This window comes from Clostridium rectalis (assembly GCF_900626095.1).
Lineage (GTDB): Bacteria > Bacillota > Clostridia > Clostridiales > Clostridiaceae > Clostridium_AS > Clostridium_AS rectalis.
This window is the reverse complement of sequence record NZ_UYZZ01000004.1, coordinates 288,357-346,027: the sequence shown is the minus strand read 5'-3', so window position 1 is coordinate 346,027 and position 57,671 is coordinate 288,357. Positions and strand designations below refer to the sequence as shown.

At 28.3% G+C, this 57,671-nt stretch carries 46 protein-coding genes (1 of these 46 only partly in view); 11 read left to right on the top strand and 35 right to left on the bottom strand.

Annotation, left to right across the window (positions count from 1 at the left end; genetic code table 11):
• Together EJL03_RS08745 and EJL03_RS08740 are read left to right on the top strand one after the other, a co-directional pair.
• Window positions 1-3, top strand: the 3' portion of a protein-coding gene (locus EJL03_RS08745) for an SDR family oxidoreductase (RefSeq protein ID WP_125153581.1). It extends 879 nt beyond the left edge of the window; the window shows 3 of its 882 coding nt (coding positions 880-882); the start codon falls outside the window, past its left edge; it ends in the stop codon at window positions 1-3.
• A gap of 197 nt (window positions 4-200) precedes the next feature.
• Entirely contained in the window at window positions 201-704 is a 504-nt protein-coding gene (locus tag EJL03_RS08740) for a DUF4352 domain-containing protein (RefSeq protein ID WP_243108686.1), read from the top strand.
• Window positions 705-812: 108 nt separating this feature from the next.
• Here EJL03_RS08740 and EJL03_RS08735 read toward each other — a convergent pair whose 3' ends face one another.
• From EJL03_RS08735 to EJL03_RS08715, 5 genes are all read right to left on the bottom strand, one after another.
• Window positions 813-2,432, bottom strand: coding sequence for a SulP family inorganic anion transporter (locus tag EJL03_RS08735; protein ID WP_125153580.1), 1,620 nt, complete (start codon window positions 2,430-2,432; stop codon window positions 813-815).
• Between the two features lie 10 nt (window positions 2,433-2,442).
• The gene (locus EJL03_RS08730; RefSeq protein WP_125153579.1) at window positions 2,443-3,024 is read right to left on the bottom strand and encodes a TetR/AcrR family transcriptional regulator; all 582 of its coding nucleotides are present in this window, start codon (window positions 3,022-3,024) and stop codon (window positions 2,443-2,445) included.
• 167 nt (window positions 3,025-3,191) lie between these two features.
• Window positions 3,192-4,544: a hypothetical protein gene (locus EJL03_RS08725; protein WP_125153578.1), complete on the bottom strand. Its 1,353-nt coding sequence runs from the start codon at window positions 4,542-4,544 to the stop codon at window positions 3,192-3,194.
• 317 nt (window positions 4,545-4,861) lie between these two features.
• Entirely contained in the window at window positions 4,862-6,058 is a 1,197-nt protein-coding gene (locus EJL03_RS08720; RefSeq protein ID WP_125153577.1) for a hypothetical protein, read from the bottom strand.
• A 101-nt stretch (window positions 6,059-6,159) separates the two neighbouring features.
• On the bottom strand, window positions 6,160-6,639 hold the full coding sequence (locus tag EJL03_RS08715) for a metal-dependent transcriptional regulator (RefSeq protein ID WP_243108685.1): 480 nt from the start codon (window positions 6,637-6,639) through the stop codon (window positions 6,160-6,162).
• Window positions 6,640-7,137: 498 nt separating this feature from the next.
• Here EJL03_RS08715 and EJL03_RS08710 point away from each other — a divergent pair, with 498 nt between their 5' ends.
• Window positions 7,138-7,377 (top strand): FeoA family protein, encoded by a 240-nt coding sequence (locus EJL03_RS08710; protein WP_125153576.1) that lies wholly within the window; start codon window positions 7,138-7,140, stop codon window positions 7,375-7,377.
• 11 nt (window positions 7,378-7,388) lie between these two features.
• Entirely contained in the window at window positions 7,389-9,500 is a 2,112-nt protein-coding gene (gene feoB, locus EJL03_RS08705) for a ferrous iron transport protein B (RefSeq protein WP_125153575.1), read from the top strand.
• Between the two features lie 253 nt (window positions 9,501-9,753).
• Here the strand turns inward: feoB and EJL03_RS08700 are convergent, their stop codons facing one another.
• Window positions 9,754-10,341 carry a sugar O-acetyltransferase gene (locus tag EJL03_RS08700; RefSeq protein WP_125153574.1) on the bottom strand — a complete coding sequence of 196 codons (588 nt, stop codon included), beginning with the start codon at window positions 10,339-10,341 and terminating at the stop codon, window positions 9,754-9,756.
• 119 nt (window positions 10,342-10,460) lie between these two features.
• Window positions 10,461-12,044: an N-acyl-D-amino-acid deacylase family protein gene (locus EJL03_RS08695; RefSeq protein ID WP_125153573.1), complete on the bottom strand. Its 1,584-nt coding sequence runs from the start codon at window positions 12,042-12,044 to the stop codon at window positions 10,461-10,463.
• Between the two features lie 265 nt (window positions 12,045-12,309).
• Here EJL03_RS08695 and EJL03_RS08690 point away from each other — a divergent pair, with 265 nt between their 5' ends.
• The 3 genes from EJL03_RS08690 to EJL03_RS08680 are packed head-to-tail and all read left to right on the top strand — an operon-like array spanning window position 12,310 to window position 15,301.
• Complete coding sequence (locus EJL03_RS08690) at window positions 12,310-13,155, top strand: MurR/RpiR family transcriptional regulator (protein WP_164509045.1); 846 nt, start codon at window positions 12,310-12,312, stop codon at window positions 13,153-13,155.
• Window positions 13,156-13,183: 28 nt separating this feature from the next.
• Window positions 13,184-14,491 (top strand): TRAP transporter large permease subunit, encoded by a 1,308-nt coding sequence (locus tag EJL03_RS08685; protein WP_125153571.1) that lies wholly within the window; start codon window positions 13,184-13,186, stop codon window positions 14,489-14,491.
• Between the two features lie 18 nt (window positions 14,492-14,509).
• Window positions 14,510-15,301: a serine hydrolase gene (locus EJL03_RS08680; protein WP_206427354.1), complete on the top strand. Its 792-nt coding sequence runs from the start codon at window positions 14,510-14,512 to the stop codon at window positions 15,299-15,301.
• A 199-nt stretch (window positions 15,302-15,500) separates the two neighbouring features.
• On the opposite strand, the gene EJL03_RS08675 is transcribed toward EJL03_RS08680, so the two are convergent.
• The 12 genes from EJL03_RS08675 to EJL03_RS08620 all read right to left on the bottom strand — a co-directional run bounded on the left by EJL03_RS08675 (window position 15,501) and on the right by EJL03_RS08620 (window position 30,403).
• Window positions 15,501-16,325, bottom strand: coding sequence for a hypothetical protein (locus EJL03_RS08675; RefSeq protein ID WP_125153570.1), 825 nt, complete (start codon window positions 16,323-16,325; stop codon window positions 15,501-15,503).
• 25 nt (window positions 16,326-16,350) lie between these two features.
• Window positions 16,351-17,157, bottom strand: coding sequence for a hypothetical protein (locus EJL03_RS08670; RefSeq protein WP_243108684.1), 807 nt, complete (start codon window positions 17,155-17,157; stop codon window positions 16,351-16,353).
• Window positions 17,158-17,165: 8 nt separating this feature from the next.
• Window positions 17,166-17,999, bottom strand: a complete 834-nt coding sequence (locus tag EJL03_RS08665; protein WP_125153569.1) for a hypothetical protein — start codon at window positions 17,997-17,999, stop codon at window positions 17,166-17,168.
• 8 nt (window positions 18,000-18,007) lie between these two features.
• The gene (locus EJL03_RS08660; protein WP_125153568.1) at window positions 18,008-18,856 is read right to left on the bottom strand and encodes an ATP-binding cassette domain-containing protein; all 849 of its coding nucleotides are present in this window, start codon (window positions 18,854-18,856) and stop codon (window positions 18,008-18,010) included.
• 786 nt (window positions 18,857-19,642) lie between these two features.
• Window positions 19,643-21,001, bottom strand: a complete 1,359-nt coding sequence (locus tag EJL03_RS08655; protein WP_125153567.1) for an APC family permease — start codon at window positions 20,999-21,001, stop codon at window positions 19,643-19,645.
• A gap of 827 nt (window positions 21,002-21,828) precedes the next feature.
• Complete coding sequence (locus EJL03_RS08650; protein ID WP_125153566.1) at window positions 21,829-23,199, bottom strand: GntP family permease; 1,371 nt, start codon at window positions 23,197-23,199, stop codon at window positions 21,829-21,831.
• Window positions 23,200-23,284: 85 nt separating this feature from the next.
• Entirely contained in the window at window positions 23,285-25,003 is a 1,719-nt protein-coding gene (ilvD, locus tag EJL03_RS08645) for a dihydroxy-acid dehydratase (protein ID WP_125153565.1), read from the bottom strand.
• Between the two features lie 237 nt (window positions 25,004-25,240).
• Window positions 25,241-25,921 carry a FadR/GntR family transcriptional regulator gene (locus EJL03_RS08640; RefSeq protein ID WP_125153564.1) on the bottom strand — a complete coding sequence of 227 codons (681 nt, stop codon included), beginning with the start codon at window positions 25,919-25,921 and terminating at the stop codon, window positions 25,241-25,243.
• A 253-nt stretch (window positions 25,922-26,174) separates the two neighbouring features.
• On the bottom strand, window positions 26,175-27,197 hold the full coding sequence (locus EJL03_RS08635) for a sugar kinase (protein ID WP_125153563.1): 1,023 nt from the start codon (window positions 27,195-27,197) through the stop codon (window positions 26,175-26,177).
• Between the two features lie 11 nt (window positions 27,198-27,208).
• Window positions 27,209-27,862 carry a bifunctional 2-keto-4-hydroxyglutarate aldolase/2-keto-3-deoxy-6-phosphogluconate aldolase gene (locus tag EJL03_RS08630; RefSeq protein WP_125153562.1) on the bottom strand — a complete coding sequence of 218 codons (654 nt, stop codon included), beginning with the start codon at window positions 27,860-27,862 and terminating at the stop codon, window positions 27,209-27,211.
• 171 nt (window positions 27,863-28,033) lie between these two features.
• Window positions 28,034-28,795, bottom strand: a complete 762-nt coding sequence (locus EJL03_RS08625; protein ID WP_125153561.1) for an IclR family transcriptional regulator — start codon at window positions 28,793-28,795, stop codon at window positions 28,034-28,036.
• A 309-nt stretch (window positions 28,796-29,104) separates the two neighbouring features.
• Complete coding sequence (locus EJL03_RS08620; RefSeq protein ID WP_125153560.1) at window positions 29,105-30,403, bottom strand: NCS2 family permease; 1,299 nt, start codon at window positions 30,401-30,403, stop codon at window positions 29,105-29,107.
• A gap of 176 nt (window positions 30,404-30,579) precedes the next feature.
• Here EJL03_RS08620 and rbr point away from each other — a divergent pair, with 176 nt between their 5' ends.
• From rbr to EJL03_RS08605, 3 genes are all read left to right on the top strand, one after another.
• Window positions 30,580-31,164 carry a rubrerythrin gene (rbr, locus tag EJL03_RS08615; RefSeq protein ID WP_125153559.1) on the top strand — a complete coding sequence of 195 codons (585 nt, stop codon included), beginning with the start codon at window positions 30,580-30,582 and terminating at the stop codon, window positions 31,162-31,164.
• 247 nt (window positions 31,165-31,411) lie between these two features.
• On the top strand, window positions 31,412-31,891 hold the full coding sequence (locus tag EJL03_RS08610) for a hypothetical protein (protein WP_125153558.1): 480 nt from the start codon (window positions 31,412-31,414) through the stop codon (window positions 31,889-31,891).
• Entirely contained in the window at window positions 31,891-33,084 is a 1,194-nt protein-coding gene (locus EJL03_RS08605; RefSeq protein ID WP_125153557.1) for a DUF4097 family beta strand repeat-containing protein, read from the top strand. Before EJL03_RS08610 ends, EJL03_RS08605 begins: the two co-directional genes overlap by 1 nt.
• 181 nt (window positions 33,085-33,265) lie before the next feature.
• On the opposite strand, the gene EJL03_RS08600 is transcribed toward EJL03_RS08605, so the two are convergent.
• From EJL03_RS08600 to uxaC, 9 genes are all read right to left on the bottom strand, one after another.
• The gene (locus tag EJL03_RS08600; RefSeq protein ID WP_125153556.1) at window positions 33,266-33,904 is read right to left on the bottom strand and encodes a 4Fe-4S binding protein; all 639 of its coding nucleotides are present in this window, start codon (window positions 33,902-33,904) and stop codon (window positions 33,266-33,268) included.
• Between the two features lie 261 nt (window positions 33,905-34,165).
• Window positions 34,166-35,212 carry a DNA polymerase IV gene (locus EJL03_RS08595; RefSeq protein ID WP_125153555.1) on the bottom strand — a complete coding sequence of 349 codons (1,047 nt, stop codon included), beginning with the start codon at window positions 35,210-35,212 and terminating at the stop codon, window positions 34,166-34,168.
• A 320-nt stretch (window positions 35,213-35,532) separates the two neighbouring features.
• Window positions 35,533-37,140, bottom strand: coding sequence for a mannitol dehydrogenase family protein (locus EJL03_RS08590; RefSeq protein ID WP_125153554.1), 1,608 nt, complete (start codon window positions 37,138-37,140; stop codon window positions 35,533-35,535).
• Between the two features lie 114 nt (window positions 37,141-37,254).
• Window positions 37,255-38,322, bottom strand: coding sequence for a mannonate dehydratase (gene uxuA / locus EJL03_RS08585; protein ID WP_125153553.1), 1,068 nt, complete (start codon window positions 38,320-38,322; stop codon window positions 37,255-37,257).
• Between the two features lie 22 nt (window positions 38,323-38,344).
• Complete coding sequence (locus tag EJL03_RS08580; RefSeq protein ID WP_125153552.1) at window positions 38,345-39,655, bottom strand: TRAP transporter large permease; 1,311 nt, start codon at window positions 39,653-39,655, stop codon at window positions 38,345-38,347.
• A gap of 15 nt (window positions 39,656-39,670) precedes the next feature.
• Window positions 39,671-40,156, bottom strand: a complete 486-nt coding sequence (locus EJL03_RS08575; RefSeq protein WP_125153551.1) for a TRAP transporter small permease — start codon at window positions 40,154-40,156, stop codon at window positions 39,671-39,673.
• Window position 40,157: 1 nt separating this feature from the next.
• On the bottom strand, window positions 40,158-41,177 hold the full coding sequence (locus tag EJL03_RS08570; protein ID WP_243108683.1) for a TRAP transporter substrate-binding protein: 1,020 nt from the start codon (window positions 41,175-41,177) through the stop codon (window positions 40,158-40,160).
• A 157-nt stretch (window positions 41,178-41,334) separates the two neighbouring features.
• Window positions 41,335-42,336 carry a LacI family DNA-binding transcriptional regulator gene (locus EJL03_RS08565; RefSeq protein WP_125153550.1) on the bottom strand — a complete coding sequence of 334 codons (1,002 nt, stop codon included), beginning with the start codon at window positions 42,334-42,336 and terminating at the stop codon, window positions 41,335-41,337.
• 81 nt (window positions 42,337-42,417) lie between these two features.
• On the bottom strand, window positions 42,418-43,824 hold the full coding sequence (uxaC, locus tag EJL03_RS08560; protein WP_125153549.1) for a glucuronate isomerase: 1,407 nt from the start codon (window positions 43,822-43,824) through the stop codon (window positions 42,418-42,420).
• Between the two features lie 343 nt (window positions 43,825-44,167).
• Here uxaC and EJL03_RS08555 point away from each other — a divergent pair, with 343 nt between their 5' ends.
• Window positions 44,168-45,292: an acyltransferase gene (locus tag EJL03_RS08555; protein WP_125153548.1), complete on the top strand. Its 1,125-nt coding sequence runs from the start codon at window positions 44,168-44,170 to the stop codon at window positions 45,290-45,292.
• A 189-nt stretch (window positions 45,293-45,481) separates the two neighbouring features.
• Here the strand turns inward: EJL03_RS08555 and EJL03_RS08550 are convergent, their stop codons facing one another.
• From EJL03_RS08550 to EJL03_RS08520, 7 genes are all read right to left on the bottom strand, one after another.
• Window positions 45,482-47,341, bottom strand: coding sequence for a glycoside hydrolase family 13 protein (locus EJL03_RS08550; protein WP_125153547.1), 1,860 nt, complete (start codon window positions 47,339-47,341; stop codon window positions 45,482-45,484).
• Window positions 47,342-47,355: 14 nt separating this feature from the next.
• Window positions 47,356-49,785, bottom strand: coding sequence for a glycogen/starch/alpha-glucan phosphorylase (locus EJL03_RS08545; RefSeq protein ID WP_125153546.1), 2,430 nt, complete (start codon window positions 49,783-49,785; stop codon window positions 47,356-47,358).
• A 24-nt stretch (window positions 49,786-49,809) separates the two neighbouring features.
• Complete coding sequence (glgA, locus tag EJL03_RS08540; RefSeq protein WP_125153545.1) at window positions 49,810-51,243, bottom strand: glycogen synthase GlgA; 1,434 nt, start codon at window positions 51,241-51,243, stop codon at window positions 49,810-49,812.
• A 36-nt stretch (window positions 51,244-51,279) separates the two neighbouring features.
• Window positions 51,280-52,407 carry a glucose-1-phosphate adenylyltransferase subunit GlgD gene (glgD, locus tag EJL03_RS08535; protein ID WP_125153544.1) on the bottom strand — a complete coding sequence of 376 codons (1,128 nt, stop codon included), beginning with the start codon at window positions 52,405-52,407 and terminating at the stop codon, window positions 51,280-51,282.
• Between the two features lie 12 nt (window positions 52,408-52,419).
• Complete coding sequence (locus tag EJL03_RS08530) at window positions 52,420-53,547, bottom strand: glucose-1-phosphate adenylyltransferase (RefSeq protein ID WP_125153543.1); 1,128 nt, start codon at window positions 53,545-53,547, stop codon at window positions 52,420-52,422.
• On the bottom strand, window positions 53,540-55,459 hold the full coding sequence (gene glgB, locus EJL03_RS08525; protein ID WP_125153542.1) for a 1,4-alpha-glucan branching protein GlgB: 1,920 nt from the start codon (window positions 55,457-55,459) through the stop codon (window positions 53,540-53,542). Before glgB ends, EJL03_RS08530 begins: the two co-directional genes overlap by 8 nt.
• A 332-nt stretch (window positions 55,460-55,791) precedes the next feature.
• Window positions 55,792-57,639 (bottom strand): PAS domain-containing sensor histidine kinase, encoded by a 1,848-nt coding sequence (locus tag EJL03_RS08520; protein ID WP_423243339.1) that lies wholly within the window; start codon window positions 57,637-57,639, stop codon window positions 55,792-55,794.
• Window positions 57,640-57,671 lie beyond the last annotated feature (32 nt).

Sequence of the window (57,671 nt, the reverse complement as noted above, 5' to 3'; positions counted from 1 at the left end):
TAAAATACTTAATCAATTATAAATAAGTTAATTATTATTATTTAAGTAAAAATAATTAATTATTGTTATTTTGTTTTAATTTGTTATTAATATTTATAATTTGCAAAACATTGTAAAATTTGTTATAATTACAATGATTATTTTACAGGGGGGAAACATACATGACAAACAAAAAGTTTTTTTAAAAAAAATTGTGTTTTATGCTTCTAACACTTATTATGGTTTCAAGCTTAACTGCTTGTGGTGGAAAAGATAAGGCAGAAAAAGCTGATTCTAAAGCCACAGCAACAGAAGAAAAGAAAGATGAACCTAAAGTATTTAAAGTTGGTGATGCAATAAAACTAAAGGACTTCAAAGTAACTGTTAACAAAGTTTATACAGTTAAACCATCAGATATACTTAAGCCAGAAGAAGGTAATGAATTTTTTGCAGTAGATTGTACTATTGAAAACACATCAAAAGAAAAACAATCAATTTCTTCTATGTTAATGTTTAAGGTTGTGGACAAAGACGGGAGAGACTGTAAGTATTCTTTAACAGGTCAGTCTGCCGCTGATGCTGGTCAATTAGATGGAGAACTAGCTGTGGGTAGAAAAATGACTGGTGTTTATGTAGTTGAAGTTCCTAAAGGTCAAAAAGATTTAGAATTAGTTTTTGATGCATCTTTATTAGGTGGAGAACAAACTATAGTTAAACTTAGATAGAATTTAATATATAAAGTAATATTTATAAATACTTTATAAAAAAGAACTGAGAAAGTAAAAAATTACTTCCACAGTTCTTTTATTTTTATCCCTCTTTAAAGCCTTATTTTAAGCTTCTAATTTCACTACTTTTCTAGCAGCCTTTAAAGCTTCATTTATATTTTTAAAGAATCTTTTTTCTCCTAGTCTATTTAAAATCCCCATATTTTTCATAACCTTCATAGGCTGTTCCTGTACCTCTGAAAACATAAGAGAAATATCATTTTCAATACAGTGACAGTGTATACTCTTTATAGCATTAAAAGCAGTTGCATCCATAATTGGAACCTTAGACATTTTTAAAATTAATACTTCAGTATCCTCACTTAATTTACTAATTATACTTGAGCATCCCTCTACTGCCCCAAAAACGAATGGACCATTTATTTCATACAATTTAACCTTATGGGCTATTTCTTCATGACAACTTAAAGAATTTACTTTTGTGCTCTCACACATCTTTTTCATAAATAAGAACATGGAAATTACCATACCTATTTCTATAGCTATGACTAAATCAAATACAACCGTAAATAAAAAAGTAATTAAAAGTACTAAAACTTCTCCTTTTGGAGCCTTTAATAATGATTTAAAAACCTTTAGCTGACTCATATTATAAGAAACTACCATTAGTATAGCTCCTAAAGCTGTCATAGGTACTAATTTTGCAAAAGGCATAAATATTAACATTGTAAATAATAAGACTACAGCATGTACAATACCTGCAATAGGAGTTTTCCCACCATTTTTTACATTGGCAGCTGTTCTAGCAATAGCCCCTGTAGCTGGTATTCCTCCAAATAATGCAGATCCAATATTGGCTACCCCTTGAGCCATAAGCTCTGCATTAGAATCATGTTTATCTGCCACCATTTCGTCTGACACCACTGCTGATAATAGAGACTCTATTCCTGCTAAAACTGCAATAGTTATAGCTGGATTTAGTAATTCTTTAAAAGTTTTTAAATCCACCACAGGAAATTTAGGTGCTGGTATTGTAGATGAAATTTCTCCAAAACGACTTCCTATAGTTTCTACTGGTAATTTTAAAAACTTTACCAAAAGTGTAGCCACAATCAATGCAACCAATGATCCAGGAATAGTTTTATTTATTTTAGACCAAAAAATTATTATAAGTAAAGATACTATTCCAATTATTAAAGCATAGTAATTTATACTATTAATATGCTGAAAATAACTAGTCCACTTAGGAATAAATTCTGAAGGTACCTTATCAATATTTAATCCTAGAAAATCTTTTATTTGAGTTGAAAATAGTACCACAGCTATACCTGTAGTAAATCCTGTAGTTATAGTATATGGTATGAATTTAATTAGATCTCCAAATTTTAATAATGCAAATATTACTAATATAATTCCCGCCATTATACTGGCAATAGTTAAACCTTCTATTCCATATTTTTCAACTATACCATAAACTATTACTACAAAGGCTCCTGTAGGGCCTCCAATCTGTACCCTACTTCCACCTAAAATAGATATTAAAAATCCTGCCACTATAGCTGTAATAAGTCCTTTTTCAGGAGACACTCCTGATGCAATAGCTAAAGCCACAGAAAGTGGCAGTGCAATTATAGCCACAATTATCCCGGCTATAATATCCTTTAAAATTTGATCCTTATTTAGTTCTCCATTTTTTATAATAGAGAGCATTTTGGGTTCTATCATTTTACCCCTCCTAATATTTTATTCCTCTCCAAAAATTATCCCATACCATTTCATAATGAACTGTTAAATCCTCTTCTTTATATATAATTGAACTATATAATAATCCATGAACAGTTGAAAAATAACTTAAAGTAATGGATTCTACAGGCTGATTTATAATAACTTTATCCTCTATACCCTTAATTAAAAACTTTTTTACTACCCCATAACGTTGGTTTGATAGGAAATTTACTTTCTCTACTAAGGCCTCATCAAAACCTTTACAAGGGAAAAGACTTATTCTTTTCCAAAAATATAACTTATGAAGTGAATCATAATAAGATAACATAGCTATGAAAATATTTTTTAATATAGCTTCCACATGAGATTCCTTCTTTATAAAACTTTCTATCTGCTTGTTTATCTTTAAAAAATATGTGTCTATCTCCTTTTCAATAACTTTACAAAGTAAATCCTCTTTACTTTTAAAATGAGCATATATTGAAGCCTTTTTTATACCCACTTCCTCTGCAACTTCATTTAAAGAAAAATCTGCCCCTTTTTCTCCAAATAAACGAAAAGCCGATTCCATTAGTCTTTGTTTCGTATACATAATTTTCTCCTCTCACTACCTAACGTTAGGATGGTACCCTATATAGCTTATCCATTATATTATATTTTGTCAAGAAAATAAAAAACGAGAAACCCTAGTACTTTTTCTCGTTTTTATATATATTTTCAATTTATAAGTGAGGATTTATTTATATAACCTCTATTTCTCTAATCTAATAAGTTATCTTTTTCATTTTTAATATTTATCTTTAAATACACATTTGCAGAAAAACATATTAAATCTTTAATCACTGATACGTTATCAGTCAATTCTAGATTTGCTTTAAAATCTAATTTAATATAATCTTTATATTCATAATCTATAGAAGTTTTTATTTGTATATCCTTTTCTAAAAAACTACCTATTTCTCTAACTCTTCTATTTTTATCCTTTAATGAAATACTAAATGGAATTCTTAAAGTAAATTTATATAAAAAGCTGCCTTTCTCCCCCTCTATCATTAATTTTTCCTCTGAACTCTCAACTATATATGCACTCTGAAATTTGATTTCTTCAAATTGAAATGGAGCATCTTGATTTCCTGGTATATCTACTACCACATTAGGAAACTCTATTTTTTTCTCTATATTTTCAAATTCCACCCTTTTTTCCTGAGGATAATTAGATTTATATAATAGCTCCTTATTGTTATTTTCATTGTAAAATTTATAAGGTCTACTCCAATTGTTATCAAAATTTGAACATAATATTTTATCCTCCTCTTCCCAAATTGCACAAAGTTTTCCCTGGTTAATAGCTAATTTAGCAGACTTTATATGTTTTTTACCTTCATATATTTTTAAAAAAACTATTTTGTCATTATAATCTATATAAACATCCTCAATTGACCAAATACCATTTTGTTTAGATATATTTAAAATATGAATTTTTTCTTTAAACAAAAGGGTATAAAAATTTATTTTTTCCTCTCTTAATCCATATAACTTTCTCTTTATTATCCATGAATCTTTATTATAGATGTAGTTTTTCATTTTTACTTCATATCTAGTTTTGCTTAAAAAAAATAAATATAATTTACTCTCTTTAAAAATCTCTACCCTATAATGGTTAGACACATTAGGAAGAAATGTAATTTGGTCTATAGTATTAATTAAAGCCTTTTCTCCCTGATAGGTACAGTGCATAAGCGTTCCTTTAATAGAATTTCTTATATCCTTAATAATAAAAAATAAATGCATAATATTTTTCATTTTTATAGTACTTGCCTCTATTATTTCATTTTTCCTCCCATCAAAACTATAAAGTCTTTGTTTTACCCAATTTTTACTGTTCCAAATACAATATTTTATCTCACCTTTTTTAATATAAATCAAATGTAAATTATTTAATTTATCTATAATTATATTAAAAAGTAGTACATCTGAATCAATTTTATTTTCCTTAATCAATTTATAATCTGAATATCTAGTAAAATAAACTAAACTTTTATCTTCCCTTAAAACAAACTCCCAAGAATTGTTTTCTAAGTCCTTATAAATATAAGTGTTAGTATTATTCATAAAAAGCTCCTCCAATTAGCTATTATTATAATTTTATAATTAATAAAAGCTTTATTTAATCTTCATAAAAACAAAATAAATAAAGCATCTCTTTAAAAATATATTTAATATCTTTTTTATATATAACCTTTTTTTAAATCTACCATAATTATTTAATATAACTATAATAAATAACCATAAAATATAACCATTAAAAATATAAGTTATAAAACTAAAAGGAGATATTTTTAAAAAGTAATTACAATAATTTAACCAATATAGTACATTATAAATAAAAAATCACTAACTTTTCAAAGTTAGTGATTGAGTAAATAAATTTATGCACTTATGGGTTGTAAATTCACAAATGAATTTTCTATTTCGTTAACCCAGTTAAATACCATACAAGATTTCAAACTTGGCGTAAACATATCCACTGCTTCATCCTTTAAAAACATCTTTAAATTATAAGATGCATATATAAATGCTGCCTTCTTTTTATTATTACTTTTATATTTTCTCATATTTATAAGTCCCGCAGCCACCCCTGCTAAATAAAAGGATGGATTATAAAGTACATTACGAGCATCAGATACAATAAGCTTAACATTTTCTCTAAGCTTTGACATAAGTTGTCTTAAAAGACTCATACCCTTTCCTTGGGGTATATCTACTTCCATTATACCTTCACTTAAACTACTACAAGCATTAACCCATAATTTTTTATCGCAATTTTTATTAGTTTCCATATAATCTCCCAAAGTAATTGCTTCTAAATATCTTAAATCATGGAATACATTACAATCCTCTAACAAATCACAAAAATCTATTATAATAGGTTTATTTTCAGTTATAATTATATTATCTCCTTGAAAGTCACCATGGGCATAAGAGGTTAGACATGTTACTTTTAATCCCTTCCACACATTTTCATTATTAAAAAAATAATAAGGATTAGGAAGAATTGTGTCTGTACCATCTAAAGATATCCATTTTACATCTTTGGGTACACCAATATCTTCAAATGCTTTTTCGTATTTTTCATCCATATATCTATAAGACAATTCATTTTTCATTATCTGTGTTGGACACATATATTTCTTTTCATGATCTTTACTCCAACTAAATACAAATTTTGTTATTTTTGAAACCATACTGTCCTTTAAATCATCTTCATTTATAACTTTATCTAAAAAAGTCTCACTTTTATAAATATCATCTCCTGCTAAATCATAAAGACTTGCATAAAGGGTTTTACCTTTGTCTTCTATTTTATAATTGGTTATAAGCTTTGCTATGTATTTATGCATATTATTTTTAGCTGCCAATTCATAAGCTTTCTGGAATACTTCACTTTCATTAGAATCACTTATTTTTAAAATTCCAACTCTATTATCTTCACCATATTCTACTAAATAAACTTCCGCTCCTGATCTACCACCACTGAATTTGTTTAAAATTTCAACTGGTGCAACCTTATCTTTAAGTTCATCACTTATATTATCTATTATTCTTAGAATATCTGAAATCTCCATTATTAACCCACCTTATAAATATATTCTTCTGTTATTAAATATTATATTTCCTAATAATAAATAACTAATGAAAAACTGATTAATAAATTATTAAATTTAGATTATTCTATGAAATCATCTTTGTACTCATTAAAATTTTCAAGTATACAAGGGTTATCACTAAAGAATTTATTTAAAATTTGTATGCTATTTAAAGCCTCTTTTGTTATGTTGTGTTCAATCAATTCTATATTTACTAAAAGCTCATTTTTTACATCTAAATTTTTTAAAAACTCTTGAATAATATTATGACGTTTTAATAAAAAGCCTCCCATTTTTCTTCCCCTATCAGTAAGTTTTATACTTCCATACTTTTTATAATCTAAAAAACCTAATTGTGTTAACTTCTGTACCATTTTTGTGGTAGAGGGCGGTTTTACATTTAAGGATTTAGCCAAGGTATTAATCCTTACTTCCTCTTTCTTTAAACTTTTTCTATAAATCATCTCAAGATAATCTTCCATACTTTTAGTTAAAATTTTATCCTCTTTATTTAAAATTTCATATCCTCTAACAGTATAAAAATTTTCATTATTTCCCACTATAACAGCACCTCCATATAGTATAACTAGCTTCACTACCACTTTATACCATAATTAATATGCCTATATTCAAAATAAACAACTTACATATATAAATATTTCTTTACTTTAAATTAAACCTCTAAAAAGTTATAAATGCCCCCTATTTACTAATCCATACTAAACTAAGCCTTTCTAAAACATCATTATATTAAAACATTTTATATTATTATCTATAATTTCTTTACCAAGTATTATAAATTTTAAAATATAGGTTCATTAAATAATGTAAAAAGCATTTAACAAAATAAGATGCTACTATTATTAAATATATGTGTAACCCATTTAACAAATTATTAATATATTATCTATATACCCAATTTTTTTTATTTATCTTTAAACAAATGTTTCACAGGGCTAACTTCTAAAAATTTATAGAAAACCCCTGTTATTTTAAGCTTAATATAGACTAAATTTCTCTGCAATTAATGTTTTACTAAATAGAAGGAAGTGTAAAAATTGAAAGATACCTTAGTACCTTTAAATAAAATTCCCATTGGAAGTATTGCTATAGTAAAAAAACTCACTTGTGATGGAATTTTAAGACGTAGAATGTTAGATTTAGGATTAATTATAGATACCGTAGTGGAATCACTTAGGAAAAGTCCCTCAGGTGATCCCACAGCTTATGAAATTCGAGGTGCTGTAATCGCCCTTCGCTCTGAGGAGGCTTGTAGTGTTTTAGTGCAACTAATTTAAGGAGGTTAAAGATGGGACTTACTAACCAATCAACAGGACTAGGTACACTTAAGGAAATGCTAGATATAAAGCTAACTTCTAAAGATGATATAGTAATTGCTTTAGCTGGTAATCCAAACACAGGTAAAAGCACTGTATTTAATAGTTTAACAGGACTTAATCAGCACACAGGAAATTGGACAGGAAAAACTGTAGCAACAGCTCAAGGTAATTATAAATTCAAAGATAAAAACTTTATTCTTGTAGATCTTCCAGGTACCTATTCCCTTTTATCTAGCTCCACAGAAGAAGAAATAGCAAGAGATTTTATATGCTTTGGTAATCCTCATACCACCGTTGTAGTTACTGATGCAACCTGTTTGGAAAGAAACTTAAATTTAGTACTTCAAATTTTAGAAATGACAGATAAAGTAGTTCTTTGTGTAAATTTAATAGATGAAGCAAAACGTAAAAAAATTACAATTGATACTGAAAAATTATCCTTAAAATTAGGTATTCCAGTAGTAGGAACCAATGCCAGAGATAATTTAGGTTTAGATAAACTTATGGAAGCTGTGTATAAGGTATCCACAGGTGAAATAAAAACCTCTCCAATAAAAGTAAAATATAATAATAATATTGAATCTATGATAGATACACTTGAACAAGTAATTAATCCTCTTGTAAATGATAAATTAAATAGTAGATGGCTTTCATTAAAATTAATTGATGGAGATAAAACCATACTAAAATCCATAAATAAGTATTTAGACTTTGACTTAGAAAATGATATAGACTACTCTATAAATTCTAATGAAAACTTAAGAGATGAAATCGTAAGTTCAATAGTTCACTTAGCAGAAATTGTATGTAAACATTGTGTTTATCAAAAAAATAAAACTCATAATGCAAGGGACAGAAAAATCGATGATATATTAACCTCAAAAATCTTTGGTATTCCTATTATGATAGCATTATTGGCGCTAATATTTTGGATAACCATAAAGGGTGCAAACTATCCTTCTGAGGCCTTAGCCACCTTCTTTTTCAAAATAGAAGAGAAACTTACAAATTTGTTTTTAGCTAAAGGATGGCCTAATTGGCTTCATGGTGCATTAGTTCTAGGAATGTATAGAACTCTTGCCTGGGTAATATCCGTTATGCTTCCTCCAATGGCAATATTTTTTCCATTGTTTACTTTGCTTGAGGATTTAGGGTATTTACCAAGGGTAGCTTTTAATTTGGATAATTTTTTTAAAAAAGCATGTGCTCATGGAAAACAAGCTCTTACTATGTGTATGGGCTTTGGATGTAATGCAGCAGGAGTAATAGGCTGTAGAATAATAGATTCTCCCAGGGAAAGATTGATTGCTATTATAACAAACTTCTTTGTTCCCTGTAACGGTAGGTTCCCAACTTTAATTGCCATAGCAAGTATCTTTGTAGCAGGTTCTTTTAACGGTAAAATGAAATCCTTAATTGCCACTTTATCCATAACTTTCATTATAGTATTGGGAGTTATAATGACACTTTTAATATCGAAATTATTATCAAAAACTATTTTAAAAGGTGTTCCCTCTTCCTTCACTTTAGAACTACCTCCTTATAGAAAACCTCAGGTTGGTAGAATAATTGTTAGATCCATATTTGATAGAACCATATTTGTTCTTGGTCGTGCCATAGTAGTAGCTGCTCCCGCTGGTTTGATAATATGGATTATGGCAAACATAAATATAGGTGGAGCAAACATTTTAAATCACTGTGCAAACTTTTTAAACCCCTTTGCTCATTTAGTAGGTATGGACGGCTATATTCTTATGGCATTTATATTAGGCCTTCCAGCCAATGAAATAGTTATGCCAATTTTGATTATGAGCTACATGTCCACAGGAGCCATGGTAGAGCTTGAAAGTTTAGAGGCTTTAAATACTCTGCTTGTTTCTAATGGATGGACATTTATTACAGCAATAAATGTTATGCTATTTTGTTTAATGCACTTTCCTTGTGCCACTACTTTACTCACTATCAAAAAAGAAACTGGCAGTTTTAAGTGGACATTAGTATCCTTTTTAGTTCCTACGGTAACTGGACTATCGGTTTGCTTTATTCTAACACAAAGTCTAAGACTTTTAGGACTAGGATAAAAAAATAATATAAGGGACTATAGCTCTAAGAATAAAATCTAGAAATCACTTTATAAACTTAAAGTTTAAATAAAGTAATTTCTACATAATCTTAACGCTAAAGTCCCTTTATATAATAATCTTAGTTTACAAATAAAATATTTCACTTAATATTAATAATTTATTTTAAATTTTTATAGCATCTTTTTTAGAATTAGCTAATGCTATCTACTCTAAGCTATAATAATTTAAAGTTTTTTTAATAAAATTTATATTACCCATATGTCAAGTTAATTTTGTCCTCCTCTGTAATCTTTCTTAATACTTTACAGGGATTACCTACAGCAATTACACCCTCTGGAATGTCTTTATTTACCACACTTCCTGCACCAATAATGCTGCCTTTTCCAATAGTAACTCCACCGCATACAATAGCATTAGCACCAATCCATACATCCTCTTCTATTGTAATAGGTTTTGAAGTGCCAATTCCTTCTGCTCTTTGTCTCGAAAGTATGGCATGACCAGAACATGCTAAACAAACTCCTGGAGCTATAAATGCATTTGCACCAATATGAACTGGCGATGTATCTAATATCACACAATTATAGTTAATTACAGTAAGTCCATGGGTATGTATGTTGAACCCATAATCACAACGAAATGAAGGCTCAATAAATGTTAGTGGATTATAAGTGCCTAATAATTCTTTTAAAATACTACTTCTCTTATCCCCTTCAGATGGTGCCGTCTGATTATATCTCCAACATAATTCTTTTGATTTTTGTTGTAATTGTGATGGCATATCTTTATGCTTTGAAAAATATTCTTTATTTTGTGTCATAATTTTTTTAAAGTCCATAACCCTATTCCTTTCAAATTACTATTTGTATAAAGATTATAAAACAACTCCTAAGTCACAATCATTTACCATTATACACTATATAAAATATACCTTTAAAGATATATTTTATATCTCATTTATTTTCCCTTTAAAAGTACCTTTCCTAACTTTGCACCAGTTTGTACACCATTTTCTAAAACTACTTTTCCAGATACAAATACATAATCTATCCCCTCGGGCTTAGAAAATGGATCCATATATGAACCTTTATACTGTATCTCATCTTTATTAAATAACACCAAATCTGCTATATTACCTTCCTTTATGATTCCTCTATCTTTTATTCCTAATATCCTAGCTGGTAGTGCTGAAGTTTTATAAATTATACTCTGAATTGGCATTAACTCTTTGTCAAGAGCCCTTCTTATAAATTTAGGAAATGTACCAAATCCTCGTGGATGAGGCTTACCTGAATATAACTCTTTTTTAAAACTTAATGCGGCACCATCACTACCTATTGCTACAAACATATCTTTCATAATACATTCAATATCATCTTCGTTCATACAATAATATATTACAGAAGCGGAGCCTTTAGTTTTTATAAATATATCCCTTACTACTTCTGATACTCTAATATTAAGTACATTTGCTATAGATTTTAAAGATTTTCCCTCATATTTGGAAAAATATTCTCCAGCTGAAGAAAGTATAATTTTACCACTTCCCCCTCTATTATAAACTTCTTTTTCTATATAATCTGAGATTTCTTTCCATTTTGTATCTATAAGTTGTATAAATCCATTTACTCCGCCAGCTTGAGCATACTTAGGTATTAGTGGATATAAAGATGTACAAGAAGCAGAATATGGATATTGATCACAACTTATATTGACTCCTGAATCTCTCGCTTTATTTATTATATTAAGTAATTCTTTTCCCCTCTTCCATTGAGATCTTCCTATTAATTTCAAATGAGATATATTTATTTTTACCCCTGTTTCTCTAGCGATACTTATAATTTCTTCTACTGCATTAAATACATTGTAGCTTTCCCCTCTTATATGAGCAGTTAGCACACCATCATATTCTTTTAAAACAGTAGCCAGCTCACATAACTCTTCTGTATTACTAAAAATTCCTGGAGGATATATCAAACCAAGAGACATACCAAAAGCTCCATTTTCCATCTCCATTCTCAAAAGCTTTTTCATGTCCTCTAACTCTTTTTTACTAGCAATTTTATTATCATACCCCATGACGCACATTCTAATGGTTCCATGGCCAATTTGGGGTATACAGTTTATAGCTGCTCCCTTTTCATTAATTATTTTCGCATATTCTTTTAAGTTAGAAAAGTCTAAAGATATCTTATCTGAAGTTACACATAAAGATTTACAATAGTCTTTTAACTGATTTTTTATAGAATCATTATTAGGAATTAAAGATATGCCGCAACTTCCTATAAACTCAGAAGTTATACCCTGGAAGAGTTTGCTTTCACAATTGTTTTCTACTATAAAAGAACTATCAGAATGGGAGTGCATATCAATAAATCCTGGAGCTAATATTCTATCTTTTCCATCAATAACTCTCTTTCCCTCTAAATTATCCTTGCTTATTTTTTCTATTTTATCGCCTACAATACCAATAGATCCTAGAAAAGGCTCTGTATTTGTACCATCAACAATATATGCCCCATTTATAACAATGTCAAACATTTCTATCCCCCCTAATTCTCTTTTTCTACCCAAATTATAACACACTTTTCTAAAAATAAAAATATTTTTTTATTTTTACTAAAAAATAAAATTATTTTTTTATTTTTATAAATAATAATAATACTTAGATCAAAAAATACCTTTATTAAAAATATTTTTTCATTTTTTTAAAAATTTAGATGATTTTTTTATTTTATTGTCGTATAATAATATTAAAGTCAAAATCAATTGAAAATAAAAATTTTTTTTCAAGGAGATGTGTATTTTGAACAACTCAATTTTTGTATTAATAGATGAAAACTATGATAACTTTACTAAAACCTTCAAAATAATAGCTGACTACATAAAAAATAACTATGACAAAATAGTATTTTTATCTATACAAGAACTAGCAGATAAAATGGAGGTGAGTATTTCAAGTATATCTAGATTTTGTAAAGAGCTAGGCTACTCAGGCTACATTACTTTTCAAAAGGATCTTCAAAAACTTATACAAAAAGACATTGCACCTATGAAAGAAATTAAAAAATCTATATCTGATGTATCAAAGGAGGATGATATACTAAAACAAACTATTGAAATGAATATAAAAAATCTTCAAACTATGTACTCTGAAAATTTAAAAAAAGACTTTGAAAAAGCTGTAAACCTTATTAATAAAGGTAAACGAATATTTATTGTAGCTACTAGATCCTCTTTTACAGTATCTTATTATCTTCACTTTATGCTAGAAAGATTCATGGATAATACAGTTTTAATTACCCCAGGAAATATGGATGTATACGATAAAATATCTAGCATAACAAAGGAAGATGTTTTAATATCAATAAGTTTTTCTAGATATACAAAATTTACAAATGATATAACTCAGTTTTTTAAAAATAAAGGCTGTGAAATAATTTCTATAACAGATAGTTACAGTTCTCCTGTAGCTACTAAAAGCAACTGTATTTTACTTTTAAAAAATGGTTCTTATACTTACTCCTTCACTACTGTATTAACTGCACTAAATGCTCTGGTTACAGCAGTTGGAGCAAAGGATAAGAAAAACACCTTCGAAAAAATGGAACTTAAAGAAAAAAACTGTTTTGACAATGGTATATATGTATAAAATTAAATAAATAAAGGGGGCTTTATATATGATAATGGGTTTACCTGCCATTCTAGGTTTCTTACCTTTATTAATATATATAATTATTTCTTTTAAAGGAAAGGACATGCTGTGGGTTGTTCTACTATGTGTTATTATTGGAGCTATTTTAACGGGACAAACCCCAATAAGTTTTGGTAATGCTATTGCCAATGGACTAGGATCATTTTTAGGTTTAATTGGATTTATAATATTGCTTGGTTCTGGAGTTGGGGAACTTTTAAGCCAAACAAAAGTAGCACAAAATATTGTTTATCTTATAATGACCAAAACAGGAGTAAAGACTAAAAAACAAGTTATGATTGCCACCATGATATCTTCTACCCTAATAGTTGCTTTATTAGGTTCCATGGCTGGTGGAAATGCCATCCTTGCTCCCATAATAATCCCAATAGTAGCAAGTTTTGGATTAACACCTAATACTTTAGGAGTTTTATTACATGGTGCTGGTTCTGCAGGTCTATATATAGGACCCTTCGTTCCACCGGTAGTTACCACAATGCAGCTATCAGGTTTAAGTTATGGCAAATATATGTTATCAGCTGGTATTCCACTTGCCTGTATAGTATTAGTGGTTACTTATTTCGTAGCTATGCATACTCAAAAGAAAACAGAGGGAAATATAAGCTATGGTGAATCTACTATAGTTAACACTGATAACTTCAAACCAGATGCAAAGGTGAAAAAAGCTACATTAGCTTTTGCAATATTAATGCTTATATCCATAGTATATGGCGTTATTTTAAAAGCTGGTGCATCCTACGTTATAACTGTTATGGGACTTACCTCTTTAATAGTTGGATATATATCTGGGCTTAAACCTGAAGAAACTTTAAAAGCACTTTTAAAAGGTGGATCTAAAATGTTTTGGATTTTCGTTTTATTCGTTTTATATGATCCATTCTTAACCTTTGTTACTGCCTCAGGAGCTTTTGATGCATTAGCAAATTACTTAAAACCTTTAATTAATGCAGGAGGTCCTATAGTATTTGCTATAATTGCAACATTAGTTGGTATATTTGGAGTTTCTGGAGCTGCAGTTGCTCAAGAAAAGGTACTACATGAAATGTTCTTCCCAATTGTACAGCAACTTAATTTCCCTATGACCATATGGGCAGCAGTTCTTTTAATAGGATCTCAAATAACTTCCTTTGCTTACCCAACAGGGGATATGGTAGGACAAATGGGACTAGCTCGTTCTAAGGATTTAAAATCCCTTATAAAAAATGGTTTAATAATCACTGTTTTAAGTGTGCTATATGTGGTTATAATAAGTATACTTTATAAATGGAATTAAATTACAGGAGGTTTTTCTATGCTTAACTTAGATAAAATAACACCAGATTTACAGTCTTTAATAAATGACTTAAAAGGAACCTGCGGTTTATATATAAAGGATTTACAAAATAATGAAGAGTATTCATTTAATAAAGATGTAATTTTTCCTTCTGCCAGTATTATAAAACTCTTTATTATGTACAAACTTTTTGAAAATCTAGAAAAGGGCATTATGAGCTTAAATGATAAGATTACTTTAAAAGAATGCTATAAAGTTGGAGGATTTGGCATACTTAAAAACTTAGATGAAAATTTACAGCTAACCCTAAAGGATTTAGTTACATTAATGATAACTTTAAGTGATAACACCGCCACAAATATGCTAATTGATTTATTAGGAATGGAAACTATTAATGAAGATATTTTATCATCTACCTGTCTTCAAAGAAAAATGATGGACTCAACTGCCTTAAAGAAAGGTTTAGATAATTTTACATCCCCTATGGATGTATGCACCGTACTAGAAAAAATACTATATACTGATAGTATTTCTGAAACTAATAAAAAAATTATGTTAGATATATTAAAAAAACAACAATGTAACAATAAATTACCTGTTAATATATCAAATAAACTTCAGTTGGCTCATAAAACAGGAGATTTACCTGGTGTTGAACATGATGCTGGAATACTTTTTTACAAAAATCAAGCTTTTATAATTGTAGTACTTACTAAAGATTTAGAAAATAATACCCATGGTGTACAGTTTAATAACAAAATAGGCAGACTCTTATCTGATTCTATACTAAACAATAATCCACAATCGTAATATCCATAAAAGGATTCCTTTATATAAAGGAATCCTTTTATTTTCTTATGATAACTTAAATTAACAAAATCGTTGTACATTATAATAAACTATTTTTTACAATGTAGTTATTTTCTAAGTAAAAGTGAAATATGAAATTTTATATGATTATATAAAATTTCTTCTTTTAATATAATAAGCTTTAGGATAAGTAAAGATTCTAAAGGTAAGAACTATGTTTATCTAAAATAAATTTTTTGGAAAATAGTTTAAATCCTAAATATATACTTAAAAATAGAATTACACTCCAATATAAAATTACTTCCCATCCAGAATAAAATGTAAATATAAAAGGTCCACACATATTAACGGGACTAAAAGGGTGTATTGAATCTATACAGTTTAATCCTATTCCTAAAATTAAATATATTATCCATGGAATCAAAATAGCTTGCGAGGAGTTGTTTAACTTATTAGATAATGCAATTGCAAATAGTGCTATAGCTGTTGATATCAAAGAAAATATTATAAAAATTAGGAAAATATATAAATATGGATTCAACATATATAAACCTCTGGCATAGCCAGGTGCTTCATCAATATTTCTAGGTATGTAAAATGGATGTGTTATCATAGAATAAATAAAAGCACATACCTGAAATATAAATGTAATCATAAATGAAACTAATGATACTGCAATAGTTTTTGAACGAATATAATTCTTCCAATCTGTTCTAGTTAAATAGAATTGTAAAAATCCTGTTTTTACATCTTTAATTAATGAATCTCCAACTACTAATAATATAATTATAGGAAATACAATTGCCATATAAGTATTTGCAAATCCCATAGCTTTTAAATAACTAATAAAACCATTATTTTGCTCTAAGAATAAATATTTAGAATATGTAGAACTGTTAGGTATATCTAATTTATCTAAATAAGATATATGTATGAAAACAAACATAAAAAGTATAAATGCAATAAATGTTTTCCATTGAAATAAAGCTCTTTTAAGTTCAATTTTAAAAAATGAGTTAACCATAGTGCCTCCTAAAAATATAAAAATTTTATAATATATCTTTTTTTATAATAAAAATACTGCCGACTATAGTATTAAATAAAATTAAAACTATATTTGCATCTATATATTTGAGATAATTGTAAATATTAGGTTTTATATCTAAGATAGATGGATAATTTAATGGTGACATTACTCTAGGGATTAAATTATTCATATATAATATTCCATTAATAATTATTATAATTATTAATACTATAAAAATTTTTATATTATTATTTGTTATTACATTTATAGTCTGGAAAAATGAAGTTATAGCAATAAATCCTGTTAACATTATACACAAACAGATAAAAAATAATTTATAAGGATTCATTGTACTATTATAAAGATCATTATAATAAATTTTTGAATATGCACTCCATATTTTATAATCAGCTGGGTATAAAAATAAAAGAGTTAAGGCTTTATGTATAATAATAATTACTATTAAATAAATTATATTTAATAAAAATAATGATATTATTTTTGAACACCACCATTTTAATCTAAATCCTGATCTATTTATTATCATAAAATCTAATCCCTTATATGAATTTATAATGTTTTCTACTATAAATAGTAAAGTACATATAATAACAATCCAGTGAATATATTGGAATATAAAAAAATCAGATTGTACTCCACCATAGATTTTAATAAAAAAATCTAATGGTTTAATGTCTAGCTTATCTAATTTTCCCTGATTTAATATTGATATAAGTTGGAAAACATTTAAAGAGAAAATAAAAAGTATACTTTTTATAAAATTTTTCTTAGTAGAATATACTTGATTTAATATTAGGTTTTTCATCATTTTAATCCTCACATTTTTTTATTAAAATTCATTTTATTAATACATAATATACCTACTAAAAAAGCTATTAAGGATATTGCTATATAGAATTTAATAGAATAATAAGGGGTATATCCAATCATATAACTTAGATAGCTTGGATCAACCTGTGAATGAGAAAAACAAAAAGGATAATGCTTAGATAATGCTAGCTGTCCTATTAAAGACCATCTTAAATTCCTATTGTTATTAAAAAAAGCTTCTTGACTTTGAATAATACACAAAATTGTAAATATTATTGAATATATACCATTATTAAATAATAAAGAAATAACTAATACACTTATTCCTATAACTATAAGACCTATGAAATATATTCCATATTGAATAAGAAAAATATTATAAATATTTAAACCAAGTTTATATGAAATATTTAATACTTCATGGTAACTATCTCCTTGTAATGGTAATCTAAATATTAAACCAACTATTATTAATATAAATAAGTTTATAAAAAAATATATATTTGCAGTAATAATAATTAAAAGAATCTTTGATATAAAATAAGAAGTTCTAGTTCCAATTCGAGATATAATAAAGGATATATAACCACCCTCATAATCTTTAGTAACAATATCATATATAAGATAACAATATAATAATGGTGCTAAAAACAATATATAAAAAGGATATGAAAGTGAAGCAAATATATAATCTTTAAGAATTAAAGTTTTATTTGCTGGTAAAAAATCAATAGGAGCTATATACTTTAATAAAATAGCGGTAAAAAATATTATAGGAATAATTGATAACCATCTTTTCCATCTAAGGGAAAAATATTGCTTTATAAAAAAATAATTCATAAACTATCCTACTCTATACTTATAGTATTTATTTTATTTTTATTTAAAACTTCATGTATCTGTGCTGAATTTTCCCAATCATTTTTATATATGACAGATGGATGGCCATTTATACGTTTCATTACATTCCCTTTAGGATATAGCCTTAATAAATTTTCCAAATCTACTAAGTCATCAACAACTATTCTCCATTCCTTTTGATTATGTATTATATTTAATTCTCCATTTTCGATTTTATATACTTTGTTACATAAAGTATATATATCTTCCTTTTTATGCGAAACCATAATAAAGCTTGTTCCATTTTTACTCATATTATGTACAATATCATTAAAAATTTTTACTCCATCTGAATCTAAGGCATTAGTGGGCTCATCAAATAAAATTAAACCAGGCTTTTCCATTATAGCTTGTGCAATACCTAATCTTTGTTTCATACCTAAAGAGTATTTTGATACATTTTTTCTATTTGATGGAGATAAACCAACTAAGTCCATTGTATTTTTTATATCTTCATCACTGATTTTATTTCTAATGGATGCAAGTATCTTTAAATTTTGAAACCCTGTAAATTCAGGTAAAAAAGTAGGATTTTCAATTAAGGCACTTACATTAGTTGGCAAATTTCCCAATAAACCAGGTGTTAGTTTTTTACCTTCTATTATTACATCTCCACTAGAGGGATAAAAAAGTCCTATAATAATTCTAAGTAAAGTTGTTTTTCCTGATCCATTTTTACCAGTAATACCTATAATATCTCCTCTTTCTAGGTCTAAATTTACATTTTTTAATACCTCCCTATTCCCTAGCTTTTTAGAAAGATTTTTAATTGATAACACAATTTTAGGCTTTAACATTAATAAAATCCTCCTCTTATTAAGTAGTAGTAATATAGCTAAAGCTACATTACTACTAAATTAAACTCTATTTTAGTTTATGGCTCCCAAGCTAATCTTGCAGTAGTTGTCCTATAATTCATTGAACCTGTTTTAAATTGTGCTTTAATACTATCCCCTTTACTTACACTTGTTTAAATATTCTTATATATTACACTATAAACAAAATTGGTAATTATTACAATGATCATATATACTTTTCGGTTCAACTATATATTTTTCAATAAAATATATTAAAGAAGTCTTTTAACTGCTTAGTTATAAGACTTTAGGATGTATACATTTGAAGTAACCTAAAGCCTTTATATAAAGGAATCCTTTTATTTTATTATAGTAACTTAAATTAACAAAATCATTGTACACTATAATAAATATTTTTTTATAATGTAGCTATTTCCTAAGTAAAAGTAATTTGTATAAATATAAAATTAAATACTTTAATATTTTATATTCCTCTTATGGTTAAATTTTATGTGTATATTGTTAAAAATAATATACATATATTAAAAATCTAAGCTAGTATATGTATATATTAAAAGATTTTTATATACATTAATATACAAAAATTATTTCTTGATACATTAATACAAAAATCTTTTCTTAATATAATATATAAAAATATGAGCTGAAGTTTTAATCTTCAGCTCATTATAAAGCCTATTATATATTTAATAGCTTCTATTAAAATACAGTAGTATTTATAGTTTACTATATTATTGTAATTCTTCTGGATTTTTATAAATCTATTTAATAATCATTAAGCTCCTCTAATTTATTTGCATGAATAGCCTTTTTCTTTTTATAGAAAAATAGCGGAAGTCCTGCTACAGTTAACACTAAACAATAAAGAAAGCTTTCAACTCCTGAACCATATATTGCCCACATAGCATAGGCAAACCCTAATAAAGGTATTATAGAATATTTAATTAGCTGTATATTTTTATACCCTTTATTATCTTTTTTCCATAACTTTATATCTGCCAAGGATGTACAAGCATATATTGGTAAACATGAGAGATTGGACAAAAGTATCATAAAGGTAAATAATTGAGATAAACTTTTTGTATAATTCATTGCAAGTAATATATTTCCTAAAATTGCCGCTATAATTAAAGATGATGATGGGGTTTGATATTTAGAGTGTACCCTCTGAAATACTCTAGGAAACATATCATCCTTAGCTGCTGCATAGGACATTCTAGCTGTAGTTAAAATAGTTGCAAAGGCAGTACCTAATATGCTCAAAACTTCAGTTATTATAACTACATAGGCAAATCCTCTCCCAAAATGGGAAGATAATATTTCCCCGTAATTTCCCTCAACCATTGCAAGCTCTTTTGAGTTAATGGCCCCCATGGTTGCAAAACTTAAGATTAGATAAAAAGCAATACTTATAAGTATACCAATTATAGTGGCTAATTTTACATTTCTTCTAGCATTTTTAACCTCTCCTGCTGAAACTGATGCAGCTTCAAATCCGGAAAATGCCCATAATGTTATAGATACAGCAGCGCTTACTGTTCCTATCCCCTTGCCCTCTGGGAATAAAGGAGTTATGTTTGAAATATTAAACTTCCCACCTGCCACAAATACAAAAGCTACTGATAATACTATAACTGATGCGGTGAGTATTGTTTGGAAAGTTGCCGCTTCCTTAATTCCTTTTACATTTATGTAAGTAAAAAACCAAAGTACTGCACTTGTAAATAAAAATGCTACTAATCTATTTTCATTTAAAACAGGAATAAATGCTGCTACATATGCTGTTGCAGAAACTAAAGATGCTATAATTGCTATCCAATAAGAATTCCAAAATAACCAGGCATTTATATATCCTGCAAAATCTCCAAAAGCTTGTTTTACATATTCATAAGGCCCTCCTGTTTTAGGTATTTTAGCTCCTAAATTAGCAAAAGATATACCCATAAATATAGCACCTAACCCACTTATTATCCATCCAACCATAGCTGCACCTGGACTACACTCCTTGGCTAATGCAGCTACTAAAAGTAAAATACCTGACCCCATAGTATTACCAACCACTATGGCAGTAGTAGAAACAAGTCCTAAACCTTTTTTTAAATGCACCTCTTCTCTTTCCTCCATAAATAACCCATTCCTTTCTACTTAACAATATATCTATCCTATAGAATTCATTGCACAACCTATTAAATTTAATAATAAGCTTTCTACTTAGCTATATATCTACACCTTAATATGCTGCTCTAAGTCAGTGTAATATAACATTAGATAATGGATTCTAAACATCAAATAAAGCCTTAACTCACTATAATGCCATGAAACCTATTTATTCATAAATTTATATTTAAATAAATCTAAAATCCCTTAATCAAATCTGATTTAATTAATTGTGTTAATTGAATAATTATTTAAATAAACTTTCATAAAACTTTAAAATAAGACAAATAAATTTATAAATATTAAATATTTTTTGTTTCCTTAAATACTTAAAAAGCATTATTTTAAATTTCAAAAATTAATTCTCATCTTCAAAATATGAGAATATGAAAGAAAATCCTAAAGTAAAATTACTTAAATAGCAATGGAGGTTTTAAACTATTTAATAAAGTTTAATATCATCAAAAAAGCCAGCACCTCTGCTGACCTATATTTACAAAATTTCATTAAACTATTTTACTCTAATTTTCACAAATTTACAATATGTTTTTGTATATATTTTAAAAAACTATATAAATACATATTAATTCTCAATATACCTTTGTGTAGTTTTTATAGTATGAATATATTTATACTATAAAAATCAAATATAACATTAAGTCTCTCATTATTAAAATATAAAAAATATAAGACCATTGACAAATTATTTATAAACAGTCTTATATTTTTTCTAGTTATAACTTTAAAAATCTTCTAAATTTTTATTGTATAAAAATATCTCTTTTCTTTAAGTTTTACATTAACCCGGGAAGTATTCCTTGGAATAAGGATAGAATAAGCACTACTAAAAGTATTGTTAGTCCTGCTATAAAGCCTCCTACCGTCCATCCTCTAATAGTATCACTTACAGAAATTTTAAAGAATCTACTAATTGCCCAAAATCCAGAATCATTTGGAAGTGATAATCCAATACCTCCACTACAAATTGCAATTGAGCAAAGTACAGGTGATACTCCTGAAGATGCAATGGTGGACCCAAGTATTGATGCCGTTGTTAAAAGCGCCACTGTTGTAGAACCTTGAGCACAACGAATTATTTGAGAAATAATAAAACAAAGTACCAATATTGGTATAGCAAACCCTGACAGTGATGTAGCAATATAATCCGCAATTCCTGTAGCCTGTAAAACTCCTCCATAAGCCCCACCTGCACCTGTAATTAAAAGAACTAAACCAACTTGGTCTGCAGCATCATTCATAATATCAGAAACACTACTATTTATATATGGGAGAGAAATAAGTGCCGCATATATAACTCCAATAAGCATAGCTACATTTTTATCACCTACAAATTTAAGCAAAGTAGTTATTTTACTGCCTTCACCAAGGATCATTGAACCAAAACTTCCTATTAGAATTAATAAAATAGGTACTAAAAGAATGGACAACGATTTCATAAAACTTGGTTTGTTTTGTGAAATTTCAGTGCTAGCTGCAGTTTCTTCAAGTGCTATATCATCAAAAGAATATGTATGATTATTTTTATGATCAACCTTATTTATGTATTTTCCGTAAGCAATTCCACCTACAAGTGTTCCTATAAAAGCACAAATCAAAGCATAAACAAAGAAAATTCCTACATCTATTTTTAAAGCCTCTGCTACTGCAAGTGGTGCTGGTGTGGGAATAACTAAAGCGTACGTACAAGTAGTTGCAACAGAAAGTGCACCGGCATATGTTACCATAGAAACTCCAGTCTTTTTTGAAAGCACCCTAAGCATTGGGGCAAACATTATATAAACTACATCTCCAAATACAGGTATACCTGTTATAAAACCTGACATAGCAACCGCCTGAGGTGTATTATTTTCTCCAAACTTTTTAAGTATGGTATTTGCCATTACTTCTATACCACCTGACTCAAACATAAACTTACCAAGCATTACACCAAGTCCTGTTACTATACCTATTCCAGCTAAAGTATTTCCAAATCCCTTAGAAAGAGTAGTTGCAATATCTGCCATAGGCATTTTAACAAAAACTGCTGTAGCCACAGAGGTAATTAATAGTGAAACGAATGCATTTAGTTTAAATTTTATAATAGTTACTAATAAAACAGCCACTGATAATAAAAATACTACAATTAATAATGGTCCCGTTAACATATAAACTCCTCCTTAAAGTTAATATTAATTATTTCATTAATCATATTATTAAGTTTTAAATATTTTTAAAAGAATATATGGAGTATTACTCCATATATCCTCCCTTCATTGGTGATACTGCAAGCTTTGTATAAACTCCTAAAGCACCTTTAGTATATCTTGCTGCTGGTTTTTTCCACTTTAATTTTCTTTTCTTTAATATTTCCTCTATTTCTTCCTTTGTTTTTTCTTCACCCTTAACTCCAATTATTGAAAGCAATCTTTCTTTTATATTTATTTTTATAAGATCTTTATCTTCAACTAAAGCTATTGGGCCTCCCTCAAAAGCCTCAGGTGAAACATGTCCTATTGCTGGTCCTCTTGTTGCTCCTGAATATCTGCCATCTGTTATAAGGGCTATAGACTCAACCAACTCAGGATCTGAAGCTATTGCTTCTGTTGTATAAAACATTTCTGGCATACCAGAGCCCTTTGGTCCCTCATATCTTATAAACACTGCATCACCAGGCTTAACTTCTTTTGTTAAAATAGCCTTTAAACAATCTTCTTCACAATTAAAAGTTTTAGCTTTTAAAACTACGTCCATTAATTTTTCAGATATAGCTGAATGTTTTACCACAGCCCCCTCAGGAGCTAAATTTCCCTTTAAAATAGCCATTGCACCTTGAGCCTTTATTGGATTATCTTTAGACTTTATTATATCTTCCTTCTTAACACCTAAAGCTTTTAGATACTCATTACAAGTCTCATAATAATTACTTTTCTTTAAATCCTCTAAATTATCTTTTAATGTTTTTCCTGTAACAGTTAAAACGTCTAAATGTAAAAACTCTTTAATCTCCTCCATTACAGCTGGTACTCCACCGGCATACCAAAAATATGATCCTGGATAGTATCCACTTGGTCTTATATTTAATATGTAAGGAATTTTTCTGTGAATTTCATCAAATAGTTCTGCTTCGATTTCTATTCCAAGCTCATGAGCAATTGCAGGTATATGAAGTAGACTATTACTTGACCCTGCTATAGCGGCATGTACCATTATGGCATTTTCAAAAGCTTTTTTAGTCATAATTTCTGAAGGTTTAATTCCCATTTTGACTAGCTTAATAGCATGTTTCCCTGCATTTTTTGCTGCCTCCCTAATATTTACTGATGTGGCAGGCATAAGGGCTGTTCCCGGTAATGTAACTCCTAAAGCTTCTGCCATAACTTGCATCGTGGATGCTGTTCCCATAAAAGAACATGCCCCGCAACTAGGACAAGCATTATGCTTTGCATTAGTATACTCTTCTTCTGAAATTTCTCCTCTTTCAAACTGAGCACTATATGCACCTATCTGTTCTAAAGTTAACATATTGGGACCTGCATCCATTATTCCTCCTGGAACTACTACAGATGGCATATTAAGTCTAGCTAAAGCCATAAGATGTGCTGGTATTGATTTGTCACAACTTGTTATAAATACTCCTGCGTCATATGGAGTTGCTTCTACATGTGTTTCTATCATATTAGCCATAAATTCTCTTGAGGCTAAAGAATAATTCATTCCATCATGTCCTTGTGCTTGTCCGTCACAAATATCCGTTACAAAAAATTTAGCTGCTCTTCCTCCATTAATATTTACTCCCTTAAAAGCTTCTTCAACTAATTTATCTAAGTGGGCACTTCCTGGATGACTATGTCCAAAACTACTTTCTATAATTATTTGAGGTTTTGAAAGCTCTTCCACTTTCCATCCTGAACCTAGTCTTAAAGAATCCATTTCCGGTGCTTTTGCCCTTATTTCTTGACTTATTAGCATTTGTAAATCATCCTCTCTAGACACCTGTATGACATATTTTTATACTTTTTTTATGTTTTTCTAGATTTTTTAGTTATTTTTATAAAAAAATATATTTTTTCAACCTACTTGTATTACAATTATATTTTAATTTGAAATCCTTTCCTTGTCAATAGAATTTGTTCACTTTGTGGAATTAAGTTTCATAAAGTGAAAAACCATTTATACAAATTGCATAAATGGTTTTAATTTATAATATTATTTATTACATTCCATAAGCTTTAAATCTTTTATAGTTCTTTCTATATGCCTTCTTACAAATATTCCAGCCAACTCAGCATCTCTATTTTTTAGTGCATCAAGTATAAGTTTATGCTCCTTTATACCTCCATTTGGTCCTAATATATGGTATAAAGCCCTTTGGTGATAATCAAGTATATCTTTTAACATCTCATTTATTTTTATAATTAATGAGTTTTCTGTACCTTCCGCTATTTTCATATGAAATTCTAAATCTTTTTGTGTAAACTTATTTATATCTTCTCTATATTTAATCATTTCATTGTATAATATATCTAAGCCTTCAAGTACATCATCATTACATCTTCTAGCACATATTTTAGCACTTTCAACATCCATAACCAGTCTTAATTCTAAGATTTCTATATAATCATAATTATCTAAAGTAAGTATAGGTATAAGCTTATTTAAATATGTAGAGGTTGAAATCTCACTTACAAAGGTTCCCTCCCCCTGCCTTTTTATTAATATATTTAGTGCCACCATCTTTTCTATAGCCTCTCTAACAGATATTCTACTTACCTTTAGTTGTTTTGCAAGTTGTGGTTCCGAAGTAATTTTTCCGCCAGGTTTCCACTCACCACTAAATATTTTTTCCTCAATAGCTTTAAATACAATATCACTTGTTCTTACCTTCATATTTTTCTCCTCTAGTAAATATTTGTTTATGCCATAACTAAAAGCTCTAACGCTCCCACCATATTTAGTGGAGCATAACTCTTTATAACCTTTTATAAGCTTTAGAGGAATTAAAATACTCCTTCTAAAGCTTAAGGCTCTGTTTATAATATATTATACTGTATATTAATTTTATTGTCTTCAAAGAAAAACTTTCTTATACAATTGAAGGTAATAGTGGTTGAATATCTTTAAAATATCCATTGCACTTGTACTATCTCCTAACACTTCCAGAAATATTTCCATTCATAACATCCATAACCTCATCTACTGTTACAAAATTTGAATCTCCACTAATAGTATGTTTTAACGCAGAAGATGCCACTGCAAACTCAAGAGACTTTTTATAGTCTTTGCCATTAGCTAGTCCATAGATTAATCCCGCAGCAAAGGCATCTCCTCCACCTACTCTATCCTCTATAAAAAAGTCATACCTATTAGATTTGTAAATTTCTTTTCCATTGTAAATTACTGCAGATAAAGCATTATGAGAAGCTGAAAAATTTTCCCTCATGGTAGTTACAACATATTTTATGTTAAATTTATGAATCATTTTCCCAAAAACATCCTTAAATCTTTTAACAGAAAATTCCTTACTTGCAAAATCCGCTATCCTGTTCTCTCCTCTTGTATCTTCTAAACTACTAAGCCAACCAAAACATACATCTACATCTTGTAACAATCCTGGCATAACCTTTTCAAACTCTTCTATATCCCAAAGTTGCTTTCTATAGTTTAAATCCAAACTTATCTTTACACCATTTCTTTTCGCAGCCTCCACAGCCTTTTGTGCAATAATTCTTCCCTTTTCTCCTAAAGCAGGAGTAATACCTGAAAAGTGAAACCAAGTTGCATCTTTAAATATTTTATCAAAGTCAAAATCCTCTGGATCTGCTGTGGCCATTGAGGAGTTTGCTCTATCATATACAACTTTAGAAGGTCTTATTGAGGTACCATTTTCAAAAAAATATATACCTAGCCTATCCCCCCCTCTAGAAATATAATCAGTTTTTACTCCAAATTTTCTTAAAGAATTTAAAGCACTTTCTCCTATTGGATTTTTGGGAAGTTTACTTACAAAATATGTATCTAGTCCAAAATTAGAAAGAGAAATAGCTACATTTGCCTCCGCACCTCCATAAACTGCATCAAAACTCTCTGATTGCACAAATCTTTTATGCTCTGGTGTAGATAATCTAAGCATTAATTCACCCATAGTTACAACTTTTTTACTCATGACTTTTCCTCCTAAACTAAGCGCTCTCTTGCCTCTTTAACTTTATTTACAAATTCTTTAGCTAAATTAGAAACACTATCATAATCACCTGTTTTAGCTCCTTCAATAAGCTTGCCACCAACACCAACTGCAACACAACCATTTTTTATCCACTGTGCTACATTATTTATATCCACTCCACCTGTTGGCATTATAGGTACTTGTGGAAGGGGTGCTTTTATTGCTTTTACAATACTTGGTCCATATGCACTACCTGGGAATAATTTTATTACATCTGTTCCTGCTTCTAAAGCATTTATCATTTCTGTTATAGTCATACAGCCTGCCATATATGGAACCTGATATCTATTACAAATTTTACAAGTTTCCAAATCAAATCCAGGACTAACTATATACTCCGCTCCAGCAAGAATTGCAATTCTAGCTGTTTCACTATCTAATACTGTACCTGCTCCTACTATAAGTTCTTCCCTTGTAAACTTTTCTTTTAAAGTTGTAATTACCTTATCTGCATTTGGCACTGTAAAAGTTACCTCAATGGCTGGTATGCCACCTTTTATACAAGCTCTAGATATTTTTTCAGCCATATCCGCATTATCCGCCCTAACAACTGCAACTACACCTATATCAGTAATTCTTTTTAAAGTATTTAATTTCTCTATCATATACTTTCCCCCTAAATTTCTACTATTAATTTCATTATACAAAATAAAGTTTTATATAGCAAAACATTATCCTTTTAAATTTAAAAATTATCAACTTCCTCCTCTAATTATGTTTGTCATTCTTTATAGTTCTTCCTATTATATTTTTTTATAAAAAAAAACTTAGCTACATTACTTTCTGTAGCCAAGTTCACTAGATATTTTTTCTGCATATTCAATTACAAGTTTAGAAAACTCCCCTAACTTTTCTTCAGTAAAACTAATTATAGAGCCTGAAATACTTATAGCTCCACATACTTCACCTTCATAATTAAATACTGAGGATGCCACACATCTTACTCCAATTTCATTTTCCTGTTCATCTATAGCATAACCTTTTTTTCTTACTTCATTTATATGTTTTTTAAATTCTTTTAAATCCGTTATAGTATGTTCTGTAAGCTTCTCCACCTTACTTTTATTCCAAATATCTAAAATTCTCTCATCTTCCATATAAGATAAAATAGATTTACCTACGGCAGTACAATAAAGAGGTCTTCTATATCCTATTCTAGAATGAGTTCTTATTGTATTTTGGGATTCTTCTTTTCCTATATAAATAATTTCAGTACCCTCACTTACAACTAAGTGTACTACTTCATTAGTTTTTTGTACTAACTCCTTTAGGTAAGGCCTAGCCACTGTAGTTATATCCATCTTCTGTATTTTTTTATTACCAAGTTCAAATAACTTTAAAGTGACCTTATATTTATTAGCTTTTTCTTCTTGTTTTACATATCCTTTATGTATTAATGTAGCAAGTAATCTATGTACAGTGCTTTTATGCAAGTTTACCTTCTCACTTATTTCTGTAATACCAAGTCCATTTTCATAGTCAGACAACACCTCTAATATAGAAAGAGATCTATCTACAGATTGTACTATCTCCTGCATGTTTTTTCCTCCCAAATATGTTCTATTTTAATTAATTATATCATAACACTTTTCTTTTCATATAGTACTTTATATTATATACAAAGTAAAACTTTCCCACTATATTATATTTAAAAGTGTAACCTAAAAAACTATAGGAAAATGAGGTATAACAGTAGCTAGTCATGAAATAAACTATTAATAAATTGAAAAACTATAATTAAAAAGGCTATCAAATACCATAATGTACAATATTTGATAGCATAAATATCTAAAATAATAATTTTATTATATTAAATTTTATCTCCATTTCATGTAAATTAATCCTATTTATAAAGAATGTAATATAAAATTAACTAAAAATATAATAGAAATTATATACATTGCCTTGGAAATTTCCTTTGGTCTTTTGCTACCCAGTTTTACAATAGGATAAGCAATAAATCCAAAAGCCATACCATCTACAATACTAAAGGTTAATGGTATCATAATTATAATTAAAAAGGCCGGAAAACCTTCTGAAAAATCATTGAAATCAATATTTAATGCGTTTTTCATCATTAATCCTCCAATAACAATTAATATTGGAGAGATTGCACTATTTGGAATAATCTTTATAAATGGAAGTAAAAACAATGACAGTAAAAATAATATTCCTGTAACAATAGAAGTTAATCCTGTTTTTCCTCCAGCTGCAATTCCCGCCGCAGTTTCTATAGTAGCCACTGTAGGACTAGTACCAAAAACACCACAACTTATTGCAGATATTGAACAAGATCTAAAGGCAGATTTAAACTTCTTTTCTTCCCTAAGCATAACATTTACATGACCATGAAGTAGCCCTATATTTTCAAATACTAACACTAATGTTAGAGAAAATACTGCCACCCAAAAACTCATAGTAGAAATACTACTAAAGTCCATACTAAAAAAAACATCCTTATATCCTGATAGTGAAAAATTTGAAAAAGTAATACTTGATAAATTAACTAAACCACATAAATATGCAATAAAAGTACCACCTACCATACTTATCAAAAAATTTCCTGGAATATTTAATATAAAAAGAAGTATTGTAATAATTAAATTTAAAAGTGTTATATATACCTCTTTGTTATTTAAATGTCCTAATGCTACAAAAGTTTTTTCACTTCCAATTATTATTCCGCTTTTTTGGAATCCTATAAATGCAATTAAAATTCCTATGCCAACGGTAATAGCCTCTTTTAACGACATTGGAATAGATTTTGTTAAAATTTCTGTAAGCTTTGTAAATGCCACTATAGAAAATACAATTCCAGATATAAAAACTGCAGCTAAAGCCTGCTGCCATGACAATCCCATAGCGGTTACAATAGTATATGAAAAAAGTGCATTTACTCCCATGCCTGGTACAAGAATAAGAGGGGCATTACTAAAAAAGCCTACTATTATACATCCCACAAATGAGGATAACACAGTAGCAATTATTCCCCCTTCTAAAGGCAAGCCTGCATCTGATAATATTGATGAGTTTACAGCTATAATGTAAACAATAGCAAAAAACGATGTTAGTCCTGCTATTATCTCTCCCTTTACTGAAGTATTGTGTTTTTTAAGATCAAATAAATTTTTAAACTTTTTTTCCAATTCTCCTTCGTCCTTTTCCTTTTATCCCTCTCCCACCCACAACACATAATAATATGCTGCATTAATCATTATATGTAAAATACAGTATAAAATCAAATATATTATGATTTCCGAATAAATCCATACAATAAGGATAAAATATTAAATAGTTAATTTATGACTAGGAGGTAACAATAATGAAGAGTTTAAAAGGCACAAAAACTGCAGATAATTTGGCTAAAGCCTTCGCAGGAGAATCCCAAGCAAGAAATAGATACACTTATTATGCTAAAGTTGCAGATAAAGAGAATCATAAACATATAGCCTCAATTTTTATGGAAACTGCAGATAATGAAAGAGCCCATGCTAAAGTATTTTTCAATTTTTTAGTAGAAGGATTGGGCAGTGCACACATTAAAGTTGATGCAGAATATCCTATTGGATATGGAAATACAAAGGAAAATTTAAAATATGCTGCAGATGGAGAAAAAGAAGAGTGGGGAACACTATATCCATCCTTTGCAGATATAGCTAAACAAGAAGGTTTTCCAGAAATAGAAATGGCGTTTAGAAAAATTATAGAAATTGAAACTCACCATGAAAAAAGATATTTAGATCTCTTAGATAAAATAAAAAATGACAAACTTTATAAAGAAGATTCATCTAGAAAGTGGAAATGCAGAAATTGTGGATATATATATGAAGGATTAGAAGCCCCTAAAATTTGTCCAGCTTGTCAACATCCTCAAGGCTATTTTGAGATAATGTATGATCCCACATAGTAAATATTTCAAGGGCTATAGCTTAGCATAAAAATTATGCTAAACCATAGCCCTTTTTTATGTTTACCATGATAAGTAGTCTAACATTTCATAACTTTAAGATCAGTGTCTTTATTAAGCATTCTACTTATATGAGTTAGAATTTATAAGTTTTAAGAAAATCTTAATAATTTACTTTGTTTTAAATTAAGAAGTGTAACGTATAGTATATGTAAATGATAAATTAATTTTTAAGGAGTTGTATACTATGCAAAACAAAAAATTTTGGGCTTATTTATTTTCTTTAATGCCTGGTGCAGGTCATATGTATCTTGGTTTACAAAAGAAAGGGTTGCAAATCATGCTATCTTTTGTTTTTTTAATAACTATATGTGACTGGGTTCATATTCCGCTAATTGGTATGCTTATACCAGTAATTTGGTTTTACAGTATTTTTGATGTAAGGAAAGTCTTACACCTAGGTTCTTTCCCAGATGAATCCCTTAACTTTACAATACCATATAACGGAAACAGTAATAAACTTATTGCATATATCTTTATAGCTATTGGAGTAATTGCACTAATAAAAAATTTTATATTTCCAATGTTAGATATTTATTTGGATTTTAGAATAGAAAGATATATTAAAACAATAATAGGATCTTTAATATTTATAGGAATTGGTATTAAACTTCTTATGGGAAATAAAAAACTTTTGCTTCCTGGTAAAAAGGAGGATATAGACTAATGCGTCAATGGAAAGTTGGTTCTATAACCTTAGGCTTAACTTTAATTTTTTTAGGAATTATATTTATAATTGGTAATATATACAATTTTACTATAATCGGAAAACTTATAAGGCTATGGCCTTTAATACTAATAGGGCTTGGAATTGAAATTTTAATATGTAACTTTTACTTTGGAAAACAAAATGAAAAATTAAAAATAACTGGCTCCAGCATATTTATGTTTCTAATTTTACTTTTTCTATCTGCCACCTTATTTGTAGCAAGTAACATAATAGAATTTAATAGGGATGGTATAAAATTTCGTGACTTTCGTAACATTCAATATAAATACACCTCTAATTTTACTAAAAATTATACGGTGCAAACTAAAGATGCTAACAAAATTATTGTAGACACTAGATTAGCCAATATATTTATAGATAGGTCACCAAGTAATAATATAGAAGTAACAACTCAGGCTCAGTTATTTAGTAATACGGAAAATTTTATAAAAGATGCATCAAATTCTTTAATAAATATTACAGAGAATAAAACTATCGAAATCAAAACTAACAAAATTTATGATAATTCTAACAGCGATTTATATAATATTAAGTTAAATCTTTATATTAAAATTCCGGAAAATATTTATACTGAAGTAGTTAATTTATATGGTGACATAGAAGCAAATAATTTATCAAAGGGCTTAAAAGTTTTAAATAAAAATGGAAGTATCTCTGTTAGCCATATTACTGGGAATTTAACAACAGAAAACCACTACGGAAAAACCATTATAGAAAATATAAAAGGGAATGTTATATCTAACTCTAGAAACGGAAAATTAGTGGCAAGAGACATTACAGGTTCATTTGATGGATCAAATGATTATGGCTCTATGGAATTGAATAATATATATGGAAAAGTAGATGCAACAAATGCTAATGGTAAAATAACCTTTAATAACCCAAAAGTTTTAGATAAAAATCTAACTTTAAAATCTAATTACGGTGATATAAAAGTTTCTCTTCCTAAAGAGCAAACTGGACATTTTCAATTAAAAACAACTTATGGAAATATAAAAACGACATTGGATTTACCTATAGAAAAGCATGAAAATAAACCTATGCAATCCGTGGATAAAACTATTGGTAATAATACACTTCCTATAAGAATATATTGTGATAATGGACACATAAATATTTCATCACACTAATTTTATAGTGCATATACCTTTTAGTATGTTCAAAGAACATCCCCCTAGAGGTATATGCACTATATTTTTTTATATCTTCTTTAAATTAATCTATTTATATTTAGCATATTAATTAACTTATAATATATAGACTAAATACTTTAAATTTAAATAAGTTTTTATCTAAAGCCAAATCCTCTATTTATTTAATTGCATCTTTTGGACAAACTGTAATACATTGTCCACACTGAATACAGTCCGGATTATCAAGAGCATTTCCTTTATATTCATAAGGTACTATTCCCATAGAGCATTTCTTTTCACATAATTTACAGGATACACAGCTGTCCGATACAGCTAAAGTTTTTGTATTTTTCTTAAAGTAAGTTATAAAGGCTGCTATACTTCCCATAGGACAAAAGCTACACCATGTTCTACCATTTATAAACACACCTAATACTATTCCAACTAAAGTTGTAATAACTATCATTCTATAAAATACCATTCCTATACCATATGCATTTCCCCAATTTTTATAAATACCTGTACCAAACATATAAAACATAACTATTATAACCGCTAATCTAAAAACATTAGATTTCAAAAATTTTGGAACCTGCTTTTTGGGGGATATTTTTGCCAATATATTGTCATAGAAGGACCCCCTTGGACAAACATTTCCACACCAAAATCTACCCTTTCCAAATAGAGCTAATACTAATGGTCCAATCATACATAAAGTTGCTAATAACGCAATTCTCATATCAAACATTCCAGCAAATATAAATATCAATAAAACAATATATGCATATTTTTTCCATAACTTTAAAGAACCTTTCATATATTATCTCCTCTCACTTATTTATTTTATATATACCCCTTCCCGGTATGAGTATATAATAATATATAGTTTTAAAAGTGTCAATACTTATATTATCTATTCAATTATTTGACAATAAATGAACCAAAAGAATTAAAATTAAAGTTATTTATTCTAAATTACAAACATGAAAGATTTTTATTAAATGGGTAAAAAAACAAAAACTATTGATTTTCTTAACCTATCAATAGTTTAATTATAATAATTTTAAAATTTTATAGATCATTTAATAAAACTTAATTGCTGAATTTTATTTTCACCTAGATTTGATACTGTAAGACCTATTAATCTTATAGTTTCCTTAAAGTCTATACTATCTAAAATATCACAAGCTATATTATAAATTTCCCTCTTATCCTTTATATAATTATTTATAGTTTTACTTCTTGTATGTATTTCAAAATTAGAAGTTTTTATTTTTACAGTTACCGTCTTTGCCAAAACCCCTTCTCTATATAAATTATTAGATATAATATTTGAAAACTCTAGAAGATATTTCTTCATTTCCTCTTTACTTATTATATCTTTTTTTAAAGTAGTCTCTTTACCTATAGATTTTCTTTCTCTACTGATTATCACTTCTCTACGATCTATTCCTCTTATTCTTTCATATATTTCTAATCCAAATTTACCAAAGTATTCCATACAAAACCCTTTGGATAATTTATACATATCCTCCACAGTAAAAACACCTATATTATTAAGTCTTTTAACAGATTTTTTACCTACTCCGTGAATCTTACTTATAGAAAGGGGCATAAGTATACTTGGAACCATATCCTCTGTAATTATTTTTATGCCATTTGGCTTATTCCAATCCGAAGCAAGTTTCGACAAAAATTTATTATATGAAATTCCTACAGATATAGTAAGACCTATTTCTTTTCTTATTTTATCTTTTATATACTTTGCCACCATAAGAGGTTTTTCATTAATATGACTAATATCTAAATAAGCTTCATCTATAGATACAGGCTCAATTAAGGAAGTAACATTAAATAATACCTTAAATATGCTATTTGAAACTTCTTTATACCTTTTATGTCTTGTAGGTAGATAAATTCCTAATGGGCATCTTTTTTTAGCCATAAAAATAGGCATAGCGGAATGAACCCCATATGCTCTTGCTTCATAGGATGCAGTTGCTACCACTCCTCTGTCTCCCCTTCCCCCTACTATTACAGGTTTTCCTTTAAGTTTTTTATTATCCATCTGTTCCACCGATGCAAAGAATGCATCCATATCAACATGCATAATAATTCTATCCATACACATAAATTCCTTTCTAAAGAAGTTTTAAATTATAATTTTCAATTATAAGCCATCCCCACTTTAATTACCACATATAGTTTATCCTCTATATATAAATTTTACTATGGTAATTTATCTATAAATGCAAAAGAAAAGATATATCTTTTAAATAAAAAATATATCTTATCTTTATAAATAATAAAATTTAAATATAATAAAATTATATATAGTATTTCTATAAAAATAAGAGATATAAATACTATATAATGCTGTACAGTGTATCTTATAAAAAGAGTAATAAAAAAGATGACTCCTAAAATATTAAGAGTCATCTTTTTTTATTTGCAGTATTTTCTTAAAGTCTTTCTAACTGCGCCTTTTTCAGCAATTAATTCTTTAAAATAAGACTCAATTTTTTCTCCTAAGCCTATTTTATATAAATCTACTCCAAATATTGATTTATTACATAATATTAAAGATAAAGCACTGTGAATACTATCGTTATCCCTTACTTTGATTTTACCTATTATTTCACTTAATGATATAAGAAGTGGATCTGGACTTAACTTAAATGAATTTCCTTGATCATCTACTGCCATTAGATAGCGACACCATCCTGCTATAACAAGAGGTATATAAACTAAATCTAATACATTTAGTTTAGGACTATCAATATAAGCCTTTATGGTTTCTCCAAAACGTATGCCTAGCTTTTGTGAAGTATCGCAAGCAATTCTTTGAGGAGTGTCTGGCATAAAAGGATTAGGCAATCTTACCTTTAACACCTCATCTATGAAATTATTTGGAGATATAATTCCTGGATTAACAACTACAGGTAATGCTTCTTTATATGCTATGTTTTTTATTAATAATACAAGCTCCTTATCCTTCATTTCATCTGATATTTTGTTATAACCAAGTAAACAGCCATATACCGCCAATGCTGTATGAAGAGGGTTTAAACAAGTACAAACCTTCATCTTTTCAACCTTATCTACAGTTTCCTTATCTGTAAAAATAATTCCACCTTTATCAAGAGGAAGTCTTCCATTTTTAAAATTATCTTCAATAACCAAATACTGTGGTTCCTCAGCATTAACAAAAGGTGCTATATACGTATCTTTAGCGGTAGTAACTACCTTCGTATCTTCAAATCCAATACTGTTTAGCATGTCTATAACAGATTTTGAAGGTCTTGGGGTAATTTTATCTATCATTGTCCATGGATATGATATATTTTCCCTTACATATGTTAAAAATTCTTCTTCTACCAACTTATTATCTGTCCAAAATTTTGCAAAAGTAGTGATAGCATTTTCTAATTTGCTTCCATTATGAGAACAGTTATCCATACTTACTAAAGTTAATGGTGATTTATCCTTAATAAATCTTTCATAACATAGAGCTGTAATTTTCCCCATATAACTTTTTGCAGAAGTTGGATTTTTTAAAAAATCACTTTCTACATCTTTTAAAAAATTATTTTTCTCATCTTTTAAACTATAACCCTTTTCTGTAATAGTAAAGGATGCCATTTTTAAAGTTTTACTTTTAAAAATTTCTTTTAGTCTTTCCCAATGGTCTTTATTATTTGTATCTACACACAATGCCTCAGCAACACTTCCTATTACTTTTTTTTCTAAGCTGCCATCACCTTTTAATGTTACCAATACAAATAAATTATTAAATTTCTCATAGCTTTTTTCAATTATCTCATAATCATAACCTTCAGCTACTATTATTCCTTTATCTAATATTCCTTTATTTAAAAGTTTTTGACAAACTGCTGCTGGAAAGGCTCTAAAAATATTTCCCCCTCCAAAATGTATCCATTCAGGATTTTTTATAGTGTTTTTTATCATCTGGTTTCTATTAAATTTAGGTAATTCAAAACCAGCTTCTTCCCACAACCTAGTATTTTTTAATTCCTCTTCTCTAAGTTTCAAGTATTATTCCTCCTTACATAAAATCTAAGTTTATCTATCAAATACCTATTAAGCTCTAATGCAACCATCTTCTATAAGTCTTTAGTAAAACTTCCTTAAAAACCTAAAGTTTATTTATTTTCTCGATTTACAAATAGCCTCTTCTAATCCGTTTAAATAAGTGGCACCTAATGCTCTATCGTACAATCCATATCCAGGCATTGAAACCTCATCCCAAATAGCACGACCGTGGTCTGGACGAATTGGACCATCAAACCCTATATCATAAAGTGCTTTCATTATTTCATACATATCTAGTGAACCATCCTTTGATAAATGAGCTGCCTCATCAAATTTTCCTTTACTATGGTGTATTATATTACGCACATGAGCAAAATGAATTCTTCCCTTAGCTAAGCGAATTATATCGCATATATCATTATCAGGGTTTGAACCTAAGGAGCCTGTACACAAAGTAAGCCCATTAAATTTTGCATCAACTGCATTTAAAAGTCTTAATATATTTTCCTTGTTATTTATAATTCTTGGTAGTCCAAATACAGGCCACGCTGGGTCATCTGGGTGAATAGCCATCATTATATTATATTTTTCACATACTGGACGAATTCTATTTAAAAAGTATACAAGATTTTCAAATAACTTTTCATTATCTACATCTTTATATTTTTCAAATAATTCTTTTACATGTTCTAATCTCTCGGGTTCCCAACCAGGCATTATAAAACCATTACTATTATTGTCTATTTCTTTGAACATTTTTTCTGGATTAATTTTATCTATTAAATCCTGATCATATGATAAAACAGTGGAACCATCTTCCCTTATTTTAGCTAAATTGGAACGAGTCCAATCAAACACAGGCATAAAATTATAACAAACCATATTAATTCCAGCTTTACCTAGATTCTCTAATGTTTTTATATAATTATCTATATATTTTTCCCTATCTGGTAATCCTATTTTAATTGAGTCATGAATATTTACACTCTCTATTCCCTCTATTTTTAATCCACTTGCACAAACTTCTTCTTTTAATTTTAAAATATCCTCTAAAGGCCATACTTCTCCTGCTAAATAATCATATAGAGTTGTTATAACTCCAGTTACATTAGGTATTTGTCTTATATTCTTTAAAGTAACTGAATCATGCTTACTCCCAAACCATCTTAATGTCATCTTCATATAATTGTCCTCCTATAATATATTATTTGTTATAACCCATTAATAAAGGTAGCCACATAGAAACTTTAGGTACATATGTTGTAAGTAATAAAACAATGAATATAGCTACATAATATGGAACTAACTTTTTCATTACATTCTCAATTTTTGTTTTAGCCACTTTAACTCCAACAAATAGGATATTTCCTACTGGTGGTGTAATTGTACCTATACATAGATTAAATGTCATCATAATTCCAAATTGAATTGGTGACATACCAAAACTTTTACATATTGGTAAAAATATTGGTGTAAATATAAGTATTGCTGGTGTAATATCCATAAAAGTACCTACAAATAATAACACTATATTAATTATTAATAGAATTACTATTGGGCTATTACTAACTCCAAGCAAAGCCTTGGAAATAGCTGTTGGTATTCCGGTAAACGCCATAACCCACGCCATAATACTAGATACTCCAATTAAGAATACTATTATTCCTGTCATTTCTGCGCTTTCTTTAAAAATTCCATACAAGTCTTTAAATTTTATTGTCTTATAAAAAAACAATGATAATATTAAACTGTATACAACTGCCACTACAGAACCTTCTGTGGCTGTAAAAATACCTGCTATAATTCCACCAATAACAATTAAAATTAAAAGTAAGCTTGGAATAGCATCTAAAGTTACCTTTAACCCTTGTTTTAAAGTAACACGTTCTTTACTTCTATATCCTTTTTTTCTAGCTATAAAATATGCAACTATCATACAGCTAAGCCCCCATAAAAATCCTGGAATATACCCTGCCATAAATAGTGCTGCTACAGAAGTTCCACCACTTACAAGAGAGTAAGTTATTAGCACATTACTTGGAGGAATCAAAAGTCCTGTTGGTGCTGTTGCAATATTTACAGTAGCCATATAATCACGATCATAGCCATCCTTTTCTGCAATAGGTCCTATCATAGTTCCCATAGCTGATGCTGCTGCAACACCTGAACCTGAAATTGCTCCAAACATCATATTTGCAATAGAATTTGTATGGGCTAGGGCACCTGGAACTCTACCTGTTAAAACCTTTGCAAAATTTATTAAACGTATTGCTATTCCACCTTTGTTCATAATATTTCCTGCTAGTATGAAAAAGGGTATTGCTATTAATGTAAACACAGATATTCCTGAAAAAGTTCTTTGTGCTCCCGTTAAAACCGCCGCATCAAAATTTAGTGCTGGTAATATAGCTAATATTGAAGATACACCCAGTGCAATAGATATAGGAATCCCTACTAAAAGTAAAACTATTAACACAACTGCTATTATTAAACCTGATACTAATGCTATACTCATAAAACTTCCTCCCCCTTATCTAAAATTTTCCGATTTTAATTGTAAAATCAATTCATTTATATTGATAATGTTGTATATCACAGTTATTACCCCACTTATAGGAACTATAATATATACATAACACATATGAACTCCTAATGACGCTGTCACCTGTAATGTTGTAAGTTTTGTAATTTGAATTCCTCCATAAATAAGTACCACAGCTGCAAAAACCATAACTAGTAATTCAGAGAAAATACTAAGCATTATACCTTTTTTCCCTTTAAAAAGGTTTGCAACAAATTCCATTCTCATATGATCACGTTTGCCAAAAACCAATGCAGCAGCTAATAAAGCCATCCAAGTAAATGAAAATGTTAATAATTCTTCTGAAACCGTACTAGGCGCATTAAATACATATCTTGTTATAATCTGATAAGTACCTACAATAGTTATAAATGCAAATAAGAATATGCATACTATTTCTAATATTTTATCTATCTTTCTTTTCAGACTTTTCATGTTACTTAACCTCCTTGCACTGGTTATTTATTTCTTGTATCTTTTCATATATAGGCTTTAGCTTTGGATTTTTTGATAGTAGCTCTTTATGTAATGGAAGAACCTTTTCTTTAAATGCTTGTACATCTGTTTCTATAAAATTAACTCCCATGGTTTTTGATTGACTAATAGCCTTTTTAACTTGTTCATCCCATTTTGAACGTTCAACTTCAGTAGCTTTTTTTGCTGCTTCATCAAATACTGCTCTTTCTTCTTTAGATAAACTATTTAAAAATTTAACATTTCCTATTAATAAATCTGGCACCATTTGATGCTGATTATAAACATAATGTTTAGCAACTTCTCCATGTTTATTATTTGTTAATGCCAATTCATTGTTTTCAGCTCCATCAATTACTCCCTGCTGTATTGCTGTATATACCTCACCAAAACTCATAGGAGCAGCTGCAGCCCCAAATAATTCCATCATTCTAACATTAGCAGGATTTTCAATAACCCTAATTTTCTTACCTACTAAATCCTCAGGAGTTTTTATTGGAGATTTAGCATAAAAATTTCTAGAACCTGCCTCAAACCATGCAACTGCTTCAAATCCTGCTGCTTCTGTAGATTTAAATATGCTATCTGTAAGCTCCTTATTATCCATAACCTTATGGTAAGATTCTACACTGTCAAATAAATAAGGCATACTATATATTTGGTATATATTATCAAAAGTTTCAAGGTTACCCGTACTTGTAACTACAAAATCAATAGCTCCCGTTTGAGTTAATTCTATGGCCTTTACAGAAGGTCCTAATAATTCATTTGGGAATATCTGAACATCATATTTATCTCCTAATCTAGACTCTACATATTCTTCAAAGGCTAAAAGACCTAAATGATCTGGATGAGTTTCTGACTGTCCATGAGATATACGAATAATTCTTCTTCCATTAGCCACATTCCCACATCCAACTAACCCAAATGCCAAAGTTGATACTACAAGAAAAGCAATGGTTCTTTTCATAAATTTGAACATATTTTTTTCCTCCTTATTTTTACCTATTAAAATTTTCTCATATAACCCATTGAAATTCTTATTATCCCTTTAATTTTATACGCTTTATAATTTAATGCTTATACAAAATTCCTGTTAACGTTAACAATCATCTAAAAATTTTTATACTGTGGCAAAATTATTCTAACTTTGCCACGGATTCTCTTTGAATAAGTTCAGTATTTACATATATTTTTTCACCTTTACTACCACTATTTTCAATAATATTTAGAAGTTTTTCTGCACCCTTTTTACTTATTTCCTTTATAGGTCTTCTTACCGTAGTTAAGGCAGGCTCTATAAATCCACCAAATTGATTATCATCAAAACCAATAATGGAAATATCTTTAGGAACACTAAGCCCTGCTTTAAATACAGCTTTCATTGCACCAACCGCCATTTCATCGTTAGAACAAAACACTGCTGTTGGAATTTTTTTTAATTGAAGTAATTTTTTCATAGCAGCATAACCACTTTCAATTGTATAATTGCCTTCAACCATATACTCACTATTTATTGATATTTTATTTTCTATTAATGCATTTATAAACCCATCTTTTCTTTCAATACTTGCATTAAATCCTTTTTTACCTTCTATTATTGCTATGTGCTCATGCCCATTATCTATTAAATAATTAACAGCTTTATATGATCCTTTTTTGTCTGCTGATAATATATTAGTTATGGAACTTTCAAATATATCTCTATTTAATACAACTAAAGGTATTTTTTTCTCCATTAGATAGTATATAAAAGAATTATCACTATTGCTTTGACTCATTAAAATAATACCATCAAATCTTTTATTATTAACAAAAGTAAAGTCTTTATAGTCATCAATCCCTCTAACTACTAAATTAAAATTTTCTTTTACAATGCTATTTACTCCACTAATAGTTTCATAAAAAAAGCTAGGAGAAGTAACCTTACTTATAGTGGTAAAAAACAATCCTATATTATAAGATCTATGTAAAACCAAACTTTTAGCACTAAAATTTGGTACATAGTTTAGTTCTTTTGCAATAGTCATTATTTTTGCTTTTGTTTCTTCATTAATAAATGGACTATTATTAAGAGCCCTTGAAACAGTTGTGTGTGAAACATTAGCAATTCTAGCAATATCCTTTATTGTAACACCCATTCTCAACACTCCCATATCAGTAATAAATAATTATATGATACCATATAGGAAGATACTTAACTAGTGCGGCTTATGTTCACGTTAACAATCGAAAGCAAAATATTCTTTCGCATTATAATAGCATATACCTTGAACAATACTACCTAAAAGTGACATATCATTTGGAACTTCACCATTTTCAACCCAATCTCCTATTATATTACATAATATTCTTCTAAAGTATTCATGTCTTGTATAAGATAAAAAGCTTCTAGAATCTGTTAACATTCCTACAAAACGACTTAATAGACCCGTATTAGCTAAAGTCTTCATTTGCTGTATCATTCCATCTTTATTATCTAAAAACCACCATGCAGATCCATATTGTATTTTCCCTGGTATTTGTGAGCCTTGAAAGTTTCCAAGCATTGTGCTAATTACATAACTATCCTTAGGATTCAATGTATATATGATAGTTTTAGGTAAAAAATTATCCTTTTCCAAAGAGTCTAAAATTTTTGAAAGAGGATAGGCTACCTTTTCATCATTGATAGAGTCAAAACCTGTATCTGCTCCTAATTTTTCAAACATTCTACTATTATTGTTTCTTAATGCTCCAATATGAAGTTGCATTGTCCACCCTAATTTACAGTATAGTTTACCCAAAAAATGTAAAGTATATGTTTCATATTTACATGCTTCTTCCTTGTTTACAGGTTGCTTATCCATTACCTTATTAAAAATTTCTTCAACTTCTTCCTTTGAACACTCCTTAAAGCCTATACTATTAAATCCGTGATCTGCTAATCTACAACCAACTTCATGAAAGAAATTAACCCTATCTTCTAGTGCTTTTAAGAATTCATCGTAAGTTCTAATACTTTTGCCATACACCATTTCTAATTTTTTAATCCAAGGTATAAAAGTACTTTTGCTTATTTGTAGACCTTTATCTGGTCTTAATGCTGGTAAGACTTTTACAGGGAAATTTAAATCGTCTTTTAATTTAATATGATACTCTAATGAGTCTGTTGGATCATCTGTAGTACATAAAACTTTTACATTGGATTTAACTATTAATTCTCTTGCCCCAAACTGACTTTCATTTAGCATTTTATTAGCCTTTTCCCAAATGCTTAAAGCAGTTTCTTCATTTAAAACATCATATATGCCAAAATATCTTTGCAGCTCCAAATGTGTCCAATGATAAAGAGGGTTGCCTATAGTCATAGGAATGGTTCTTGCCCAAGCCATAAACTTTTCATAGTCACCTGCATTCCCTGTAATATATTCTTCATCTATTCCATTACTTCTCATAGCTCTCCATTTATAATGATCTCCATATAACCAAGCCTCAGTTATATTCTTAAACCTTTTGTTTTCAAAAATTTCTTTAGCATCAAGATGACAGTGATAGTCAATGATTGGCATATCCTTTGCATAATTTTTATATAAATTTACTGCCGTATTACTACTTAACAAAAAATCTTCATCCATAAATTTCTTCATAAATTTCACCTTTTTTCTCTAATATATTTCGTATTGTTCACGTTAACATTAACTTAATTTCATTATAGATTAAAATTTCAAATAATTCAAGATAATTTTGTTAATGATTTCAAATAATTATAATCTTTCCCCATAATATAAAATTTTTCTTTTTGTTATTTTTCTTAAAAATCAAATATATTCTAACTATTCCATGTAAATTTTATATAATTAATAAATGTAACATTATCTACTATTTCTTAAAATAAACTTATTTTTTCTACATATTTTTATATAATACGCCTGCCTATATGATATAATTATATTTGGAATTTTATTTCATTAATACCAAGGAGGATAAAAAATGTTGAAAGATAGAATAAAAGAACTGGATATATTAAGAGCTATAGCATTTATTTTAGTTGTTAACCAACATATAGTTGGTGGTTACTCTTTTATTAAGGATTTACCTTATAGTGAATTTATGATCTTGAAAATTCTTTATGTTATAGCAAAACCAGCAGTTCCAATATTTTTAACTGTAAGTAGTATTGCCCTTGTACATGTTTACTACAAAAAACTAGATGTTAGTAAATACTACATAAAAAGATTAAAATATATATTTATTCCCTATGTAATTTGGTCTGCAATTAACATGTATAAGCTTGGAAACGAGGATAGATTTAATAATTTTATATCCCAAGTACTATGTGGAAACGCAGGTTTCCATTTATGGTATATGGGAATGATTATAAGGCTATTTTTATATTTCCCTATTATACTCTGGATTTCTAAGAAAATATACAACTCAAATAAAATAATTAGAGCTATGATATTTACTTCTATATTCCCTATATATTATATGATTAATAAGTACCAAAATGTTATATCAGATAATGTTGGAAAATTCATTTTTACTAATCCATCAGAGTTGCAACAAAAATTCATTAATGTATCTATTTTATTTTGGATTCTATACTTTATTTTAGGTATCTATATATCCTTAAACTTTACCTTCTTTAAAAAAACTATTACCAAATTTAAATGGGTAGTTATATTAGTATATATGTGTTTATTAAGTTATTCCTTTTTGAATGAAATTGGACAAGTTAAATTTGTTAGGAGTATATATATACTATTTAATATATTTACTATATTGTTTTTCTATGTAATATCGGTATACTTAAGCAAAAAACATATATGCTATAACACTTTTAATTTTATAAGCAAATACTCTTTTGCAGCATATATGGGCCATATTATTATAATAAATAAAGTAGTTAGCTTTGTTATGACCACCTTTAATACTACAGATAAGCTTTTTGTGGGAGTATTAACCTGGATAATTACCTCATTTATTACTCCGCTTTTTATTAGTATTATAAATTGTATACCTTATTTTCACTATGTAACAGGAACAAAACATAATATTTTAAAAGATATTTTAAAATATAGAAACTCACTGATAAAGGTAGATAAATCCTTATAATGAAAATGAAAATTTATTAATAATAAAATTATTTTTATAATTATTAAACAGTTTAATAATTATAAATTTATAAAATTTAAATAATAATATTTTAAATAAACTGTGTTAAGTAATTTGAAAATTATTTTAACACAGTTTTATACTCATAAGTCAAAATTAATTTAAAAAACTACTCCATAATTTGTTTAACTAACTTAAATAAACCTTTCCTTCAAGTGGTTCTATTTTTATTTTTACCTTATATTCCATTGATTTAATAATCTCATCTTTATTTAAGTAGTTTTTAAACTTAATATTTTTTTTAGGAATGTCTATATAAAATTCATAATTTTTATTCTTACTTCTATTTATAGCTATAATAGCTATATTAGAGTCTTCATTATTAAATTCATTCTCCCATCTTACATAGCCATAAACATCCTCCTTAAAATAAAAAGATCGCCACTTCCCTGTTCTTAAAACAACATTTTCATTTCTCATTTTTATTATACCTTTATACCAGTCTAAAATTTTTTTATCCTCTTTTCCCCAAGGATAAGTTCTCCTATTATCAGGATCCTTAAAGCCCTCTACCCCTGCTTCATCGCCATAGTATATAAGAGGTACTCCTGGAAAAGTAAACTGAATTATTGTAATAAGCTTTAAAAGTGTATATACTAAATTTTCCTCCCCATATTTATCTATTCCAATGTTTTTTACCATAGTATTAATTCTCTCTACATCATGACTTCCTACTAAATTTATATTGGAATAAAAATTTTCCCTAGGATAGTTTTCATAAAGACTCATAAAACTTTTATAAAGTATTTTAGCATCTATAACCATATTGAAAAACTTCAATAACCCTTCCCTGAAAGGGTAATTTGTCACCCCATCTAATGACTTTCCTGAAAAATATTTTTTTCTAGCATTATAACTTATCTTATTAGAAGCATCTTCCCACACCTCTCCTATTAGAATAGAATCCTCATCTAATAATTTTGTTTTACTTTTTATTTCTTCAATAAAACTATCTGGTAGTTCATCTGCCACATCTAATCTCCATCCCTTAATCCCAAATTTCATCCAATGATTAATAACGCTATCTCTATCCTTAATTATATAGTTTTTAAAGGATTCCTCCTCTTCATTAACACTAGGTAAATCATTAACTCCCCACCAGCAATTATAGTCATCAGGGTAGATTTTAAAATCATACCAGTTGTAATAGGGAGAATTTTTGGAATTAAAGGCTCCTAAAGAATTATATTTATTAAATTTATTAAAATATAGACTATCACTTCCCGTATGATTAAAAACTCCATCTAAAATAATATATATATTAAGTTTCTTTGCTTCTTTTATAAGTTCTTTTAAGATATTTTCATCTCCAAACATAGGATCTATCTTTTTATAATTTCCAGTATCATATTTATGATTACTTCTGGATTCAAATATAGGGTTAAGGTATATTAAATTTACTCCTAATTCTTTTAAATATTTAAGCTTTTTTATTATCCCCAATAAATTTCCTCCATAAAAATCCCATCTAAGTATCTCTGAAGTTTTACTATCCCTGATATACATAGGTAAATCATACCAGCTACCATATATAAAGGAGTTTTCTTTAGGATTTGACACTTTAAAATTTTTATTACCATTATAAAATCTATCCACAAAAATTTGATATATTATAGAATTTTTAAACCACATAGGAGTTTTGTATCCTTCTTTAACTACTGAGATTTGGTAGGGGAGAGGATTATTTTCATAAACCTCTCCCTCACCACCAAATAAGGAGGAGTTATTACCATAATATAAAATATTACCTTTTCTATAAATTTTAAAATAATAAAAAAGTAAACTAGAAGATTCACCTACATTAAAATTAATCTTAAAAACATAGTTATTTTCCCTATCCATTGATAAAACTTTTTTTCTTTCCTCTTCAAATATAATAGTCTCTACCCTATCTATATTTTCTCCTTTAAACCTTATTGTAATATAACTTTTACTCTCTACTGCTCCAAATGGAGATCTATAATAAAAATCCCATGAATTATGAAACATTCTTTGCACCCCTATTAAATTATTTCCGCCTTTTTTATATTCCAAATATCCTTTGCATACTCTTTTACTGTATTATCACTTGAAAACACCCCTGAATTTGCAATATTTATTATACTCATTTGCTGCCAAATACTTTTATTTTTATAAAGTTTATCAATTCTATCTTGAGCTTTAACATAAGAGTCAAAATCCTTTAGTATAAAATACTCATCGTTATAATCTAATAGTTTATCATATATATCATAAAACTCTGCCTTTGGTGCATTTAAACTTCCATCTATCATACCACTTAAAATTTTGTTTATCCTTTTATCATTATTAAAAATCTCTTTAGCAAAGTACCCGCCATTTTTGTAATAATTAAATACCTGCTCCGAGCTTAATCCAAATATGACTATATTATCATCCCCAACTACTTCTCTTATTTCAACATTTGCTCCATCAAGGGTTGCTAAAGTTATAGCTCCATTCATCATAAACTTCATATTACCTGTACCAGAAGCCTCTTTAGAAGCTGTTGAAATTTGTTCACTAACATTAGCACAAGGAATTATTTTTTCTGCAAGGGATACACTATAATTTTCCATAAAAATAATCTTAATTTTTCCTAAAATTCTAGAATCATTATTTATTTTATCTGCCACTGTATTTATAAATTTTATTATTTTTTTAGCAATGTGATATCCTGGAGACGCCTTAGCAGAAAATATAAATGTTCTAGGAGTTATATCTAAATTTGGATTTTCCAATAGCTCATTATATAAATTTATTATATTAAATACATTAAGTAATTGTCTTTTATATTCATGAAGTCTTTTGGCTTGAATATCATATATGGAATCTGGATCTATCTTTATATCATAATTTTCTTTTACATAGTTTGAAAACTCTATTTTATTATCCCTTTTAACTTTATAAAATTTTTCTTGAAGAGCAGAGTTCTTAGAATACTTTTCAAGCTCCTTTAATTTTATAGGATTATAAATCCATTCCTCTCCTATAGAATCACATATTAATTTACAAAGCTTAGGATTAGCTAACATTAACCACCTTCTATGAGTTATACCGTTAGTTTTATTATTAAATCTTTCTGGATACATTCCGTTAAAATCATTAAGCTCTTTCTCCTTTAAAATTTTAGTATGAAGTTTGGCTACTCCATTAGTAGAATGACTACCTACTATAGCCAAATGAGCCATTCTAACACTTCCATCCTGTATAATGGACATTTTATTTACCTTATCCCACTTACCACTGTACTTTTCAAATATCTCTATACAAAATCTCCTATTTATTTCCTCTATAATCATATAAATTCTTGGAAGAAGTTTTTTAAACATCCCTATAGGCCATTTCTCAAGGGCTTCCGCCATTATTGTATGGTTAGTGTAAGCACAAACATTAACTGTAACCTTCCAAGCATCTTTCCACTCCATTTCATATTCATCTACAAGAACCCTCATTATCTCTGCCACAGCAATAGATGGATGAGTATCATTTATATGAATAGCTACATATTTATCAAGATTCTCTAAAGTAATTCCCATTTTTAAATATCTTCGTATTATACTTTGAATTCCTGCACTAACAAAAAAATACTCTTGTTTTAACCTTAACATTTTACCCTTTTCATTAGAATCATCTGGGTACAATACTTGAGAAATAGCTTCTACTGAATATTTATACTCTACTGCTTTTAAATAATCTCCATTACTAAAAGAGGTGAAATCAAAATCCTTTTCTACTGCTTCTGCACTCCAAAGTCTTAAATTATTAACAGTGTTGTTGTTAAATCCTGCTATTGGAATATCATAGGGTACTGCAAGTATAGGCTCATAATTTTTATGTATTACTTTAAGTTTTCCATTTTCCTGAATTAAGGAAACATCTCCACCAAACTTAACTAATACTGATTTATCTATTTTTCTAGTTTCCCATACATAACCATCCCTAAGCCAACTATCTGGAACTTCTACTTGATAACCCTCCACAATTTTTTGTTCAAACAATCCATATTTATATCTTATACCATTACCATGCCCTGCTAGAGACAAGGAAGCCATTGAATCTAAAAAACAAGCTGCAAGCCTACCAAGTCCACCATTTCCTAGTCCAGCATCTACTTCTATTTGCAATAGCTTATTAAAGTCTATTCCAAGCTCTTTTAAACCATCTTCAGCTATTTTTCTTATGTTCATATTTATTAAATTATTTTCTAAAAGTTTTCCTATTAAAAATTCCATAGAAAAATAATAAACTTGTTTTACCTTATCTTTAGCATATTTTTTATTAGTTTTCATTTGATTTTCTGATAAATAATCTTTAATTAAACTAGAAAACGCTACATACTGGTGAATTGGAGAAGCTTCCTGTATATCCTCTGAAAACATTACTATAAGTTTTCTTTTAAAATCATTTTTTAACATTTCTTTATTCAAAAACATTTTTACCACCGCCTTGCCCGTAAGTTACTTAATAAGTGAATAATATAAATCCCTATATTCTCTTGCAGAGTTCTCCCAACTATTATTTTCTTTCATAGCATTTTTAACTAATTTTTCCCACTTGTCCTTGTTTCTATATATACTTAAAGCATATTTAATAATATTTATCATTTCACATCCATTATAGTTTGCAAACGAAAATCCATTGCCTTCATCAGTGAATTCATTATAAGGCACTACTGTATCTTTCAATCCACCTGTCTCCCTTACTATAGGAATAGTCCCATATCTTAATGCAATAAGTTGTCCTATACCGCAAGGTTCAAATAATGAAGGCATCAAAAACATATCTGATCCAGCATATATCTTTTGTGCTAAATCACTACTAAAATATATATTAGAAGATATTCTAGAAGGATATATAGAAGAATAATACTCAAATAAGTCCTCAAAATTTTCTTCTCCTGTGCCAAGCACTACAATTTGTAAATCTAAACTTAAAAGCTCTTCTATTACTTGAGCTACAAGGTCAAATCCTTTTTGTTTAACAAGTCTTGAAACTATCCCTATTACAGGTATATCTTTATTTACGGGAAAATTTAATAGTTTTTGTAATTCTAATTTATTTACTATCTTACTTTTTATATTGTTTTCATTATAATTTTTCCATATAGCTTTATCATTATTAGGATTGTATAACTGAAAATCTATTCCATTTACTATTCCTGAAAATTTATTCCCCAGTGAATTTAAAAGACCATGGAGTCCCTCTCCATAAAAAGGGGTTTTTACTTCATTTACATAGGTTTTACTTACAGTAGTTATTAAATCCGAAAAATTTATTCCACCCTTCATAAAAGAAACAGCATCATAATATTTTAAAGCATCTTCCTTAAAATAGTCCCAACTTAATGACAATAGGTCCTCTAAAATTTCTTTTGGAAATACTCCCTGATATTTTAAATTGTGTATAGTAAACATAGTTTTTGTATTAAGTAATTGTCCATTTTTCTTATAATGTTCATTAAGTAAAACTGGTATCATTCCTGTTTGCCAATCATTTAAATGAATTACATCTGGAGTAAAATCTCCCATATGTCCTATTGATTCCAAAATTGCTCTACAAAAGAAAGCAAACCTTTCACCATCATCATAAAACCCATAACTTACGTGCCTCTTAAAATAATATTCATTATCTACAAAATAAAATGGAATACCTTCATACTCTAGATACTGTAATCCACAATAACTATTTCTCCACCCTACTGGCACAGAGTAGCTATCTATCTGTTTCATCTTTGATTTAAAATTAGATGATACTTCACTATATTTAGGTAGTATAACTCTTACATCTATTCCTAATTTTTTTAATTCTTTGGGAAGGGAATATGATACATCTCCAAGCCCACCTGTTTTTATAAATGGATAAGCCTCAGATGTAACAAACAAAACTTTCATTAAAATCTCCTCCTGTCATAATTTCAAAATATTAAACTACTCTTCTTCAAATGCATCTACTGTACTATTCTTGCGTATAACTAAAGGGAAATGTTCTACCCCTCTTAAGAATACCTCTTTAAAAATTTTTATATTTTTATCAAGTATTGAATAATTTAAATGAGCTCCTTCACATATTTCACAGTTTTGAAGTATTATAGAATTTTTTACTACTGCATTTTTGTGTATCTTAACATGACGTGCAACAATGCTATTTTCAACAGTTCCTTCCACAAGACACCCATTTGCTATTAGGGAATTTGATACCTTTGATAAAGATAAATATCTGGTTGGAGGCTCATGCTTTATTTTTGTATATATATTACCGTTTTTAAAAAATAATTCCTGAATAACCTTATTATCTAAAAGATCCATATTTGCTTCATAATACTGATTTACAGAATTTACACATCTTAAATAGCCTGTGAACTCATACGCATTTACACTATAATCTTTTATATTCTTATAAATAAAATTTTTTAGACTACAAAAATTTCCTCTTTTAATAAACTCATATATCAAATCCACTAGAAACTTTTTTTTCATCAAAAGTATTTCCATAGAGATATTTACTTCTTTCTCTGCGCCTAAATTTTTTCCCACACTTAAAACTCTATTTTCACCATCTATATTTAAAACATCACAATTCAAAAAATTTTCATCTCCGTCTTTAACCTTTTTATAAACTATAGTAATATCTTTACCAGACTTTTCATGATTGTTTATAACTTCATTAAAATCTATGTTACAAATCATATAAGAGGAAGCTATAATTACATTTTCCTGCCTACTTCTATAAAAATACTCCATATTATTTTTAATCATTCTTGAGTCAAACTCTCTTGAGTCATTAGCATAAAAATTAAATAGAAATAAACCATCCGTATTTCTATCTAAATCCCATGGTTTACCTGTTCCAAGATGATCAAATAGGGACCTACAATTATCCTGCATAAAAACTCCTATATTTTGAATTCCCCCATTTACCATATTAGAAAGTATAAAATCTATTATTCTATATCTAGCTCCTATAGGTATTGCGGCAATAGGCCTACAATTAGTTAGACTTCCCATATCTCTTGTATCTTCACTTAACATAATCATCCCCAAATAGTTTTTAAACATGTCCCAATCCCCCTAATCAATTTTTGTTCCTTCCCCTATAAGAACTATTTCCTCTGAATCCTTTATTACATTATTTTTCCCTATAAATGTATTGCTACCTACTATAGCCTTATCAACTACAACACCATCCTCTATAAAAACACCTGGTAAAACAACTGAATTTACCACTTTAGATTTTTCCCCTAAATACACACCTGGAAATAATATAGAATTTATAACCTCCCCATTAACAGTGCATCCATCAGAGATCATTGAATTTTGAACCTTTGCATTATACCCTATATACTGTGGAGTTTTAGCAAAGTTTTGAGAATATATTTTCCAATGTTTTTCGTATAAATTCAATTCATTATTCTCATTAAGCAAATCCATACTAGCCTGCCAATAGCTTTCTATGGTGCCAACATCCTTCCAATATCCTTTAAATCTATATGCATAAAGTTTTGCCCCTTCCCCTACCATATAAGGAATTATATTTTTACCAAAATCATTACTTGAATCAGAATTTTTATTGTCTTCTTCTAGAAAAACTTTAATTTTTTTCCAGTTAAAAATATAAATACCCATAGAAGCCAAATTACTCTTAGGGTTTTTAGGCTTTTCTTCAAACTCATATATGCTATCATCCTCTTTAGTATTCATTATTCCAAAACGACTTGCTTCCTCTAAAGGCACTTCAATTACTGCAATAGTTGCATCTGCACCTTTCTCTTTATGATATTTAAGCATTTTAGAATAATCCATTTTGTAGATATGGTCTCCAGATAAAACAAGAATATATTCAGGATCATAATACTCAATAAAACTCATATTTTGATACACAGAGTCAGCGGTTCCCTTATACCAACTTACACCACTTTCATTTGCATGGGGAGATAAAATAGTTACTCCCCCATTTCTTCTATCTAAATCCCAAGGCGTACCTATTCCAATATGATTATTTAATGTTAATGGTTGATACTGAGTTAATATCCCAACTGTGTCTATGCCTGAATGAGCACAATTACTTAATGTAAAATCAATAATTCTATACTTTCCCCCAAAGGGTACTGCAGGTTTTGCATTATTTTTAGTTAAATCTTTCAGTCTAGTTCCCTGTCCACCTGCAAGTATTAACGCAACTAATTCCTTTTTAATCATATAAATTCCTCCTGTCTTTAAATATAGGTTTAATAAAAATTGTTGATAATGGAGGTATCTTTATATTTATATAATATGGTTGAGTATTCCATTTCTCCCTTATAGGATGAATTACTCCTCCATTTATTTTATCTTCCCCCCCATAAGTCCCCTTATCACTATTAAAAATCTCTTCATACATTGTAAGTCTTGGTACTCCAACCTTATAATTTTCATAAAATTCTGGAGTAAAATTACATACAACAATTAAGAAATTATTTTTTTCCTTACCTTTTCTAATATAACTTATTATACTTTGATTATAATTTTGGTGATCAATCCATTGAAATCCTTCACTGGTTAAGTCTTGTTCCCACAAAGCACTATTTTCAATATAGAAATGATTTAAATCTTTAATATAACTTTTAAAACCTCTATGGCTTGTATATAATAGGAGTTGCCAATCCAATTGTGTATCATATTTCCATTCTATAAATTGTCCAAATTCACATCCCATAAATATTAATTTTTTTCCCGGATGTGATATCATATAACCAAAAAAAGCTCTTGCCGCAGCAAACTTATTTTGATAAGAACCAAACATCTTATCTAATAAAGATCTTTTACCATGAACTACTTCATCATGAGATATAGGTAATATAAAATTTTCTGAAAATGCATACATTAAAGGAAATGTGAGCAAATCATGATGCCATTTTCTATATATAGGATCCATTTCCATGTACTTTAAAGTATCATTCATCCATCCCATATTCCATTTGTAATTAAAACCTAACCCCCCTATATAGGTGGGTTTAGTAACCAATGGCCATGCAGTAGATTCCTCAGCAATCATAAGAGGATTTTTTACTTCTTTAAAAATAATTTCATTTAACTTTTTTATAAAAGCAATGGCTTCTAAATTTTCATTCCCACCATACTGGTTCTTGTACTTTTCCTTATCTACCTTACCATAGTCTAAATAAAGCATATTTGAAACAGCATCTGCTCTTATTCCATCAATATGATATATTTCAAACCAAAATAGTGCATTTGAAATAAGGAAACTATGTACTTGTGGCTTAGATAAATCAAAATTTGCCGTACCCCACTCATAATTTTCAGCCATATAAGGTTTTTTATATTCATACACTGGTGTTCCATCAAACCTATATAATCCATGTGCATCCTTACAAAAATGACCTGGAACCCAATCAAGTATTACACCTATATTAGCTTCATGGAGCTTATCTACAAAGTACTTAAAATCATTAATACTGCCATATCTACTAGTTAAAGAATAATATCCAGTAACTTGATATCCCCAAGAAGCATCTAGTGGATGTTCTGTTACAGGTAATATTTCTACATGAGTATAGCCCATATCTTTAACATATTGTGAAAGTTCATCTGCTATTTCCTTATAATTATAAAAATTATTCTCCTCATCTCTTTTCCATGAACCTAAATGTAACTCATATATGTTAATAGGAGAAGAATATATATCTTTATCCCTTCTGTTGCTCATCCACTTTTCATCATTCCATCTATAACTGTCTATATCTGCTATTATAGATGCAGTATTGGGTCTTATTTCCGAGTAAAAAGCATAGGGATCCGATTTATGAAGTATCTTATTTTTCTTAGTTACTATTTCGTATTTGTACGCATCTTTTTCTTTTGCCTCAGGAATAAAAATACTCCATAACCCAGTATTTCTTTCTCTAATCATATTATGATTACAGCCATTCCAATTATTAAAACTACCTATAATCCTAACTTTTTTAGCATTAGGAGCCCATAGTCTAAACTTTACACCTACTTTTCCTTTTTTTGAAACTATTTTGCTTCCAAACATCTCATAGGCTCTAAAATTTTCCCCCCTATGAAATAGCTGTGCATCTGATAATATACTCGCCTTTTTAAAATTCATCTCTGATAACCCCTTCACTTTTTAACTAAGAGTATAATTTTAATAAAAACACAGTTAAAATTTTAAAAAAATAAATTGTTTATCTCTCTCGTGTTATTATATGAAAATTTTTCCATTAATGCAAGTTTAAGTTTAGTCTATATTTTTTTAACCAAATGAAAAAGTACAGCATGTAAAAGTTATCTTCTACTTGCTGTACTGTTTTTCTATTAACAAAGTTTTTATTTTAAAAACTCTTTTTTCTAAAACCTTAGAAATTGTTATCCAAGGGCTTAGAAGCCCTTTTCCCAATTTAAAAAAGTGGGAATTAGAGATTCTAGACACTAAATTAATTATATATCCGAAAATTCCATATTTATACTTTCTGTACTGGTTTCATATAATGAATTTTTGTGTTCTTCACTTTCTTCTAAACTTTTTGCAGGTAATTTTAAAACAAATTCACTTCCCTGCCCTAATTCGCTTTTAATATAAATTTCTCCTCCATGCATTTCAACGAAGGATTTAACAAGGTAAAGCCCTATTCCACTTCCCTCTCGATCCCTTCTAAAAGTTTTATTTACTTGTCCAAACCTTTCAAAAATAAGTCTTAGCTTATCCTTTGGAATACCTATTCCCGTATCTTTAACAGATATTGTAACATATTCTCCCATATCTTTTACAGTTACATATATATTCCCACCTGAATTAGTAAATTTTATAGCATTAGACAATAAATTCAATGTAATTCTCTCTATTTTATCTCCATCAAAAGCCATTATTTTTTCCTCTACATCAGTATCAAAAGTAAGATTTAGTCCCTTACTTTCAACATAAGAAGCTACTGATAGAGTAATATCCTCAATAACACTTACAATATCATAATTACTTAAATTCAATTTTAAAAAACCTGAATCTAACTTTGTCATATCCAATAGATTATTTATTAATCTCATAAGCCTATAACAATTTTGTTTCATAACATTTAAATATTTATCCTGTTTTTCAACAGATTGTGTATCTTTATTAGATTTATTATAAAGCCCTAATAATTGCACTGCACTATATATAACATTTAAAGGAGTTTTTAACTCATGTGATATATTAGATAAAAATTCTGTGATTAGTTTATTTACCTCTCTAGTTTCATTTAATAGTTCTATATTTTTTTCTACATCTTTTTGCAATTTTTCAACCTGTTTTTCTGATGTAATATCATGAAGTATACTTAAAATTGTTGGTTGTTCTTCATATATAAAATAAGTGGAGGTATTTTGCATTATAGCCATTTGTCCATTATTTTTTATTATTTTCTCTTCAAATAATGACATAGTTGTTTTTTCATCATATATTTGTTCGAATTTTTCTCCTACAACCTTCTTTTCCTCTTCCGGTACAAAATCCGAGAACCATTTACCATTTAACTTATCTACATCATTAAACCCTAATAAATTAGCTGCACTTTCATTAGCAAAAATCAGCCTTCCATCCCTATGTACAAATATAGCATCCATAGAATTTTTAATAAGAAGATTATAACAAGTTTCATTTTTTAAAAGTATATCCTCCATATACTTTCTTCTTTTATCTTCTTTAGTTAATCTACTATTTAATTCTTTTAATTGTAAATTTTTATACTCAATATTTTCATTCTCAATTTTTACATAGTGTCCTAAAGGCCACGCAGTTAGTATAAAAACACCTACTAATATTAAATCATTTTCAAAACGAGCATTTATTCCCTCATAAGGAAAACAGGTTAAATCTATTAACAATATTATTATAGATGAAATCACAGACATTATAATTCCATATTTTTTCCCTAATTGTAAAGTGGATGTAATTATAATAAACAAAAACAAAAATTTATATTGTGCTACACAAGTATGAGATAGAATAATTAAACTTGAAAATATTAATATAAAAACGCCATTTTCTATCATTTGTATTTTTTTTACATGCTTACTTTCAAAAATTCTTATAGAAAAAAAAGACCATATCCAGTATATTAAAGCTATTACAAAGGTGAATAAGGCTATTGCCACTTCATTAAAATATCCGTCTTTTGTTGCAAAAACTATATTGTTTTGTGTAAAAAATTGATTGTAAATTATTACTGATGAAAGAAGTAATGATACTAATTTAACAATACATATGATATTATATATCTTCTTTTGTCTAATATCCTCAAAATAATCCATACGTTTCACATCCATATATTTTTTTATTCATA

Excerpts from the sequence above, each read along its gene's own strand:
- EJL03_RS08740 (WP_243108686.1), top strand. The coding sequence starts at position 201 with ATGCTTCTAACACTTATTATGGTTTCAAGCTTAACTGCTTGTGGTGGA.
- EJL03_RS08735 (WP_125153580.1), bottom strand. The coding sequence starts at position 2,432 with ATGATAGAACCCAAAATGCTCTCTATTATAAAAAATGGAGAACTAAAT.
- EJL03_RS08730 (WP_125153579.1), bottom strand. The coding sequence starts at position 3,024 with ATGTATACGAAACAAAGACTAATGGAATCGGCTTTTCGTTTATTTGGA.
- EJL03_RS08725 (WP_125153578.1), bottom strand. The coding sequence starts at position 4,544 with ATGAATAATACTAACACTTATATTTATAAGGACTTAGAAAACAATTCT.
- EJL03_RS08720 (WP_125153577.1), bottom strand. The coding sequence starts at position 6,058 with ATGGAGATTTCAGATATTCTAAGAATAATAGATAATATAAGTGATGAA.
- feoB (WP_125153575.1), top strand. The coding sequence starts at position 7,389 with ATGGGACTTACTAACCAATCAACAGGACTAGGTACACTTAAGGAAATG.
- EJL03_RS08700 (WP_125153574.1), bottom strand. The coding sequence starts at position 10,341 with ATGGACTTTAAAAAAATTATGACACAAAATAAAGAATATTTTTCAAAG.
- EJL03_RS08695 (WP_125153573.1), bottom strand. The coding sequence starts at position 12,044 with ATGTTTGACATTGTTATAAATGGGGCATATATTGTTGATGGTACAAAT.
- EJL03_RS08685 (WP_125153571.1), top strand. The coding sequence starts at position 13,184 with ATGATAATGGGTTTACCTGCCATTCTAGGTTTCTTACCTTTATTAATA.
- EJL03_RS08680 (WP_206427354.1), top strand. The coding sequence starts at position 14,510 with ATGCTTAACTTAGATAAAATAACACCAGATTTACAGTCTTTAATAAAT.
- EJL03_RS08675 (WP_125153570.1), bottom strand. The coding sequence starts at position 16,325 with ATGGTTAACTCATTTTTTAAAATTGAACTTAAAAGAGCTTTATTTCAA.
- EJL03_RS08670 (WP_243108684.1), bottom strand. The coding sequence starts at position 17,157 with ATGATGAAAAACCTAATATTAAATCAAGTATATTCTACTAAGAAAAAT.
- EJL03_RS08665 (WP_125153569.1), bottom strand. The coding sequence starts at position 17,999 with ATGAATTATTTTTTTATAAAGCAATATTTTTCCCTTAGATGGAAAAGA.
- EJL03_RS08660 (WP_125153568.1), bottom strand. The coding sequence starts at position 18,856 with ATGTTAAAGCCTAAAATTGTGTTATCAATTAAAAATCTTTCTAAAAAG.
- EJL03_RS08655 (WP_125153567.1), bottom strand. The coding sequence starts at position 21,001 with ATGGAGGAAAGAGAAGAGGTGCATTTAAAAAAAGGTTTAGGACTTGTT.
- EJL03_RS08650 (WP_125153566.1), bottom strand. The coding sequence starts at position 23,199 with ATGTTAACGGGACCATTATTAATTGTAGTATTTTTATTATCAGTGGCT.
- ilvD (WP_125153565.1), bottom strand. The coding sequence starts at position 25,003 with ATGCTAATAAGTCAAGAAATAAGGGCAAAAGCACCGGAAATGGATTCT.
- EJL03_RS08640 (WP_125153564.1), bottom strand. The coding sequence starts at position 25,921 with ATGAAGGTAAGAACAAGTGATATTGTATTTAAAGCTATTGAGGAAAAA.
- EJL03_RS08635 (WP_125153563.1), bottom strand. The coding sequence starts at position 27,197 with ATGAGTAAAAAAGTTGTAACTATGGGTGAATTAATGCTTAGATTATCT.
- EJL03_RS08630 (WP_125153562.1), bottom strand. The coding sequence starts at position 27,862 with ATGATAGAGAAATTAAATACTTTAAAAAGAATTACTGATATAGGTGTA.
- EJL03_RS08625 (WP_125153561.1), bottom strand. The coding sequence starts at position 28,795 with ATGCAGGAGATAGTACAATCTGTAGATAGATCTCTTTCTATATTAGAG.
- rbr (WP_125153559.1), top strand. The coding sequence starts at position 30,580 with ATGAAGAGTTTAAAAGGCACAAAAACTGCAGATAATTTGGCTAAAGCC.
- EJL03_RS08610 (WP_125153558.1), top strand. The coding sequence starts at position 31,412 with ATGCAAAACAAAAAATTTTGGGCTTATTTATTTTCTTTAATGCCTGGT.
- EJL03_RS08605 (WP_125153557.1), top strand. The coding sequence starts at position 31,891 with ATGCGTCAATGGAAAGTTGGTTCTATAACCTTAGGCTTAACTTTAATT.
- EJL03_RS08600 (WP_125153556.1), bottom strand. The coding sequence starts at position 33,904 with ATGAAAGGTTCTTTAAAGTTATGGAAAAAATATGCATATATTGTTTTA.
- EJL03_RS08595 (WP_125153555.1), bottom strand. The coding sequence starts at position 35,212 with ATGGATAGAATTATTATGCATGTTGATATGGATGCATTCTTTGCATCG.
- uxuA (WP_125153553.1), bottom strand. The coding sequence starts at position 38,322 with ATGAAGATGACATTAAGATGGTTTGGGAGTAAGCATGATTCAGTTACT.
- EJL03_RS08580 (WP_125153552.1), bottom strand. The coding sequence starts at position 39,655 with ATGAGTATAGCATTAGTATCAGGTTTAATAATAGCAGTTGTGTTAATA.
- EJL03_RS08575 (WP_125153551.1), bottom strand. The coding sequence starts at position 40,156 with ATGAAAAGTCTGAAAAGAAAGATAGATAAAATATTAGAAATAGTATGC.
- EJL03_RS08570 (WP_243108683.1), bottom strand. The coding sequence starts at position 41,177 with ATGTTCAAATTTATGAAAAGAACCATTGCTTTTCTTGTAGTATCAACT.
- EJL03_RS08565 (WP_125153550.1), bottom strand. The coding sequence starts at position 42,336 with ATGGGTGTTACAATAAAGGATATTGCTAGAATTGCTAATGTTTCACAC.
- uxaC (WP_125153549.1), bottom strand. The coding sequence starts at position 43,824 with ATGAAGAAATTTATGGATGAAGATTTTTTGTTAAGTAGTAATACGGCA.
- EJL03_RS08555 (WP_125153548.1), top strand. The coding sequence starts at position 44,168 with ATGTTGAAAGATAGAATAAAAGAACTGGATATATTAAGAGCTATAGCA.
- EJL03_RS08550 (WP_125153547.1), bottom strand. The coding sequence starts at position 47,341 with ATGTTTCATAATTCATGGGATTTTTATTATAGATCTCCATTTGGAGCA.
- EJL03_RS08545 (WP_125153546.1), bottom strand. The coding sequence starts at position 49,785 with ATGTTTTTGAATAAAGAAATGTTAAAAAATGATTTTAAAAGAAAACTT.
- glgA (WP_125153545.1), bottom strand. The coding sequence starts at position 51,243 with ATGAAAGTTTTGTTTGTTACATCTGAGGCTTATCCATTTATAAAAACA.
- glgD (WP_125153544.1), bottom strand. The coding sequence starts at position 52,407 with ATGTTTAAAAACTATTTGGGGATGATTATGTTAAGTGAAGATACAAGA.
- EJL03_RS08530 (WP_125153543.1), bottom strand. The coding sequence starts at position 53,547 with ATGATTAAAAAGGAATTAGTTGCGTTAATACTTGCAGGTGGACAGGGA.
- glgB (WP_125153542.1), bottom strand. The coding sequence starts at position 55,459 with ATGAATTTTAAAAAGGCGAGTATATTATCAGATGCACAGCTATTTCAT.
- EJL03_RS08520 (WP_423243339.1), bottom strand. The coding sequence starts at position 57,639 with ATGGATTATTTTGAGGATATTAGACAAAAGAAGATATATAATATCATA.